At 52.3% G+C, this 57,671-nt stretch carries 44 protein-coding genes, 2 tRNA genes and 4 pseudogenes (1 of these 50 running past the window's edge); 28 read left to right on the top strand and 22 right to left on the bottom strand.

The window, feature by feature from the left end:
• The first annotated feature begins 279 nt into the window (after positions 1 to 279).
• From BQ5361_RS03405 to BQ5361_RS03390, 4 genes are all read left to right on the top strand, one after another.
• On the top strand, positions 280 to 714 hold the full coding sequence (locus BQ5361_RS03405) for a Fur family transcriptional regulator (RefSeq protein ID WP_035473327.1): 435 nt from the start codon (positions 280 to 282) through the stop codon (positions 712 to 714).
• A gap of 65 nt (positions 715 to 779) precedes the next feature.
• Positions 780 to 2,627, top strand: a complete 1,848-nt coding sequence (locus BQ5361_RS03400) for a heavy metal translocating P-type ATPase (protein WP_035473148.1) — start codon at positions 780 to 782, stop codon at positions 2,625 to 2,627.
• 201 nt (positions 2,628 to 2,828) lie between these two features.
• Positions 2,829 to 2,901, top strand: a tRNA-Phe gene (locus tag BQ5361_RS03395).
• A 479-nt stretch (positions 2,902 to 3,380) separates the two neighbouring features.
• Positions 3,381 to 4,661, top strand: a complete 1,281-nt coding sequence (locus BQ5361_RS03390; RefSeq protein ID WP_035473146.1) for a metal-dependent hydrolase family protein — start codon at positions 3,381 to 3,383, stop codon at positions 4,659 to 4,661.
• 110 nt (positions 4,662 to 4,771) lie between these two features.
• Here the strand turns inward: BQ5361_RS03390 and BQ5361_RS03385 are convergent, their stop codons facing one another.
• The 9 genes and pseudogenes from BQ5361_RS03385 to BQ5361_RS10800 form a co-directional block, all read right to left on the bottom strand.
• Complete coding sequence (locus BQ5361_RS03385; protein ID WP_022063025.1) at positions 4,772 to 5,371, bottom strand: DUF3575 domain-containing protein; 600 nt, start codon at positions 5,369 to 5,371, stop codon at positions 4,772 to 4,774.
• Positions 5,372 to 5,443: 72 nt separating this feature from the next.
• Positions 5,444 to 7,705: a hypothetical protein gene (locus tag BQ5361_RS03380; RefSeq protein ID WP_257526537.1), complete on the bottom strand. Its 2,262-nt coding sequence runs from the start codon at positions 7,703 to 7,705 to the stop codon at positions 5,444 to 5,446.
• A 12-nt stretch (positions 7,706 to 7,717) separates the two neighbouring features.
• Complete coding sequence (locus BQ5361_RS03375) at positions 7,718 to 8,653, bottom strand: FimB/Mfa2 family fimbrial subunit (RefSeq protein WP_035473323.1); 936 nt, start codon at positions 8,651 to 8,653, stop codon at positions 7,718 to 7,720.
• Positions 8,654 to 8,746: 93 nt separating this feature from the next.
• Positions 8,747 to 9,625, bottom strand: a pseudogene (locus BQ5361_RS03370) (fimbrial protein); the annotation flags it as partial.
• Positions 9,626 to 10,118: 493 nt separating this feature from the next.
• Positions 10,119 to 10,553 carry a hypothetical protein gene (locus BQ5361_RS03365; protein ID WP_143047486.1) on the bottom strand — a complete coding sequence of 145 codons (435 nt, stop codon included), beginning with the start codon at positions 10,551 to 10,553 and terminating at the stop codon, positions 10,119 to 10,121.
• Positions 10,554 to 10,569: 16 nt separating this feature from the next.
• Positions 10,570 to 11,049, bottom strand: coding sequence for a hypothetical protein (locus BQ5361_RS10520; RefSeq protein ID WP_143047485.1), 480 nt, complete (start codon positions 11,047 to 11,049; stop codon positions 10,570 to 10,572).
• 459 nt (positions 11,050 to 11,508) lie between these two features.
• The gene (locus BQ5361_RS03355) at positions 11,509 to 11,838 is read right to left on the bottom strand and encodes a helix-turn-helix domain-containing protein (protein WP_071424931.1); all 330 of its coding nucleotides are present in this window, start codon (positions 11,836 to 11,838) and stop codon (positions 11,509 to 11,511) included.
• Positions 11,839 to 11,844: 6 nt separating this feature from the next.
• On the bottom strand, positions 11,845 to 11,979 hold the full coding sequence (locus BQ5361_RS10805; protein ID WP_257587967.1) for a helix-turn-helix domain-containing protein: 135 nt from the start codon (positions 11,977 to 11,979) through the stop codon (positions 11,845 to 11,847).
• A 6-nt stretch (positions 11,980 to 11,985) separates the two neighbouring features.
• Positions 11,986 to 12,132, bottom strand: coding sequence for a hypothetical protein (locus BQ5361_RS10800; protein WP_022062690.1), 147 nt, complete (start codon positions 12,130 to 12,132; stop codon positions 11,986 to 11,988).
• Between the two features lie 1,188 nt (positions 12,133 to 13,320).
• Here BQ5361_RS10800 and BQ5361_RS03340 point away from each other — a divergent pair.
• The 8 genes and pseudogenes from BQ5361_RS03340 to BQ5361_RS03290 all read left to right on the top strand — a co-directional run bounded on the left by BQ5361_RS03340 (position 13,321) and on the right by BQ5361_RS03290 (position 24,607).
• Positions 13,321 to 14,451 (top strand): ATP-binding protein, encoded by a 1,131-nt coding sequence (locus BQ5361_RS03340; RefSeq protein WP_071424929.1) that lies wholly within the window; start codon positions 13,321 to 13,323, stop codon positions 14,449 to 14,451.
• Between the two features lie 16 nt (positions 14,452 to 14,467).
• Entirely contained in the window at positions 14,468 to 17,725 is a 3,258-nt protein-coding gene (locus BQ5361_RS03335; protein ID WP_071424928.1) for a P-loop NTPase fold protein, read from the top strand.
• Positions 17,726 to 18,465: 740 nt separating this feature from the next.
• A pseudogene (locus BQ5361_RS03325) lies at positions 18,466 to 18,978 on the top strand (plasmid mobilization protein).
• Positions 18,963 to 19,151 carry a hypothetical protein gene (locus BQ5361_RS03320; protein WP_071424926.1) on the top strand — a complete coding sequence of 63 codons (189 nt, stop codon included), beginning with the start codon at positions 18,963 to 18,965 and terminating at the stop codon, positions 19,149 to 19,151. Before BQ5361_RS03325 ends, BQ5361_RS03320 begins: the two are co-directional and overlap by 16 nt.
• Positions 19,152 to 19,787: 636 nt before the next feature.
• The gene (locus tag BQ5361_RS03310; protein ID WP_143047484.1) at positions 19,788 to 21,320 is read left to right on the top strand and encodes a hypothetical protein; all 1,533 of its coding nucleotides are present in this window, start codon (positions 19,788 to 19,790) and stop codon (positions 21,318 to 21,320) included.
• A gap of 18 nt (positions 21,321 to 21,338) precedes the next feature.
• On the top strand, positions 21,339 to 21,992 hold the full coding sequence (locus BQ5361_RS03305; RefSeq protein WP_071424924.1) for a hypothetical protein: 654 nt from the start codon (positions 21,339 to 21,341) through the stop codon (positions 21,990 to 21,992).
• A 343-nt stretch (positions 21,993 to 22,335) separates the two neighbouring features.
• Positions 22,336 to 24,030, top strand: a complete 1,695-nt coding sequence (locus BQ5361_RS10510) for a hypothetical protein (RefSeq protein ID WP_143047483.1) — start codon at positions 22,336 to 22,338, stop codon at positions 24,028 to 24,030.
• A gap of 124 nt (positions 24,031 to 24,154) precedes the next feature.
• On the top strand, positions 24,155 to 24,607 hold the full coding sequence (locus BQ5361_RS03290; protein WP_071424921.1) for a hypothetical protein: 453 nt from the start codon (positions 24,155 to 24,157) through the stop codon (positions 24,605 to 24,607).
• A 99-nt stretch (positions 24,608 to 24,706) separates the two neighbouring features.
• On the opposite strand, the gene BQ5361_RS03285 is transcribed toward BQ5361_RS03290, so the two are convergent.
• From BQ5361_RS03285 to BQ5361_RS03265, 5 genes are all read right to left on the bottom strand, one after another.
• Positions 24,707 to 25,930, bottom strand: a complete 1,224-nt coding sequence (locus tag BQ5361_RS03285; RefSeq protein WP_071424920.1) for a site-specific integrase — start codon at positions 25,928 to 25,930, stop codon at positions 24,707 to 24,709.
• Positions 25,931 to 26,178: 248 nt separating this feature from the next.
• Positions 26,179 to 26,251, bottom strand: a tRNA-Gly gene (locus BQ5361_RS03280).
• 61 nt (positions 26,252 to 26,312) lie between these two features.
• Complete coding sequence (miaA, locus tag BQ5361_RS03275; protein ID WP_052131056.1) at positions 26,313 to 27,224, bottom strand: tRNA (adenosine(37)-N6)-dimethylallyltransferase MiaA; 912 nt, start codon at positions 27,222 to 27,224, stop codon at positions 26,313 to 26,315.
• Positions 27,217 to 27,732, bottom strand: a complete 516-nt coding sequence (locus BQ5361_RS03270; protein WP_035473139.1) for a hypothetical protein — start codon at positions 27,730 to 27,732, stop codon at positions 27,217 to 27,219. The genes miaA and BQ5361_RS03270 overlap by 8 nt, the downstream gene beginning before the upstream one ends.
• Before the next feature lie 32 nt (positions 27,733 to 27,764).
• The gene (locus tag BQ5361_RS03265; RefSeq protein WP_035473136.1) at positions 27,765 to 28,799 is read right to left on the bottom strand and encodes an aldehyde dehydrogenase family protein; all 1,035 of its coding nucleotides are present in this window, start codon (positions 28,797 to 28,799) and stop codon (positions 27,765 to 27,767) included.
• A 76-nt stretch (positions 28,800 to 28,875) separates the two neighbouring features.
• On the opposite strand from BQ5361_RS03265, the gene kdsB reads away from it, so the two are divergent.
• Both kdsB and rho read left to right on the top strand, forming a co-directional pair.
• Positions 28,876 to 29,625, top strand: coding sequence for a 3-deoxy-manno-octulosonate cytidylyltransferase (gene kdsB / locus BQ5361_RS03260; protein WP_035473133.1), 750 nt, complete (start codon positions 28,876 to 28,878; stop codon positions 29,623 to 29,625).
• A 116-nt stretch (positions 29,626 to 29,741) separates the two neighbouring features.
• Complete coding sequence (gene rho / locus BQ5361_RS03255) at positions 29,742 to 31,415, top strand: transcription termination factor Rho (RefSeq protein ID WP_035473318.1); 1,674 nt, start codon at positions 29,742 to 29,744, stop codon at positions 31,413 to 31,415.
• Between the two features lie 112 nt (positions 31,416 to 31,527).
• On the opposite strand, the gene BQ5361_RS03250 is transcribed toward rho, so the two are convergent.
• Positions 31,528 to 32,277, bottom strand: coding sequence for a CDGSH iron-sulfur domain-containing protein (locus tag BQ5361_RS03250; RefSeq protein WP_022063921.1), 750 nt, complete (start codon positions 32,275 to 32,277; stop codon positions 31,528 to 31,530).
• 206 nt (positions 32,278 to 32,483) lie between these two features.
• Here BQ5361_RS03250 and BQ5361_RS03245 point away from each other — a divergent pair, with 206 nt between their 5' ends.
• Positions 32,484 to 33,140 (top strand): hypothetical protein, encoded by a 657-nt coding sequence (locus BQ5361_RS03245; protein WP_022063920.1) that lies wholly within the window; start codon positions 32,484 to 32,486, stop codon positions 33,138 to 33,140.
• Between the two features lie 89 nt (positions 33,141 to 33,229).
• Here the strand turns inward: BQ5361_RS03245 and BQ5361_RS03240 are convergent, their stop codons facing one another.
• Positions 33,230 to 34,633, bottom strand: coding sequence for a CCA tRNA nucleotidyltransferase (locus BQ5361_RS03240; protein WP_035473131.1), 1,404 nt, complete (start codon positions 34,631 to 34,633; stop codon positions 33,230 to 33,232).
• Positions 34,634 to 34,652: 19 nt separating this feature from the next.
• Complete coding sequence (locus BQ5361_RS03235; RefSeq protein WP_035473129.1) at positions 34,653 to 35,369, bottom strand: pyridoxine 5'-phosphate synthase; 717 nt, start codon at positions 35,367 to 35,369, stop codon at positions 34,653 to 34,655.
• A 99-nt stretch (positions 35,370 to 35,468) separates the two neighbouring features.
• Here BQ5361_RS03235 and BQ5361_RS03230 point away from each other — a divergent pair, with 99 nt between their 5' ends.
• From BQ5361_RS03230 to BQ5361_RS03210, 5 genes are all read left to right on the top strand, one after another.
• Positions 35,469 to 36,356, top strand: coding sequence for an NAD(+)/NADH kinase (locus tag BQ5361_RS03230; protein WP_035473128.1), 888 nt, complete (start codon positions 35,469 to 35,471; stop codon positions 36,354 to 36,356).
• 134 nt (positions 36,357 to 36,490) lie between these two features.
• Positions 36,491 to 37,216, top strand: a complete 726-nt coding sequence (gene uppS, locus BQ5361_RS03225) for a polyprenyl diphosphate synthase (RefSeq protein WP_022063916.1) — start codon at positions 36,491 to 36,493, stop codon at positions 37,214 to 37,216.
• Between the two features lie 138 nt (positions 37,217 to 37,354).
• The gene (bamA, locus tag BQ5361_RS03220; protein ID WP_035473126.1) at positions 37,355 to 39,790 is read left to right on the top strand and encodes an outer membrane protein assembly factor BamA; all 2,436 of its coding nucleotides are present in this window, start codon (positions 37,355 to 37,357) and stop codon (positions 39,788 to 39,790) included.
• A gap of 39 nt (positions 39,791 to 39,829) precedes the next feature.
• Positions 39,830 to 40,339 (top strand): OmpH/Skp family outer membrane protein, encoded by a 510-nt coding sequence (locus BQ5361_RS03215; protein ID WP_022063914.1) that lies wholly within the window; start codon positions 39,830 to 39,832, stop codon positions 40,337 to 40,339.
• A gap of 11 nt (positions 40,340 to 40,350) precedes the next feature.
• Positions 40,351 to 40,869: an OmpH/Skp family outer membrane protein gene (locus BQ5361_RS03210; protein ID WP_022063913.1), complete on the top strand. Its 519-nt coding sequence runs from the start codon at positions 40,351 to 40,353 to the stop codon at positions 40,867 to 40,869.
• A gap of 2,105 nt (positions 40,870 to 42,974) precedes the next feature.
• On the opposite strand, the pseudogene BQ5361_RS10935 reads toward BQ5361_RS03210, so the two are convergent.
• The 5 genes and pseudogenes from BQ5361_RS10935 to argF form a co-directional block, all read right to left on the bottom strand.
• Positions 42,975 to 43,577, bottom strand: a pseudogene (locus tag BQ5361_RS10935) (OstA-like protein); the annotation flags it as partial.
• A 187-nt stretch (positions 43,578 to 43,764) separates the two neighbouring features.
• Complete coding sequence (locus BQ5361_RS03200) at positions 43,765 to 45,150, bottom strand: peptidylprolyl isomerase (protein ID WP_035474333.1); 1,386 nt, start codon at positions 45,148 to 45,150, stop codon at positions 43,765 to 43,767.
• 2 nt (positions 45,151 to 45,152) lie between these two features.
• On the bottom strand, positions 45,153 to 46,019 hold the full coding sequence (locus BQ5361_RS03195; RefSeq protein ID WP_143047482.1) for a hypothetical protein: 867 nt from the start codon (positions 46,017 to 46,019) through the stop codon (positions 45,153 to 45,155).
• A gap of 66 nt (positions 46,020 to 46,085) precedes the next feature.
• On the bottom strand, positions 46,086 to 47,057 hold the full coding sequence (locus BQ5361_RS03190; protein WP_161940420.1) for a type II CAAX endopeptidase family protein: 972 nt from the start codon (positions 47,055 to 47,057) through the stop codon (positions 46,086 to 46,088).
• Positions 47,058 to 47,163: 106 nt separating this feature from the next.
• A complete protein-coding gene (argF, locus tag BQ5361_RS03185) occupies positions 47,164 to 48,168 on the bottom strand; it encodes an ornithine carbamoyltransferase (RefSeq protein WP_022063908.1) in 1,005 nt (334 codons plus the stop codon).
• Between the two features lie 117 nt (positions 48,169 to 48,285).
• Here argF and BQ5361_RS03180 point away from each other — a divergent pair, with 117 nt between their 5' ends.
• From BQ5361_RS03180 to BQ5361_RS03145, 8 genes and pseudogenes are all read left to right on the top strand, one after another.
• On the top strand, positions 48,286 to 49,050 hold the full coding sequence (locus BQ5361_RS03180) for a ParA family protein (protein WP_022063907.1): 765 nt from the start codon (positions 48,286 to 48,288) through the stop codon (positions 49,048 to 49,050).
• Positions 49,051 to 49,102: 52 nt separating this feature from the next.
• Positions 49,103 to 49,963, top strand: coding sequence for a ParB/RepB/Spo0J family partition protein (locus BQ5361_RS03175; protein WP_022063906.1), 861 nt, complete (start codon positions 49,103 to 49,105; stop codon positions 49,961 to 49,963).
• Positions 49,964 to 49,967: 4 nt separating this feature from the next.
• The gene (locus tag BQ5361_RS03170) at positions 49,968 to 51,539 is read left to right on the top strand and encodes a DUF5683 domain-containing protein (RefSeq protein WP_052131140.1); all 1,572 of its coding nucleotides are present in this window, start codon (positions 49,968 to 49,970) and stop codon (positions 51,537 to 51,539) included.
• 84 nt (positions 51,540 to 51,623) lie between these two features.
• Positions 51,624 to 52,976, top strand: a complete 1,353-nt coding sequence (locus BQ5361_RS03165; protein WP_022063904.1) for a lytic transglycosylase domain-containing protein — start codon at positions 51,624 to 51,626, stop codon at positions 52,974 to 52,976.
• A gap of 2 nt (positions 52,977 to 52,978) precedes the next feature.
• Complete coding sequence (gene mnmE / locus BQ5361_RS03160) at positions 52,979 to 54,370, top strand: tRNA uridine-5-carboxymethylaminomethyl(34) synthesis GTPase MnmE (RefSeq protein WP_035474329.1); 1,392 nt, start codon at positions 52,979 to 52,981, stop codon at positions 54,368 to 54,370.
• A gap of 270 nt (positions 54,371 to 54,640) precedes the next feature.
• Positions 54,641 to 55,516, top strand: a pseudogene (locus tag BQ5361_RS03155) (helix-turn-helix domain-containing protein).
• Between the two features lie 119 nt (positions 55,517 to 55,635).
• Entirely contained in the window at positions 55,636 to 56,754 is a 1,119-nt protein-coding gene (locus BQ5361_RS03150) for a tyrosine-type recombinase/integrase (RefSeq protein WP_074021964.1), read from the top strand.
• A gap of 168 nt (positions 56,755 to 56,922) precedes the next feature.
• Positions 56,923 to 57,671 carry the 5' portion of a hypothetical protein gene (locus BQ5361_RS03145; RefSeq protein ID WP_035474325.1) on the top strand. Its footprint extends 58 nt past the window's final position, so only the first 749 of its 807 coding nucleotides appear in the window; it begins with the start codon at positions 56,923 to 56,925; its stop codon lies beyond the right edge, outside the window.

Raw genomic sequence — 57,671 nt, 5'->3', positions numbered from 1 at the left:
TTATCCGGACTGAAAAGGCCGACACACGATTCATGCGCCTGAAATGTAATCCGTTAAGGGAGCAACGGGATAGCCCGCGGACTCCCCGCCATACGCCGTCAGGGCCGACGGATAATGGAATAGGACGAAAACAGGACAGGACAAACGGTTGCAGGAAACCGTATTTTACAATATCCTGCGCTCGCCGGCCCGGCGAAAACTGCAACCGAACCCGAAAAACCGGCCGGGACGAAGAATATGACGGATTTTTCGCCAAATTTGCCGGAAACAAACCATACCATGGACAACAGACAGACAGCTCCCGACGAGATACTGAACCGCCACGGTATCCGCCCCACATCTGTCAGGATACTCATATACAAAACGATGAACCGTTTCCACGACACGTTCAGCATGGCCGATTTGGAAGAGGTGCTGGACAGCGTGGACAAATCCACCCTTTTCAGAACACTGGCCCTGTTCGCCGAACACCATCTGGTGCATCTCCTCGAAGACGGCAGCGGCTCCACCAAATACTGCATCTGCCGCAACGACCATATCTGCGGCATCGAGGAACTGCACTGTCACTTTTACTGCGAAGCCTGCCACAAGACCTTCTGTCTGGACCACACGCATATCCCCGCCGTACGCTATCCCGCAGGGTTCGAAGTACGACAAATCGACTACCTGCTCAAAGGGCTCTGCGCATCATGCAGGGCGAAACGGCACGAGTGACATTTGCAACCCGGTTGCACTCCGGCCCTCCTATCTTTGCCGACAGAAACACAATCGGCAATCATATGAACAAAGGACAAAAAAACACCGTAGTGCGCATTGCAGCGAGCGCACTGCTTCTCGGCACCGCCTGGCTGCCGCTGCCGTCGCCGGCCCTGCACATCGCCCTGTGCGCGGCAGCCTATCTCGTCATCGGTGCCGACATCCTTTTCCGGGCAGTCCGCAACATCCTGCACGGCAAAATCTTCGACGAGAACTTTCTGATGTCGGTCGCGACCGTCGGCGCATTTGCCATCGGCGAATACCCGGAAGCGGTCGCGGTCATGCTGTTCTATCAGACCGGAGAGCTGTTTCAGGATATGGCCGTAGTCCGGAGCCGCAAATCCATCGCAGCGCTGATGGATATCCGTCCCGACTACGCCAATCTGGAAGATGCCCGTGGAGAACTGCACCGGGTAGCACCGGATGATGTCCCGGCCGGCAGCATCATCGTCACCAAGCCGGGCGAGAAGATTCCGCTGGACGGCGTCATCGTAGCCGGTTCATCCACACTCGACACCGCAGCCCTTACGGGCGAAAGCCTGCCGAAGGAGGTGACCGAACACGACATCGTCCTCAGCGGCAGCCTCAACATGACCGGCCTGCTCCGGATACGGACGACCGGCGTTTACGGCGAATCGACGGTAGCCCGCATCCTCGACCTGGTAGAGAACGCAGACACGGGCAAGGCCGCCACCGAGAAATTCATCACCCGGTTCGCCCGCTATTACACCCCCGCCGTCGTCATCGCCGCCCTTCTGCTGGCAGTCGTCCCACCCCTGCTCGCTGGAGGGGATTGGCTCGTATGGCTCAACCGGGCTCTCATCTTTCTGGTCATCTCCTGTCCCTGTGCCCTCGTGGTATCCATCCCGCTCACCTTTTTCGCCGGCATAGGAGGTGCATCCCGCAAAGGGATTCTCATAAAAGGGTCCAACCATCTGGAAACACTGGCCCGTGTCCGTACCGTCGTCTTCGACAAGACCGGTACGCTGACCGAAGGCAGCTTCACCGTCACGGCCGTCCACCCGGAAATCATTCCGGAGACGGCATTGCTGGAAACGGCCGCACTGGCCGAAAGCTACTCCGACCATCCCGTGGCAGCCTCGCTGCGACGCGCCTATGCCCGGCCGCTCGATAAATCGCGGGTATCGGATATGGAAAACTTTGCCGGAGAAGGCATCCGAGCAAAGGTAGACGGACACGAAGTATATGCCGGAAACGAGAAACTGATGCACCGTGCCGGCGTGGTTCCGAAACCGTGCGAATGCAAAGGGACCATCATCCATCTGGCAACGGACGGCAGCTACGCCGGACACATCGTCATCTCCGATACGGTCAAACCGCAGTCGGCCGCAGCCATCGCCCGGCTGAAAAGCGAGGGCATAGAGAAGGTGGTCATGCTGACAGGCGACCGCCCCGACGTCGCCGAAGAGGTGGCCCGCCACCTCGGCATGGACGAATTGTATGCCGGCCTGCTGCCTGCGGACAAAGTACGACGCGTGGATACCCTGACGGCGTCGGAAAGCAAATCGGCCCGGCTCGCCTTCGTGGGCGACGGCATCAACGACGCACCGGTACTGAAACGGGCCGACGTGGGAATTGCCATGGGGGCGGCCGGAAGCGACGCAGCGATAGAAGCGGCAGACGTCGTACTGATGGACGACAATCCGCTCCGGATAGCCGAAGCCGTCGCCCTGTCCCGCCGGACGATGCGCATCGTCATGCAGAACATCGTATTCGCCATCGGGATAAAAGCCGCCATGCTGCTGTTAGGCGCCTTCGGTATCGCCAACATGTGGGAAGCCGTCTTCGCCGATGTGGGCGTTACGGTACTGGCAGTCCTGAATTCCCTGCGGGCGATGCGCTCCGAATAATCCCACGGCGGATACCGATAAAACGGTATCCGCCGTATGCTGCCAACGTTCGGGGAGCGAACCTCCGTTCCTGTCCCCTACGGCAGGCGCAGAAGCCGTACCATATCCGGAACATCCGATATCGTAAAATTTCTGCCGCGGCAATTTGGAGAATTGATTTTTCTACTTATCTTTGCACCCGCTTAAGGTTAATAACCGCACGGTGCCATAGCTCAGATGGTAGAGCAAAGGACTGAAAATCCTTGTGTCCCCGGTTCGATTCCTGGTGGCACCACTTGAATAAGGGAGTTGCATTTGTTGCGACTCCCTTTTCTGTTACTGTCTGTACAAATTGATGCCGGCAAGATACGGCAACAGCCCTTCTTATGCACCGTCGGCCGCCCCTCTTTCTGCCGAAGTACGGCAAGCATCGTTTCAAGCACACTACCCGCACACCATCGCAGGAAGCGACCTACCAACAAAAAGGGATAGTCCCCCGCATAGCCGCTCAGGCCGCCGTCCGGGCACGTTCATGTTATAGAAAATTCTCACCCTGTGTATAACGGGGCATCCGCAAGGTATCCGGGCCCTATGCAGCCGGTCCGAACTCTGCGTATCGCAAAGCCTCCGAACCATATTCTGTCCCGAACGAAAGGCACGGAATATGCAATCAATATCATACGGGCATATCGGCCGACCCGAGCATCAGCTCTGTACCCGCATGGCCACGGCTCCAAATACCGGACAACCGAGAAACATTAAAAACACAATCATATGGACACGAAAATAGTAATAGAAAATGCGGAAATATTCAACGGGAAAGACCCCGAAACCGTCAAAGGCAACATCCTGATTGAAAACAATCTCATCGACAAGATTTCGGCACAGCCCCTGCCGCCGGAAACGACCGCCGGAGCCACTGTTATAGACGGTACCGGAAAATTCCTTATGCCGGGCCTTATCGACGCGCACTGGCATGCCTATCTATGCTGCAACACGATGGCCGACCTGCTGGCCGGAGAACCTTCCTACACCTACCTCGTAGCCGGACGGGAAGCGACCGCCACCCTGCTAAGAGGATTCACGACCATACGCGATGCGGGCGGCCCCGTCTTCGGATTGAAACGCGCCATAGACAACGGCGTTCTGGAAGGCCCGCGCATCTATCCGAGCGGTGCCATGATTTCCCAAACCTCGGGACACGGCGATTTCAGTCCGGTCTACGAACAGGCGCACGGCGACTGTTGCTGCGGTCTGGCACACGTCGAAGAACTCGGCGCATCCAGAGTAGTCGACGGCCCCGTCGCGGTAACGGCCGCTGTCCGGGAGAACCTGAAAAAAGGGGCCTCGCAGATAAAACTCATGGCCGGCGGAGGTGCCGCATCGCTGTACGACCCGCTGGACGTGACCGAATTTTTTGACGAAGAGCTGCAGGCGGCCGTTCGGGCCGCCGAAGATTGGGGCACCTATGTCATGGTACATGTATACAATCCGCGCGGAATAGCCCGTGCGCTGAAAGCAGGAGTGAAAAGTATCGAACACGGACACCTCATAGACGAAGCGACCATGGCGCTGCTGGCGGAGAGCGGTGCATGGCTGAGCATGCAGGCATTCGCTCTCGAAGACAACACGTACCCCTCCCCCGTTCAACAGGCCAAACATGTCCAAATCACCGAAGGTACAGACCGTACCTACAACCTGGCGAAACAATACCGTGTCAAGCTCGCCTGGGGTACCGACCTGCTTTTCAATCCTAAAAATACGAAAAACCAGAATCATGGCATCGTCAAACTCCAAAAGTGGTTCAGCAATTTCGAGATTCTAAAAATGGTGACGCACGACAACGCCCAACTGCTGGGAATGTCGGGAGCGCGGAATCCCTATCCGGGTACGCTCGGCGTCATCGAGGAGGGCGCCTTCGCCGATATGCTGGTGATAGACGGCAATCCGCTCGAAGACATCAGCCTGATAGAACATCCCGAGCCCGCGTTCAAGGTAATCGTCAAAGATGGCAGCATCGTGAAAAACACGCTCGGGACACAGGAGAGCGCATGATATGCAGCACGGGCACGCCGGCATACGCCGGCCGTAAATTGCGGGAGGTGAACAATTCACCTCCCGCAGCCGTTTATCCGCACGGCCTCTCCGCCGAAAACGACGGACATCTACATAATGGTATAACTGAAAGATACGCCGATTTTGGTAGGTCCCAGATAACTGTTCCGGCCGTGGCCGAGGAAACGACCGCACTGCTTCCAAACGTATTCGTCGTACTCCAGACTGACATACCCCACTCCTATCGTGGCCTCCACATGCCAACGCTTTCCGATACTCCACATATACCCGTACGAAAGTCCCACTCCGAACAGCGAACCTTCGTAACGCCGCGTCCCCATTCCCAGCCACTCGATACCTCCGGCATTAAAGTCGGAATAGATGAAGTTGGCACCGATAAAGTGCCCGGAAAACCGACGATAGGGCCAGAACCGAACCTCGGGCTGAACCATCCAGAACTTGAACTTCCGATTGTCCGCATAAGTCCAGGGATTATACCCGCCCGTCACCTCCAACGTAATACGCCGGTCCAACCCGACTTCGAGTCCCGCATTGAAGGATGCCGTCGCCCAGTAAAGCGCATTGGTCTTCACCGTGAGACGAGGCATCTCCCGTTCCGCTCCCCGTACCGTCTGGGCACCGAGCTCGCCATGCGGCACGGCCGCAAAGCCGAGGAGGCATAGAATCCCGTATATGACTACTCTTTTCATTTTATTGTCTGAATTTTATAACGTTCCCCCGGTCAGCCGTCCCGGAGAACCGACGCACAGCCGCAGGTCGCATCATCCGTTCTGACACACCTGTTCCACTATCCACGCCCAAAGATTGGCCGTCAGCCGGTCGAAATCCGTCGTCACCGTACCGGTTGCATTCGCCTGGGTGCTGAGACTGCCGTTCTGGTTCAGATTGGCATCGCCGAGGTAAACGATTCGGGATGTCTGATTGACACCGACAGAGAGCGTCTTCTCCTGTCCGGCAGCCGTGCTGACCAGCAGGGGCGTCACGGCCGAAGGATAATCGGAACAGTAGGCGGCATAGTTGTCCGCCCGTGAAACCACCGCGTTCTCGGCCACCTGACCGAACGGCGTCGTAAAGAAGCGTCTGTTGGCATCGGTCTGCGCCGCCCGCTTGAAATTACCGCCGATATTATTCTGATAGTAATATTTCCATGTCCCGTCCGAAGTCAGATACTGCCGCAGTTTCGCATTGGTCGCTTCGGTATCCGTGCCGACGATAAGCACACGGCCGGTATCGGCCCGCAACCATGCGAGTACCGCCTGCGCCAACTCGTCCGATATGGCCGTATTATAGGTCAGATAGATGACATCCTGTGCATTGATGATTCGTTTGACACTGTTGAATATCTCCAACACCCCCGTGCTGACCGCCTGCATCTCCACATTGGAGACCTCCGTAAAGGCGAAGCCTCCCACCACGACCGTACCGGTGGGCGAAAAATTCTTGGTATTGTCCAGTATGCGGCGCAATGCCATACCGCTGGCGGAAGAGGGCGTTCCCGTACCGAGCGAACCTATTTCATGCACCGACAGCACCCGGATGATTCGGTCTTTATACAGGCTCGGATTCTCCTGCGTCACGGTAATATCGAACGTCCACCGTCCTCCGCTGACGCGCAGCCGCGACACGACGTTCCGGTCCGTTCGGTTGTCTTGCGAAGCCGTGAACAAAAGATACGAAACCGCATCGTCCGCGCCGGCATCGCGGCCTATCGACACCGTAAAGTTACTGTTACCGGTCAGTGTAGTTCCGACTCCGGTCACTGCCGTACCCGTCGGAACGCCCGACGCATCAAGCCATTGGATGGTATAGGGTACGGTAGCCTGTACATCCACCCGTCCGCTCTTGCCGGCTACGTAACCGAGCGTCAGGGTCCGGGATGACACACCGAGATAATTGTCTCCGTCAAAATACATTTCGGTCGTGAAATCCTCCCACGCCTCTACCTGGGCCACGATACTCGTAGCACGATTCTCCGCTGCCGAAGCGGCATCACTCCAGCCCGTTCCGGTCACCTTCTTAATCCGAAAAACATATTTATGATTTCTCAATACCTGTCCGAAAGGATGACCTTCCACACCGGGATTGAAGTCGATTCTGTAATATGACAGCTCCGACGCCCCATCGTAATAGCCTCCCACCACGATGCAGGTGGCATCCGACAACTGGGCTGCCGCATCGGTTTCGCCGGCAGCCTCCGGCACGTAAATCCCGCCGACAGCCGACGGGTCGGCCTCAGCTGCCGCCACCCCGACCGGAACCGGCGACTTGCCCGCACCGGGTGGCACGGAAGGTTCCGTCACCTGCGGCGTATCGGCAGATGCGAGCCGATTAGGGGCAATTTGAATCCGGTCATTGGGCCGGTAGACGGCTACGCTCGCTATCCGGAAAGAACGGGAATCAGCATCCAGTTCCTTCTCCACATCCACACGGGCAACAGCCCGCAGCATACGGATATCGAAACGGTTTTCCACACCGGGCACCAAGCCGTTGGGAAGCGTTACCTCCCCGTACATCGGCAGGTTCCCCGTCAGCCCCGCAAAAGAACATCCCAACCCGGAACGCACCGTCGCCTCATCGCTGCCCGCAGCCGGAGCATAATTCGCAAAAGCATCGCCGTAATTGCCGGCAATCAACAATTTGACCGTCTTGTCCGTCCCCGTCAACTTGGCTTCGAACGAAGTCGTACTACCGGTAACCTGCAAACGTTCTCCTTCGGACATATACCGGTACAGATACCGGCCGTCCACTTCCTCAAAAACGAGAACCCGCACCGTCGAGATAAGGTTCTCCGCCTCCTCCGACCGGGTAGCCGCCCTTTCCCTGCCGACCGGCAGCTCTGCCTGCGGCAGACTGATTGTCAGACGTACCACCGCTTCGTCACCGGCTGTTCCGCCGAAACCATCCGCCGACGGCTCGGCACACGCCACGGCGAGCAGGCAGAGCGACAGCAGCAATGTCCGCCAACCGCCCGGACGGAATCTGCCTCTACCGCAACTTCCGGACATATCTCTATTCGTATTCATATCGTTTCCCAATTACCAAATTTCCCATTGATAGACTTCGTTCCAAGGTGTGATTTTCATACGGACGGAAATTCCCGCCTCCTGTCCGACATCTATCAACAGATTGACCGTCTGTCCGGCAGGCAGCGAAATGGGCATCCCGTCATCATCGGTCGTAACCGCCGCGACCAACCGATCTGCCGACCGGACGGTCATCCTTTCATAAAGACTTACTCCGACGCCCGTTTCGGCATCGTCCGGAGTATCGGTATGAATCATATTGAATGTCCCTACGGTCGCAAAATCGCCGTTCGGACCGAATGTTCCGGCCCTTCGGACAGTTGCCGTACCGGCCATCGGCTTCCCGTTGAAATCATACCCGTCGTTGGGCGCCTGAACGGTAAAATAATAACGCTCTTCCGGCACTCCGTCGTCCAGTCCCCTGACCGTAATGTGCATCTGGGCATTCTTGCGCACGACGGTCACCTCTTCCGGCATACCGGTTCCTGCCGACGCAAGCTGCAACTGTCCGAAAAACAGGTTGTCCGGCACGCCGTGATACGTATCGTCCTCCATAAACAGCGAAACTGCCCGATTTTCGAGCCGGCTGCCGTCGTCCGGAATATGGAACTGCTGCCCCGCCCCCACATTCGTCCATGCCGAAATACGACAGCCGGCCAGATTCCGCTCGGGAAGCATAACGGGAATGCGGTGCATGATTTCATCGCTCGTAACGGAAACATGTCCCGTATACTCCCCGGTCGGCGCAAACAGATAGAGTTCGGCACCGCCGGCCTCTCCGTTCTCCGTAATATCGCGACCGGTCACGGTATCCATGACCTTCAGGACGACCGAACGCACCGCCGTCTCCGGAGGACAGTTATCCCGATTCTCACGGATACACCCCGTCAACAGGAGGAGCAGTACACCGCCTCCAAACAACTGTATGATATGTATCGACCTGTTCACGACCGGATACTTCTGCAAAGCATGCCGCAGACCCTCCGGCAGGAGCTGCCTCAGCAGTTCCTGCCGGATTACGGGTGCGGCTTTTCCGCCCTGCTACCATTCTACATTCTGAATCAAATCCGTCGCCCACTCCTGAGGTTCGACGGTAACGGTCAGCGAAGCAGGGTCGGCCGGTACTTCGGGATTGTCGCTGCCGCTGCCCAGCCGCTTGAGTGTCACATTCACCACATACACGCTGTTGCGGCGGATAAAGGTTCCGTCGCTGGTGGCACCGTCGCTACCCACCGTATCGTTAATACGGAACGGAAAATAGACCGGCTGGCCGTCATAGGTTCCCGCCAAAGTTATCAGCGTGGTATTGCCGTCGCCGTTATCGCTCGGCAATACGTAAAAATAACGATTGGCATAATCGCCGGTAGAGATGGTTTCCGCTAGATAAGTTTTCACTGTACTCTTATCGCCCTGCATACCTCCATAAAAGGCATTCGGCGTATAATCCACCGAAGGCAGCCCCATCTTGACGGAACTGCGGGCTTTCATGACCATGACCTTGGTCAACGCGAATTTAGCTGCATCATGGCCTGCTTCGGGCGCTATCGTAAGCGTTCCCAATTTCACTTTGGCTACAACCCTGCTAATCGGAATGGTCGCTTCGGAGACGGTATTGGCCGACAGCACAACCGTATCTTCCCCGCTCATGAACAATCCGTCGGCGGTCGTAGCCTGTGTGTCGAGGTCAATCACATTACCGGCATCTTCAAACCAACCGTAATTGATGCTGTCCGGAAATGTAATCGCTGACGGTACATTCGCCACCACGACCACCTTTTTGGTCCCCGCAACCAGACCGGTGATGGTTTCCGAAATCTGATTCGGAGCAAACGTATGTTTCTTGTCCAACGTACCGTTGGAATTGAAGACGAATACCGTCACGTTATGCAGCTTGTTTTCTGCTTCCTTGACGGCCTCCGCATCGTCGGGCGAGCCGACCGCTTTGCTTACGGGAACCTACCCGCTCAGGGTTACGGTAAGAGAAGCATTCTCCCCTTGTGTGAGTTCCTCCCGACCCATACCGGTACAGGACACCGCCAAAGCGGCCCATCCCAGCAGGCACAAGCCTACCGCCCAGAGACCTGTCCTTCCAATAAAACTGTTCGTTTTCATAATCAGCTATCTTATTTATAAAATAATACAAAACCGAAACTTAATATCGTAAGACTGTTTCGGTCTACCTACAGGTCATGCAAAAACCAAACATTATTCGCCGTTTTTGAAAAATATTTTTACACCGAAAGGGAAAGCCCCCGCCGCCGACAGGCCAACCATCTCATCACCAACTTCCTCCGTCCCGTATCGATTTCTCCCCGCATCACCACCGCATACGGCAGCCACTACCATGCCTCTGTTAAACAATCAAGGGAAAGATGCAGAACCTTTCCCTTGATTGTTTGCTTTCCTCTCGGTTTTATAGGGGCATGCCGTTCTCGAACAGTTTATCCGTTACGACGAACCGATAATGCGCTTCTTCCCAAAACGCATCGTCGTACACGCTTCCCGCATCGCCGGGACGCTGGACGACATATACCTTGCCGTTGGATATGGTCGTATAATTCTCGGTCGCATCCGGCAGCAGGTAGAACGGATTCGCGCCGTCGAACGAGTAAACATTGTGATAGGAGTCATCCTTATAGCCTTTCCCTACGAAAAAACCGTCTTCAGCCCTACCGCCCGGCCCAGAAGAGTAAATCCGGAACAGAACATAGTCGCTGGAACTCTTGTTCTGAAACAGATACATCTGATGATAGTTCGGTAAATATTCGATTCGCTCTACCTGTTTGCGACATGAAAGGCAGCTTGCTGCCAATACGCATAACATACCTATCGCATATATTTTTTTCATAGGTCGAAGTTTTACGTTATCCGATTATAATTCCGTCTCCGAGTTCTTCTACCGGCCGCCCATCTTTGAAGAAATCGTCCGTAATGGTATAGACATGGTAAGTAATATGGTTTTCAGTATAGACCGAATCGTAAAAAGCATCGAAATAGGGACTCGGGTAAGAAGAAAAGTATTCTATATATACCTCATCGTTGTAGATAAACATCGCATCCATATCAGAGAAATAACCTGACCAAAGACAAAAAGGACTATCATAACCACCCACAAACATATAAACAGAGTGAGAAGTTCCCTTCGCTATCATAAAACCATCTTCTCGTACCATACCGTTAGAGTTGGATGTATAAATAACGAATACATCTTTCGAGGAGTCATTGATGAATTTATATTCGTGACGTCCGGACCGTTCATACCGGGTAATCACCTCTTTTTCGCAACTGGTAGTAGCCAATACGGGAAATAGGCACAGCAACAAAATTCGAGTGAAGGTTTTCATAGGCATAGAGTTTAAGTTTTTCAAATGCCCGTGTAAAGGACACGACCAATAAACAGGGGCACTTCCATTGAAACAAATTTAACAATAACCTTCCTAATACCAAAAGGCTGATTACAGTCCGGCCGGTTCCGCTGAGCCTCTCCGCATTTAGGGATTCGAGGCAGCCACAAGACAAGTATTCATGCATACCGCCCTCTGAAGGGGGAGGGCTTAGGGTCGCTCGTGCAAGCTGTATCTTATTAAAAAGAGAAGAGGACAACCATTCGATTGTCCTCTTTGATTCTGAGCGGAAAACGAGACTCGAACTTTCGATTCGTTATCGCTATGTATCAATATGTTGTGGCGATTCTTTCGGTTTTCGGGTCACTGATTCACAGTGATCGAGCGATCCGCCTTTGCTTCTCTATGCGCATACAAAGATAGTGAATATCTCCTAATACTCAAAACTTTCCTTTCAATTTATGTCATGGACGGCTTAAAGTTTCTGTAATTTTTCTCTAATATTTCGTTCAATTTGGTTTCGGGGTATAGCAATATTCCTCCAATAGAGGTATAAGGTATTTCCCCGTTATCGCGGTAATTCTGCAAGGCACGACGGGAGATATGCAAATATCTCATTACCTCTGCCGATGTGAAATATCGTTCCGTAAAAAGAGACGGCTTCACGGTCGTTCGAATGCGGTCGGCTGTATGTTCCGCCTGTTCGAGCATAGCAATACACGACATATAGTCCGGAGTATTCCGGTCGATCGTATCGCCAACTTGTATTTTGATGGTTTCATCGTTCATGTCCTGTTACTTGTTTTTGCCAGTCGATCCTTTTTCGAGGAGCGCTCTGATGTCTTCTGTTTTATAATAACATTTCTTCCCGATGTTCGTATAAGGAATCTTTCCTCTTTCCCGGTAATATTGCAAGGTCCGTTTGGATATGCCGAGTCACTGACATACGTCGCTGCTGTCTATCCATTCGGCCGAGGACGGCAAACACAGTTGCTTCTCCAACCGCATTATTTTATCTGCCATCCGTTCGGTGTGGGCTACCAACTCTGTCCACGCCTTCTCTTCAATCAATAAGTAATGCATACGACAAGATAATTTATTAAAATACTCGATTTTTCGGACAAGATACGTTATAGGCCGCTATTTCGTATCTTCATTCCTGTCCTTGGCCCCCGAAGGCACCCTCGGGCACTTTGAAAGATACAAAGATAGGACGGAATAACGCAGTGTATGGAAGATGGCGTATCGGTGGCTCGTGTTGGCGCAAGCCGGCCGGATAGACTTCTGGAGGAAATGTAAATCCTTAATAAGGCACGCTTCTATATGTGCCGAGGCGCTTCCCTAAATAAATCGGCTCACTCCGAAATAGCTTTGTAGTTTTCTTGACAGGTATTAAGCTTGATATCTGCTTATTTAGCTAATCGTTGAAGTGCAAAAAATTAAAAGACACGGCCAACGCATGGCTTAATCATTCCAGAAGCAACTGCCCGTCCCGGATAAATGATATAGCTGCCATAGCCAGAGTTTTGTATCATTATTTTTTGTTGCTTTACAGCAACAGCAAGGGGTACTTTCGGCCGCCCGAAATAAATCCGGCCGCCCGAAAGCGTTCCCGCAGCGATACTGCGGGAACGGTCGGATTCTCCCGAGTCGAATCCCCGATTCCGAAATTCCCGGTCTGTTGCTTCGGCCCGTTACCCGCTGACTTGTCGTTCGGCTTTGGGTTAGCGGTAGGGCTCCCCTTCCTGCCGTTCGCAAAGGTGCGTTTTATCAGGAGAGCGGGCAAGGCTATACGAGCGCATGGAGGGATGGATGCGGCCTTGCCCGCTCTCCCGATAAAACGGTTGCTGGTCGCTACCGGCAGCAAGGAGAGAATGTGCAGGTATTCTTTATCCGGTCGGCCCCGGCACCGACCGCCCTTTCCATGCGGTTGGGGCTCGGGGACAGATGGGAATTGTAACGCAGCAATACATTTAATTATATATTTATTCATCATTCATTCGGGGCTAATAGAAATATTTTGTATTCCAGATAGTCCGGAACATCGGTATTGTGATAATCACAAAGTTTTAAATTACAGGATATACACATGCTCCAATACAGAAAGGATGCCTTGTATTTTGGTGTCACGTTCCAGCACTTCGAGGTACTTTAAGGCGTTTTATAGATAGCCGAACTTTGGTAAATTCGCCATTTTGCAATACGTTTTTAATGTAAAAATTGCCATTGCCGGAAATAAAGACTATCTTTGTAAAAAAAGAAAGACATTGTATGGAAACTATAAAAAGAATACTGCAAGATAAAATAAGCAACCGTATCGCACCGGGTAAGGCCGTATTGATTTTCGGCGCTCGTCGTGTAGGAAAAACGGTGATGATGCGTCAAATCGTGGACGGTTATCCGGGACGGACAATGATGCTGAATGGCGAAGATTACGACACACTGGCCTTGTTGGAAAATCGTACTGTGGCCAACTATCGGCATGTACTGGAAGGTATCGACTTGCTCGCTATTGACGAGGCGCAGAACATTCCTCAAATCGGCAGTATTTTGAAACTGATCGTAGATGAATTACCGGGTGTAAGCGTATTGGCAAGCGGTTCATCGTCATTCGACCTGTTGAACAAGACGGGCGAGCCGTTGGTCGGCCGCAGTACGCAATTTGTACTTACGCCATTTTCGCAGCGCGAAATCGCGCAAACGGAAACGGCTCTCGAAACCCGTCAGAATCTCGAAGCTCGCTTGATTTACGGCTCCTATCCGGAGGTGGTGATGATGGATAACTATGAGCGTAAGACCGACTATCTGCGCGATATTGTCGGTGCGTATCTTTTGAAAGATATTCTGGCGATTGACGGGCTGAAAAACTCGAGCAAGATGCGCGATTTGTTGCGGCTTATCGCCTTTCAGCTGGGAAGCGAGGTCTCTTACGAGGAGTTGGGCAAACAGCTCGGTATGAGCAAAACAACAGTTGAAAAATACCTCGACTTGTTGGAGAAAGTCTTTGTCGTCTATCGTTTGGGAGCCTACTCGCGGAATCTCCGCAAGGAGGTTACAAAGGCCGGGAAATGGTATTTCTACGACAACGGTATCCGCAATGCGATTATCGGAGCATTTTCGCCTCTGGCTATTCGGCAGGATGTCGGGGCATTGTGGGAAAACTATATCATTGGGGAAAGACGCAAAGCGAATTTTAATGAAGGGCTGCATAAGGAGTTCTATTTTTGGCGTACTTACGATAAGCAAGAGATTGATCTTATCGAAGAGAATACGGATAATCTGACCGCCTTGGAGTTCAAATGGGGCAATAAGATGCCCAATGCCCCGAAAGTGTTTCAAGAAGCATATCCCCATGCTGAGTTTCATGTCGTGAATCGGGATAACTATTTGGAGTTCGTGTAATCAATAAATTACATATATGAAAACTAAATTACAACCCCAACAGATTCAATATCCGCGGTTTATTCAAAATAAACCGTGCGGCATTGATAAATTAGATGGAGGTTCGCAAGAACGGTTAGCAAAAACTATTGCTCGCCACTTTCGTCAAAATGATTCCTTGAATGACGATAACGCTTTACCTCGAATTATAGGAATTGAAGGTATTTGGGGTTCCGGCAAGTCTAATGTTGTCAAGATATTGGAAAAAGAATTATCAGACAATTATTATTTTTTTGAATATGACGCATGGGGACATCAAGAAGACTTGCAACGTCGATCTATATTGGAATTGCTGACAAGCAAACTTATTAATGATGGTATCTTATCCGGAGATACGACTATAAAAGTCAAGGGAGGAGGTGAGAAAACCGTATCATGGGCTGAAAAGTTGAAATATTTATTAGCCCGTAAGACTGAAACTGTAACCGAAAAATATCCTCTCATCAGCAATGGTATGGTCGCAGCATTTTTAGTTGCAGTTCTGACACCGATATTTACATTTATTGCATACGCAATAAAACCTACACCTTCAACATGGTGGTTCTCTTTATTATCTATTATGATAGCTGCACTGCCAGTTATTGTTGCGTCATGTATTTGGTGGCGAAAGCATCGTAAAGACCCACAAAAATATGGATGGAGTTATTTATTAGCTATTTATCAAGATAAAATCGAGAATGATGTATGCTATGAGACTTTGAGTGAGGATGAACCGACTGTTTGTGAATTCAAAGCATGGATGCAGGATATTTCTGATTTTATCAAAAAAGAAGGTCAACAAAAATTAGTTCTGGTTTTCGATAATATGGATCGTCTGCCGGCTGAAAAAGTAAAAGAATTATGGTCTTCTATTCATACGTTCTTTGCCGATAGCGGTTTTGAGAATATTTGGGCTGTTATTCCTTTCGATGAAACACATTTGGCTTGTGCATTCGGGGATGAATCCAATGAACAAACGAAACAACTGACCAGATACTTTATCAATAAAACCTTTCCTATTATCTATCGCGTTGCTCCTCCTGTAATTACAGATTATCGAAACATTGTGGATACATTTTTCGTTGACGCATTTGGAGAAAACAGTGATGCTGCTGAAACTATAAATCGGATATTCAGGTTAACTAATCCTAATGCCAATATCCGTGAAATAATTTCATTTATAAATGAGATGGTTGCACTCAAACAGGAGTGGGGAGACGCCATTTCTATGATAAATATTGCTTTATTTTGTTTGAAGAAAACAAAAATTCTTGAAAATCCGGTAGAGCAAATATTATCTGGCGATTACCTGAACGGTATCAAAGCAATAATATCTAATGATCTGCAAACTCAACGAGAAATCGCAGCTTTGGTGTATGGCGTAGATGTTGAACACGCTCGACAAATTCCATTGAAAAAATATATCGAAGGCTGCATCAATGAAGAAGAATACCATGATATAAATCAATATGCAGAGTCCAATAAGCAATTCGACATTGTGTTAGATGAAGTTACAAAGGGGATGGACAATGCGCTTATCAATAAGATTATACATTGTTTGCATAAATTAACTCGAAAGAGCGATGTTATCCTGCATATATGGCAAAGATTAGCACTATCAAAATTAAAAGAGCCTATTGAAAAACAAGTATTTTCTGTCGAATACCAAGAATTGCTATTGCATTTAGACACGGAAAGTCAAAACCATGTGATTGCTCAACTATATAAGAAAATATTTAGATTTCAGGAGTTTAATGGAGCGGATTATTTCCAAGCGTTAGATGAAATAGAGTGGTTTATTGCGCAAAATGAGTTGTCGTGTGATTTTGTATCATTGATTGATGCAAAAGAAGTTGAACCTAAAATATTTATCGACTATATTCAAGTTGCGAATAAAACAGATGTTTTCCCTCGAAATAATGCGCCTGCAAATGCTTATGAATATTATCAAATTAAAACAAATCCAGAAGCTCTTGATACCTATCTGTCCGAATTATTGCCTAACAATTTCAGACATGCCGATATTGTAAAAGCGTTAAAGGATAATTCTGCATATACATTTACAACGCTTTTACAAACAATCACGAATTGCATTATAACGAAGAATATAAACAAAGATAACGTAGGGGCTATATTTGCATCTTATCGCTTATTGGCATCTGACGAGGAGCGACCCTTGTCTGCAACATTAGATTCGAGTTTTGTAAATCAATTACATTCGGAGGTGGAGGCCGATGGCAGCAACATTCAAGAATCAGGGTATTACGATTTGGTCGCCATGCAATTGGCGCATGGTCGTGATGTTTCTTTAATAAAGGGTTGCGATGTAAAATATGTCGCTGAAATTATGGACTATTATATAGATCATGGCGATTTACTGATAAACAGTGTGGAATGGGACATACCATTATTAAATGAAACACTACAATATGCGGTAAACAATAAACTGGGAGATAAATTGTTGATTTCAGACATATTACCTCAATTTGAAAATATTAAGAACAGAATAGGTGTAACAGATGAAGCATTTATTGAACATCTGGCTGATTGGAATAATGATTTGGATCAGAACATTACTATAAACAATATAGAAGATATCATTCCCGATGCATCTTTCTATGATGTGACCACTCAGATAAGCAATGCACTTACTGAGCATATCAATAACATAGCAATTGAGGCTTTGTCTGAAATAAGCATTGATACGTTGTATGCACAAAGAACAGCCTATACATCATATTATTGGTTTGTAGCAACAAAACATTTATTGGAAAAAATCACATCTCTGCCAGATAACCTGACAGAATTTGGTAAAAAGATTCTAATAGATATTGCTTCTGGGGCTCAGAATCTTAGCTCTTTGCCTGATTGCTTTAAGAATATAATTGCAAGATTGGACAAACGAAAAATTAAATCGACAATAACAAATATAAGAAATGAATTTTGCAATGGAACAAAAACTATTAATGCAGCAAAATTCCAATTTTTCGAGCCTTGGTTTAGGTTACATGGTAATCTATCAAGTCGAGCAGGAGAAGTAGTAGATAAAATTATAAAGCCAGTAATAACTGAACCAGCTTGTAGAACCTTGGTTTTGGAGAATGATAAATTTTATATTACTTTGATAAATCAAGGAGGCGATGATTCTTTTGATCTGAAACAAATTTGTCAACAATGGATTCAGAGAGAAACAGAAGATACAAAACTCATAGAGTTTCTAAAAGGCATAGGGGTAGAATCGATGACTGAAAAATAATATTTACATAGCAAACCCGATTGCTTTTTCTTGCGGTAAGGGCAGTTGGGTTGACATTAAATGCCTTGTCTTCTTGAGACCCAGCACAACAAAATATTCAAAATAATGAAAAGCTCCGATCGTCTATGTAGCTTGCATGCGCCCAAAGAAACTATTATGGATTGCCGTACCAAAAGACGGTGTTGAATATTGGCGAGATAAATTATTTGAAAATAGAGTTGACTAAGATCTTTTATATATAAGTCAATAACACAGATTTTTATAAATTATGTTTCAAATCGTGCTCCTCGCCTTTAATAGTTTTATTCTCTATATAGATATAATTTTGTTGGAATATTTTATCTAAATAGTATAAATTCTTTTCCGGTCCCCAGAGCCTTTTGCGATTTGTAAATACTCTTTTTTCGACAAATAATAAGTATCATATCACCAACCCTTCTATCATTATAGATTTCATTCTGCCGGTGATTACAGTGAGTTCACTCATTCAGTGAATGCACGATTGCAAAGCCTGCGGTCATTCATTTGCAGACAAAGAGACTACTTGAAAATCTTCTCGGATTCCGTTTCGGGAATACGACACTCACAGGCATCCGCAGGCCGTTTCGGGTCATTGTGCCGTTATGGATTCTTTCGTAACATTGCACCGTCGGACGAACCGGTAGTTTCCCGGCATCGAAGGCCGCTCCGCACGCGGAGCGGTTTTCTCGGCAAGAGCCGAGAGCAAGGTATCTTTTCGTATGCGGAAAATGTTTCCCGCATACGAAAAGGCCCGGCGGCCTTCGGCTGTCGGGCTATGGTTCGCTCCCAAGTCGCAAACCCTTTCAACTATCATTATGGTACACAAGAAAAGCGGACGGCCTAAAGCTGCCGACCCCAAAACACACCGTTACAACTTTCTGCTGAACGATAAACAGGAAATCCGTTTCCGCAAGATGCTTGAAGAAGCCGATTGTACCGAGAACGTCTCCCGATTCATCCTTTCACGGCTCTTCGGCTGAGAGCTGAAAGTCTATAAAGTCGATACCTCGAAAGCCCAATTCATCGCCCGGCTGAACGATTTTTACTGACAATTTTCCAAGCTCGGGAACAACTATAACCAGGTCGTCCGGCAGGTAAATACCCGCTATTCCGACCGCGCTATCCTCACACAGATCGGGATTCTTATCGGCTATACGCGCCAACTGAAGGCACTCAGCTTACGTATCGAAGCGCTGGCAAAACAAATGCGTGAAGAATGGTCGCAAGAATAACTTACGGCAAAAATATCGTCGGCGTGCTGGAGTACAACAAGCTGAAAGTCGATAAAGAAACGGCCGGCGTACTGTGCTGTCACAAACTCCCGGTAGTGCCGCTGGACGGGAAGATTGACTTTCGTGCGCTCGCGGAACTGCGGTACCCAATCCTCATGAAGAATACGAAATGATATAAAGGCGCAGAAGATGACAACCGTTCGGCACTCTCGTGTAGGCCGCAAAAATACGGATGCCGGACGCTGGACAGCTACCGCCCCTCGGTCTTGGGAGAACGCTGCCTGACCGGGGAGGAGGTGTGCGGATACCTGCATATCCCCCCCCCGGAACATTGCAGACCCTGCGCGACACGAGGCAGATTCCCTATACCGTCATCAGCGGGCGGGTATTCCTCTATCCCGAAACGGGGATACGCGAAACACTCGGCAAAAATTACCGGCCTGCCGAAAGCCCGTTCTAAAACTACAGACGGGCCAGACACAATCGAACCGGGACGCCGCAGACATTTTGTCCGAGGCGTCCCGGTTTTGTGTGTATTCTGTCCGCCGTCGAATGATAATTATTTTACTTTTGCCTTGTTTTAATGATAAAATCTACATATATTTGAAATAGGATATACAACCGCATCGCGACGATACGGCGGATTATCGGAACGGATATTTTCAGTGTGTGGAATTTTAAGGTTATGACGGGCCCGGTATCATGGTGATCTGATGGATTTGCAGCGTGCAATACCACAAGATTATCAATATCGGAAGCCAACGGCGGAGAGCGCTCCGCCACATCATTAACCTTAAAATTACACTGAGATGAAAAAGTTATTCTTTATGGCAACGGCATGTGCAATGGTATTGGCGGGCTGTTCGGTAGATTCTATCGAAGAGCGGGAGTATGCCTCCCGAAACATCATGCCCAAAGACGGAACTCCCTATGAACTGGAGTTCATGCAGCAAGTCGTCTCCGAGGTGGCGGGCACCCGCGCACCGATGACCGAGCTGCAGCCCACCCACCTGTACGTCGAATTCGCCCCGGCGACCCTCGAAGAGTATGACCGGCTGCTGGCTGCGCCTCAGTTCGAGTGCCTGCCTTTCGATGTATTCGAGGTTCCGGAACTTCCGCAAGGAGCCGCTTATGCGGTACAGCCGCCGTGCGAGGGTGTCGGCAAACTCTATGCGCTGGTTCGCAGCGATATGACGCTGCCCGCCGTCGAATACGAGGTGCTCAAGAGCTATTACACGCCGTATGCGGACAATTCGGGAATCGAGGATGCGGCGCTGGCGCGACAGATAGTCGCACGGGCCGAGGAGCTGAACGAGCCTTACCGCACCCGTACCGAGGCGAATGAAGCCGTCCCCCACGGCAGCGTCCGTGTTTACGACAACATCGCCGGGCGAGAAGTCGGCGTGCAGGGCGTTCCGGTATTCGTCACCGAACAGAGCAACGGAATCTCTTTCCCGAAGACGGAAACCGTTTATACCGACATGTATGGGGGCTTCAGGACCAAAAGAACGATATGGGAAACTCTGGTCACTTTCCGCATCACGTTCGATACGGATACCTGGAGCATCAAGAACTCCAACGGCCAAACGATGGTCATCAACGGCCCGACGCAACATCCCGGTACCGTTTGGAGATGCGTGCCGATGTTCGCTCTGGGGGCCAACGATGCGTACTACGCCGTCAATATCCTGCGCGGCATCAATGCGGCGCAGATGGCCGGCTTGACGTTCGATACAAAATTGACCATAAAATATTTTGATAAAAGTAATTCCGACAACGGAAAAACGAGTGAGATAACCGGTACCGTACCTTATATCAACATCTACTGCGGCGGCAGACCCTGCCAGGAAATTATCGGCATCACCAATTACGGTATCGGACAGGCTGCCTATTACCGGGCGCATCGTACTGATTATAACAATTGCCTCACTGCTGTTAAGGATAGTTTTGCGATGTACACCCGCTGGTTCTTCACGGATTACGAATACGCCCGGCTCGATGTATTGGACAAGCTGCATACTTACGATTCGAACGGTCCCAAACCGGACGGCTGGAACATTCAGGGATGGAGCGTGAATAACGGGCATAAGACCGAAACACCGTTGTTCATCGACCTTCACGACGGATACAACCAACTGGCTCCGGGTATCATCTCGTTCAACAACTACATCCCCAACGACAACATCTACTTGTCGAGTTATGGCGATGTGCAGAATATCGCATTCGAATCGGCGACTATATCGAATGTCCGCACGAACCTGCTGCCGCTCGCAAACGATTTCGGGTTTACCAATGCGGACGTGACGACGCTTTTCCGCACTTACAACCAGTTAAGTAACTAACTTAAATACGCTGCGATTATGAAATGGCTTTATTACACAGTGCTGCTGCTCGCCTGCTGCCGTATGGCGGGATGCGGCAGCGACAAGGATTCGGTATCGGTCCTTCCTTCGGACCCTCCCGCACCGGAGGAGCCGGAGTATGTGGACCCGACAGCCGGATTCAGGGAAGTAGGACCCTGGGGAAGTATGGAGGATATGATTCCTGATGAACACCCGGACTCCGAATTTTCTCAATGTTACTACAACTATTTTTGCCTGTGCAATAAGAGCAGCCATACCCTGACCGTAGCGGTTTCTTCAAAATGGAAAAATATAGGTGAGTTTTTACGACCGGGAACAAAATATACCGATAATTTCGGACAGGAAGTTTTCGGCACTTATCGGGATGGCCCTATCGAGTCGTTCGACGATATTCGGTCAATACGTGTTATCTATGACAAGATTGTGTCTGATCCTATAGAGGCAGACTTCTTTCATACGGTATCCGAACGCTATCTGTTCCCTTCCGAGGATGATTTTGCGGGGACGATTGGCGACGAGAACGAATGGATCTTCGAAAAATTCACCGACCGTCGTCTGCGCTGGGTCTATATCTTCACCGACGAAGATTACGACCGGGCCAAAGCCATGTACGACGAACGTATGGCCAATTACGGAAGCGGTGAAAGGTAACTCCCGGATTCTCTGAACGAATAGAGCCGCAATAGCTATTGCGGCTCTATTTTTATGTCATGGCCGTAACGATTCCCAAAAAATACTGACAGCCGAAAACAAGCCCCGTATATTCATAAAACATATAGCAAACGAAAAATCATGACAGAACAGGTCGGCCCCGATTCCTACATCAAAAGAATCTTAAGAACAATTTACTTTACTGCGAATTATCTAAAAAATTACGATATATTTTGGTTTTTCAATTTTAATTGTTATTTTTATAACGCACGCACATAATTAACCGCAGAAAGGAGGTTTCATTTTTACTTAACTGTAATTATCCAACTTAAAAAATGCGATTATGAAAAAGATTCTATGCCTGTGCGCTTTATTAGCGGCAATGCTCGTCGGTTGTTCCAAAGATATGGATACGGTACCTGAAATCGCCGACGACAATACGCCGAAACCGGAATTGAAACTTATCGGAGGTTCCAATCGCGGCCGCAAAACCATTTTGGGGGAGAAACTGAATAATCCCTATTCCTTATCCAACATGAGCAGCTCTTTAACCAGTCTGTCGAGTACGCGCAGTGAGTTTGCCGGAGCTTCTATTAAGGCCAATGCTTTATATGTCAGATTTCTACCGCAGAATATGGAGGACGTGGCATATTTGGAAAATCAACGCTCCCTGACGCTGTTCGACCATCCGCTGGATTACGAACTGGAGGTTATCGGCGATTATTATCAGGACCCCGAGATTCCGGAAGGTCAAATTACCTGGCTTTATACGACTGTCGGAGTTGATTTCCAGTTTCCTGGCCACATTCGTTATGAAATCTTGGAACCTGTGTATATTCCCAATTTCATCAATGAAAAAGGCCAGCTTGTAAGCCAGCCTTATGATTCGGATTTGGAGTGTCTCGCTTTTCAACGTTGCGGCTACGGAGATATGGTTCCGGCTGCAAATCCGACACCTGCCGGACTTTTCGATACCCCAGTTAATCCGGTCGGTCGCATCAGTATATGGGACGAAAACAAACAGCAGATGGTCGGCTTACGCTATGTTCAAGTCACTACCCGATGGGGACTTAATTTTTCATCGACCTATACGGACCGAGATGGCCGTTACAGAATTCCCCGCCCGTATCAGTGCAATCCACAATATTATCTCTCTTTTGAGAATGGCCAATACAAGTTTAATGTCTATGGTAATTGGGGGCCGGTTCTGCCTGCGCAACATAATATGCGCTATCAAACCCGTTATGGCTATAGCGTTTGTTTGTTTTCGAACTCTCAGGCATGGGATTGGGGTGTGGTCAATAATGCTGCGAGTGCTTATTTTGAAGAATGTGTATCTCGAAGTTATGCAATGCCCCCGCAGCCGTTTTTACGCATCTATTGTTTGGAAAACGAATCTTACGGAAGTGCACCTATGTTGTCGGAAGTCGGGGGCGCTTATAATGTCGATATGTCTAAACTGCTTGATTGGTTGAAAGTCAAACTAAAAATCGACATCAATCTTGTTGCGAAGCTTTTACCGGACATTTTTATCGGAACCGCATCGAATAATTATGAAAGGATATTCACTACCACTGTTCACGAATTGTCCCATGCAAGTCATTTCCGGCAAGCCGGCCCCTCTTACTGGCAGCAATACATTCAGTATATTTTGAATTGCTGGAATGATGGTCTGGCTACTTATGGAGACAGACTTACTGCCAATAACGGCCGATGCGGTGTGGGTGAAATCTGGGGCCACTTTTCCGGACGATGGTTCTTTCAGTATTATCAATATGGAAGTCCGAATGAGAATTATCCAAACAGTGAAGAAATGAAATACTGGTTCAAACCGCAGATATTTTGGGAGCTTGCCTATTATGATATATTAACTCCAAGACAATTATTCAATTGTCTCACTGCCGATGTTACAACAATGGAATTATTGTTGAATAAAATGATGACCACTTATCCGGATAAGGCGAAAGCCATCGAAAAAATTTTTAGAAAGCATTATCCTTTGTCATTGATAGAACTTCCCCCGATAATCATTGACTAATGTGAAGATAAATTCATCATACCCCGACTAAATGTCGGGGTATTTTTTTACTATTTTTTATATTTGTATGCAACGAATCCGTTCGGAAATGCGTCTGTATTATAAACCCATAATCTTATAGCCTATGAAAAGGATTGTTAGTAAAATCGGAAGCATTGTAGTTCTGCTGATTATCAGCAGTATATTGATTTCTTGTGATCCTACAGAAGTTACCACACATTGGATACAAACATGGTATCTGTCAAACGGTACGCGAGAATCAATATACTGTCAATTCGATGATAGGGACAAACACGAAATACTTCCGGGAAAGCGTTATGAAGTTTATAAAACATATCTTCCTTATAATGCTGTAAAAGATTTTTCCATCTTTTTTCGGGAAAATGACTACCAGACGCTAACTATTTATTCCGAGAGCGGCGAGCCTGTTAAAATTTGGGAACGTGAAAATGCAGGAGTTTCCGGCAGGCAGTTCTGGAATGAAAAAGATTGGCAGGAGATAGATCTTAATGAGCCGGCCGATGCACAGGATGCGACATGGGTATTCAAGATAACGGCAAGCGACCTGTCCGAATAGATTGCATTACCTGACGGAGAGTTCTATTACGGATGATTATAAAGCGACAAAGGGGCTAAAAGCCCCTTTGCCCTTTCTGTATTTTCGGCGTTTTGCCGGTTATACGGCGGAATTTCCGACTTCCGCGCCGAAACGCATCATTTCCCGGCTTATTAGCTGTTCCGAAAATTTGGCATAGTGGCGGGTCATATTGACGTTCGTATGGCCCAGAATTTTGGCGATTACATCTATCGGCATGCCGTATTCAATAGCCAGCGAAGCGAATGTATGCCGTGCGCAATGAGTAGTTAGGTTTTTACCGATGTCGCATATAACGGCGATTTCCTTCAAATAGGCATTCATCTTCTGATTGCTCGGTACCGGCAACAGTTTGCCGCCCTCCAAATTCGAATCCGCATATTTGGCCAGTATCTTCAACGGATAAGGCAACAACGGAATGCGGCTCATAACCGAAGTCTTTTCACGAGGTTTGTGAATCCATTGCGTGCCGTTCTCGTCCGTAGAGATATGTTCCGCCCGCAGGTGTTCCGCATCGGTAAATGCAAGTCCCGTCTGGGCGCAGAAACACCAGACGTCGCGCACACGCTCCAGACGCTCGTTAGGCATCCGTTTGGTCATCAACAAATCCAGCTCCGCTTTAGTTAACGGTACCTTGACATTGGTCTTGTCTATCTTCATTTTGTAATACCGGAACGGATTTTTCTCGATCCATTCGTTGCGTATGGCGTACAGGATAAAGTTTTTCAGGCAGCACAGCAAATTCACGGCTCCGTTATTCTTGCAGTCATGTGCCGTTTGCATGAAGGTATTGAGACCGTCGATATACTCGTAAGAAATCATATCGAACGGCAAATCCTCTTTACCGTATTGCTGACCGATGTACTCTTTCATATAGCGCAACAGACGGTGGTATTTGTTGGCTGTAAGTTGCGTGATACGCACTCCGACCTCTTTTTGACGCTTGTCGCAATATTTGGCGAACTCCGCGAGGAACATGCGGGAATTGCCGACCTGACTGCACAGGCGCTCTTTAATGGCAAAACAGTTCGGTTGTTTGTTCTCTTTGACCAACAGATCGTAGGCTGCGAGGATATTGGCGCGGAACGAGCCGATGATTTCGTTGATCTGCAAAGATACGGAATCGCGGGCTAAAGACCTTTCGGCCTTTTGATTCCATTTTTCCGGCTCGATCTGGCACTGGGTATATATTTCTGTCGAAACGCCGCTGGTAGTGATGCGGGCGTAAATGGGGGCTTTCCCTTTTTTGTTCAGTTTGGTTTTCTTACAGAAGAAAACAACGCTGAAAGTCGTTCTGTCGGTCATGGCTGCAAAAATTTAATAAGTTAAACGATTACAGCATAGAGATATTGCAAAGCAAACAACTGCAATACTGCGAATTACGACCGAATCGTGACCTTTTTCAGACCCCAGCGGAACAGGTCACGAATAAGGTCTTGCAAACGTACTTTCAGGTGCTTTCCGATTCACCGACCGAAAAAGAAAAAGCCTTACATATCGTTGATACATAAGGCTTTTTGCTTCCTAAAACACTCCTTTTCAGAGGCTTCAAGAGCGGAAAACGAGACTCGAACTCGCGACCCCAACCTTGGCAAGGTTGTGCTCTACCAACTGAGCTATTTCCGCATTATTTCATGAACTTGGCCGGTCATTTCCGGTTTGCGAGTGCAAATATAGGCAACATTTCTTACTCTGCAAATTTTTTGCAGAAATTTTCCATCATTTTTATTTCATCCCGGCCGAACCACACCATCTCCGCATCCCTGCGAAACCAGGTCATCTGCCTCTTGGCATACCGGCGTGAATTGCGTTTAATCAGTCTGACCGCTTCGTCGTACGTGATTTTCCCGTCGAAATAGTCGAACATTTCCCGGTACCCCACCGTCATCAGCGCATTGAGCCCGCGCAAGGGCCAGAGCCGTCGGGCCTCCTCCTCAAGTCCCGACGCAAGCATTCCGTCCACCCGGCGGTCTATCCGCCCGTACAACTCCTCCCTTCCCACCTTTATCCCTATTTTCAGGATACGGAACGGTCGTTCCCTGAGCTCGCCCGAACGCTGTTCCGAATAGGGCCGGCCGGTCTGAATGCACACCTCCACGGCACGCAGGACACGCGACGGATTGCTGCGGTCTACCGATTCATAATAGACCGGGTCGAACCGGCGAAGCTCTTCGAGCAAAGACCCGAGTCCCTCCTCCCGCAGCCGAGCCTCAAGCTGCGCCCTCAGAGCCGGTTCAGCCGGCGGCAGCGCATCGAATCCGTGGCAAAGCGCATCGATGTAGAGGCCGGAACCACCTACGGCCAACACATAATCGTGCGTCACGAACAGCCTGTCGAGCAGTTCCAGCGCTTCCGCTTCAAACCGTCCCGCATTATAGTCGTCGGACACTTCGCGGTCGGCGATAAAATAGTGCAGAGCGGCAGCCTGCTGCTCTGCAGAGGGCTGCGCCGTTCCGACAGCCATCCCGCGGAATACCTGCCGGGAATCGGTAGAGATTATCGGCGCACCCAAACGACGGGCGAGTTCGACCCCCACCTCCGTCTTCCCGGAGCCTGTCGGCCCCGCCACGACCACGAGCGTTCCCCTCTTGTCAGAAATCATCGCCGAATCCATCGTCTTCCGTACCCTCGAAATCGGCGAATTCCTCCATCATATCGCTGAAAGGGTCGTTCTCTTCGTCCGCCTCGATACCCGCCCCCGTCTGAGCCGGAGGCGTACCGACCGACAGGGCCACCCGAGGATAAAGTACCGCCTCTTCCTCCGGCTTGAAATCGGCCACTTCCAGAAAGAGCTCGCGGGCGGAGAGCATGTCGAAAACGAATATCAGCCGCGACACCCCGGAAGCCAACACGTCGCACAGCCTCGTCCCCTCCATCGGCAGGGCGGCAATACCCGCATCGCAGTCCTGCATATCCTCGAGGGTATATTCCTGCAGCTTGTTCCATCCGGAATCCGCCGCAAAGAAAGAGCTGAAATTGAACGGGTCGTAACCGAGGTCGCCGCAAACCAGGTCGTGCAACTGCAACAAGTCCGTACTCTCCGGAACTTCGTATTCACGGACGAAACCATCCGTCTCGCCGCTGAGCATCCTCAACTTGAAAATCATACAAAAAGGTATTTATTTTTAATCAATTATCGTTACCGGCTACCCGGTTCAGGCAAGGCACGAAGAAAGGCCATGACATCCGTACCGTCCGGATAATCCCACGGCCAGGGCATCTGGGCCGCTCCGAAACCGACAGCCCTCGGATGGACAACATCCCGCCCCACCACGCACTGCACCGCACCGTCGTTCGCCTCCAACCACCCGTACACCTCCTCCGCCCTATCGTAACGAAACGCCACGATATTGCTGAGCGACACCGGAAAACGGTCGCCGACGGTCACGACGAAGGTTCCGCCGTCATAAAAATCCTCCCCTGCGGCCCGGAGCCTGGCCCGCAGACTGCGGTAATTGTTACGGTACTTGGGATTCACCGCCTCCTCGGGGGGAGCCACTGCCCGGACGAAACGGGCCAGGTCGTAATCCAGCGGAATGAATACCAGACTGACATTGCGGCAGCCGAGCCCGCTATAACGGAAGATATCACGACCGAGCGCATGCAACTCTCCGTCGGTCTCCTCCCCCGTCAGCAATGCCACCGAGCTGCGGCTTCCTCTTATGATGGACGGTATGCCGTCGAACAGGGCATGGAAATACCGGCCCGTATTGTCGCTGCCCGTAGCGATTGCCGCATCGTACCGCTCCTCCGGCACATAGCGTTCGACCCGTATCCCCGGCGCTAACCCGCACAACAGGCCGACGACATACTCCATCAGCACCGAATCCTTGGAAGACATCTTAATGTACGGAATACAGTCCGAAGCCACGACACACAACAGGTCGGACAATCCCACCAACGGGATATTCCCCGCCATGATGACCGCCACACGGCTGCGTACCGTACGCTCGTTCGCCCCATAATACGAAAGCCACCGGGCCGATACCGCGGCATCGAGCATGTTCCGCCGCACGGCATCGACGGAGAACACCACATCGGAAAGGGTAAACCACGGATTGGCGGCAACGGCGGCTTCCGCCACCGCCCGTGTCTCCGGCACGGTGCCGAACCCCTCCAACAGCCCGCCCAACCGGGCGAAGAGCTCCGTGTAATATGCCGCCGGTTTTCCCATGACCCCGCAAATTTACAAAAAACCCGCACCGCTGCCTGAAAAAACGTATATTTGTCCTTTGCAAAACAGGAAACCCATGAAATTCATAGCCATCATTCCGGCCCGTTACGCATCGACGCGTTTCCCGGGGAAACCGCTCGCCGACATCCAGGGCAAACCCATGATACAACACGTCTACGAACGCACGTCGCAGGTGTTCGAACACTGCTGCGTCGCCACGGACGATACACGCATCGCCGAGGCCGTGGACAGGTTCGGCGGCTGCGCCGTCATGACGTCACCCGACCACCGGAGCGGAACCGACCGCTGCGCCGAAGCCCTCGATAAATACAGCAAAACGACCGGGACGGCGTTCGACGCGGTCATCAACGTACAAGGCGACGAGCCTTTCATCTCGACAGAACACCTGACGAGCCTGCGCGATGCCCTGGACGTCCCGGGAGCCGAAATCGCCACCCTCGCCTACCCCATGAAACCGGGCGACGACATCTTCAATCCCAACACTCCGAAGATAACCCTCTCACGGGACGGCTATGCCCTCTACTTCAGCCGCAGCGTCATCCCTTATATCCGCGGTGCGGAACAGTCCGAATGGTCGTCGCGCCACACGTATCTCAAACATATCGGCATTTACGGTTACCGGAGCGACATCCTGCACGAGATAACCCGACTGCCTCAAGGTATGCTTGAAAAGGCCGAATCGCTCGAACAACTGCGCTGGCTCGAAAACGGTTACAGGATAAAGGTCGGCCTGGTATCCTCCGAGACGATAGGCATAGACACACCCGAAGACCTCGCACGACTGCTGAAAAAAATGCACGATTGAGACCGCTGCCGATTGCCGATTGAAAAAAGTTCCTATCTTTGCGGTAATCATTCAAAAACCTGTTCGCCGGCATGCCGCCGGCATTTAATCTGAAAATTTACATTTCAATCTTCCACATGCAAGATTTCGATGCATTACAGGGCAAAAGCATTATACAACTGCGCGAAATAGCCAAGTCGCTCGGCATCCGGAGCACGACGCAGATGAAAAAGGACGAGCTCATACAGGCCATCATCGGCCCGCGCAGCGACGAACCGGTCGGCCCGGCCGGCGAATCCCCGGAACCAAAGCCGAAAAGACAGCGTCTCCTAAACAACACTCCTGTCCGGCAATCCTCCGCAGCGACGGATGCCAGGGAGACGGCCGAGGCGACAGCAAACCGCAACGACGGCGAAGAGACGGTACAGGAGACCGAAAAACCACGGCGGGGCAGGCCCCGCAAAACGGTACAGCAACCGCAGGAAACAGCCGGCGAGACGCTTCCCGCAGAACCGGCCGACGCGACAGCTGTTCCGGAAATACCCGTCGCAGTACAACAGCCCCTCCAGCCGCAGCGCACGGAGTACCCGACAAGGCCTCAGGCCGTCAGAACTCCCCGACCCCATCAGCCATCCTCCCCGAACGACCAACAGCGGCAGGCCGACCGTTACACTCCCACTCCGGAAGATGCCAATATCGGTTTCGTGGAGGGCGAAGGCGTTCTGGAAATCATGCCCGACGGCTACGGTTTCCTCCGTTCGCCCGACTACAACTACCTTAACTCCCCGGACGACATCTACGTAGCCTCTTCGCAAATCAAGACATTCGGTCTCAAACCCGGCGATACGGTAAAGGGCATCATCCGACCGCCCAAAGAGGGAGAAAAGTATTTCCCGCTGGTAAAGGCCATCGAAATAAACGGGCTCAGCCCCGAATTCATCCGCGACAGGATGCAGTTCGAGTACATGACCCCCCTCTTCCCGAACGAAAAATTCACCCTCACGGGCAACGGCCACAACAATACTTCCACCCGTATCGTAGACCTTTTCGCCCCGATAGGCAAGGGACAGCGCGGTCTCATCGTGGCACAGCCGAAGACCGGCAAGACGGTACTCCTGCAGAGTATCGCCAACGCCATCGCCGACAACCATCCGGAAGTTTACATGATTGTCCTGCTGATAGACGAACGCCCGGAGGAGGTGACCGAAATGGCCCGCAACGTCAAGGCGGAGGTCGTGGCCTCCACGTTCGACGAACAGGCCTCCCGCCACGTCAAAGTGGCCGAAATGGTGCTCGACAAGGCCAAACGCATGGTGGAGTGCGGACACGACGTTGTCATCTTCCTCGACTCCATCACCCGTCTCGCAAGGGCGTACAACACTGTACAGCCCGCATCGGGAAAGGTGCTCTCCGGCGGTGTGGACGCCAACGCCCTGCACAAGCCCAAACGCTTCTTCGGCGCCGCAAGGAACACCGAAGAGCGCGGTTCGCTGACCATCATCGCCACCGCCCTGATAGACACGGGTTCCAAAATGGACGAAGTCATCTTCGAGGAGTTCAAGGGAACAGGCAACATGGAGCTGCAGCTCGACCGGAAACTGGCCAACAAACGTATCTATCCGGCCGTCGATGTGGTCGCATCGGGAACCCGCCGCGAAGACCTACTGCTGAGCAAGGATGTCCTGCAAAAGACATGGATACTGCGCCGTTACCTCGCCGACATGAATTCGGTGGAGGCCATGGAGGAGATGATAAAGCACATGGAACACACCCGGAACAACGAAGAACTGCTGGTCACGATGAACAAATAACACGGCCATGCAGGTTCGCATATCATACGACAGGGGCGGGATGATGTAATCCCGCCCCTGTCGTATCTTCTCCCAGACATCCGAAGCGTGCCTCCGAATACCATCGTTTCCGTCACCGTTTCCCGTTCGGTTCCGAAGCGAGTCCGTCCCGGAACTTCACGGCCGCATGCGAACCGTCGCAGAACGGTTTGTTCTTCGATGCCCCGCAGCGACAAAGCACCACCCGATTACGAATCTCATATGCCATCCCCTCCTGCGTCTGTACCGGAATACCGCCGCGTACCCACAGTCCGCCGCTCACGCCGAGGGCCGGGTCCTCTATCAGCCCCAACGACGGTGCGTAATCGGGTTCATACGGCTCCCCCGTCCGATTCTCCCATGCACTCAAACGACCGCCGGGACACATGTTCGCCTCCCGTACAGCAAGAGTCTTGGCATCCGCATCGTCCGAGATTCCGACCAGATTCCATACACGGCCGCCGGCATCGCAGAAGCGGGCGAACACACAGAAATTCTCATTGTCGGTCAGTTTGAGTTCCGGTCCTCCGAACGTTTCGGCCCCCTCGAGCAACCCCTCCGAGGAGGCGGTCAGACGCGGGTCCCACTCCGCACGCATATGAGAACCGTCGCAGTAAGGCTTCTTCTTCGATGCCCCACAGCGACACAAGGCCGTCGGCTGGTCGTCGGTAGAGTAATGCTCTCCTTCGGCGAACTCCCAACTCTCTCCCCGGTCGTTCGGCATGATGAACTGCTGCGCCAGCGGCGGCCTGCCGAATATGAGCACGGGGCCCTTGCTGCTGACCGTGATGCGAAAACCGGAATCCGCCCTGCGGCTTCCGCGCTGTACCTTTTCCTTCTCCATAATAACCTGTTTTAGCCATTGCTTCATTCACCAAGGTTGTTCAAACCGCATACCAAACATTTTCCGGACGCATGCGGCCTCGACTTCCATACCCGGTCCAGCAACAACATGAAAAAACAATACGTGTATATCCTATTCAGACCGAAAAATATTATCTTTGAAACAGGGAATATTTCCCGAGACACAAACCCAAAAACACAACCGCAATGAACAAACTTCTCCCGCTCTGTCTTCTGGCGGTGTTTACAACCGTTCCGCTCAAGGCCCAGCTACCGCCGACTACCGCTCAGGAAACTCCACGAAAAGAGTGGTTCGGCGACATCTTCATCGGATACAGTTTCCGCATGGGCCGGCCCGACCCCTCCATCGTCAATCGGTTCGGCTCACGCTCCGGCTTCAAGCTCGGTGCGGATATCAACCGCATAATCAAGAACCGTCCTGTCGCACTGGGCATTCAGGCCGAATGGACTACCTATTCGATGACCTCCCGAATCAACTCCACCGAAACCGCGAAGACCAGAATCCACACCATCTACATAGCGCCCGCACTGACCTTCCTGCAACCTCTACGGAACGGAGGCACACTGTACGAAGAAATCACCATCGGATACGTCAATTACAACGAACTGATGCGAGACATCGATGTGGCGGGCTTCAAAAACCTCCGGGGACACGCAGACACCTGGGGCGTCAAACTTTCGTTCGGCTACCATATCAAAGGCTGGGATTTCAGATACTCGCTCTTCTCAAGCTCGGTATCGAACCTTTCAATACGGTCCGGAGGCCGAAAACTAGGCTACACCCAACTGGACACACCGCTCAGCCTCGCTTCCATGAGCCTCTCTGTCGGTCTGAGATTCTGACACGACAGCACCGACAATAGCAACGGGGCGGAACAATCGCTGTTCCGCCCCGTTTGCCTTGGTCTCAGCCCATGCGGCCGCAAAGCGGATTACTCCCGCCTTTTCAACCCATGCCGGGCCGCCAGTTCCTCCATCATGGCGTAAGCTTGACCGTAATCGTTGGCTATACGGCCGTCGAGAATCGCCTCCTTTATCTCATCCTTGATTTCTCCCACTATACGACAGGGAGGAATCCCGTACGTCTCCATAATCAGTTCCCCCGATACGGGCGGCTGGAAATTCCGCACCCGGTCTTTCTCCTCTATCTCCCTGAGTTTCCGATGCACAACGGCAAAGTTCTTCAGGTAACGCTTCACCTTCCGTTCGTCTCCCGAAGTGATGTCGGCCTCACAGAGCGTCATCAGGTCGTCGATATCGTCTCCCGCCTCGAACAACAGCCGACGGACGGCCGAATCGGTCACCACGTCGTCCGAGAGTATTTGGGGACGCAGATGGAGCAGAACGAGTTTGCGCACATATTTCATCCGGTCGTTCAACGGCAGTTTCATCCGGCGGAATATATCCGGCACCATACGCGCCCCCACCACCTCATGTCCGTGAAACGTCCACCCCGCCGCAGGGTCGTAAGCTTTCGTTGCCGGCTTGCCGATATCGTGAAGAATAGCCGCCCAGCGGAGCCACAGGCTGTCGCTGTTGAGTGCCACGTTGTCCAATACCTTCAGTGTATGAGTGAAGTTATCTTTATGTCCGTGCAATCCCACCTTTTCCACGCCTTTAAGCCGACTCATCTCAGGAAATACAAGAGGCAACAGACCGGTCATATCCATCAGTTCGAAACCGATGGAGGGCACCGGAGAAAGGACTATCTTGTTTATCTCGGTAATAATGCGCTCGCGGGAAACTATCCGGATACGCTCCCTGTTGCGTTCGATGGCCTCGAAGGTCTCCGGCGCTATATCGAAACCCAGCTGAGCGGCGAACCGCACGGCCCGCATCATCCGCAACGGGTCGTCGGAGAAGGTGATGTCGGGATCGCAGGGAGTCCGGATGATGTGCTCACGCATATCTTCCATGCCGCCGAACGGGTCTTCCAACTCTCCGAACGTATCGCCGTTGAGCGACCAGGCCAGCGCATTGATGGTAAAGTCACGCCGCAGTTGGTCGTCGCGCAGGGTACCCGCCTCCACGACCGGTTTGCGGGAATCCCTCGAATAGGACTCCTTTCGGGCACCGACGAACTCCACCTCTATTCCTTCCGTACGGAGCATAGCTGTACCGAACGTCTTGAAAACCGTCACATTGGAGCCTGTCTCCCGAGCCAAGGCTTCAGCTACATCGATGCCGCTTCCCACGACGACCACGTCGATATCCGTGCACGGACGACAAAGATAATAATCGCGCACATATCCCCCTATCACATAGGCCCTCAGACCCATGCCGTCCACTATACGGGAAATCTTCCTGAAAACGGGAAGCGAGAGCGGTTCAGTCATTTACTCACTATTATATCCATCATCCCTTCACCCTGTCGAGATACATCGCCACCGTACGTTCCAGACCGTAGTAGAGCGCATCGGAAATGAGCGCATGGCCTATAGAGACTTCGTCGGTAAAGGGAATGCGCGAAATGAAATAACGCAGATTATCGAGATTCAGGTCATGCCCGGCATTGAGTCCGAGACCGAGCCGGCGGGCTTCCTCCGCTGCCGCCACATAATCGCGTACGGCCGCTTCAGGGTTCGAGGGATACGCTGACGCATACCCTTCCGTATAGAGTTCCACCCGGTCGGCACCGCATTCAGCGGCCCCGCGCACCATCTCCACATCGGGATTGACGAATATTGAGACTCGGATGCCCCTGCTGTGGAACAAATCCGCCCGCGAACGCAGGTAATCCCGGTATTTCACCGTATTCCAGCCGGCATTCGAGGTAATCGCGTCATGCGCGTCGGGCACCAGCGTCACCTGCGTAGGCACCACCTCCATCACCAGCTCCACGAACGGGTCGAACGGATTGCCCTCTATGTTGAACTCCGTCGTCACCACCCGCTTGAGTTCCCTCACGTCGCTATAACGGATATGACGTTCATCGGGGCGCGGATGTACCGTGATGCCCTGCGCTCCGAATCCCTCTATGCGTCGTGCCGCCTCTATCACGTCGGGGAGATTACCTCCGCGCGAATTGCGTATTACGGCAATCTTGTTTATATTTACACTCAGTTTTGTCATAAGACGAACAATGAATTGCGTTTTACAAACGGCGCCGAAACGGCTGCCGCACGGTTGTTTACTCCTTTAACAAGCCGTAAAGTTACTAAAAAATGCACGATGAATAAAATTATTCTGTTTTCGAGGCCGGGACTCGGTCTCAACAGCGACGAGATACAGGGCATCTTCTCCGCAATGGCCGAAAGCGGATTCGACTGGGCCGCGAACGACGAATTCGCCCGCGAGGCGCACGACAAGGCCGGTGTCGAGATTCCGGCCGAAAAGCGGTACGCCTCCATAGACGCCGGTCTGGCCCGGGGGGCGGTCATGCTCAGTTACGGCGGCGACGGCACCTTCCTCGAAGCCGTCAAGCTGGCCTACGGATGCGGGGTTCCCGTACTCGGCATCAACTACGGACACCTCGGATTTCTGGCCAATACGCCGCGGGAGGACATGCGAGAGGTTGTCGGCATCCTGCGCAGGGGCGAATACAGGATACAGCCGCGGACGATGCTGCATGTCGCGGGCTGCGGGGATTTCGGAGGACACCCCTACGCACTGAACGAATTTACCATCCACCGTACCGAAATCAACATGACCTACGTGGACGTCTTCGTGAACGGGGAGAAGCTCACTACCTACCGCGGCGACGGCGTACTCCTCTCCACCCCGACCGGTTCGACCGCCTACTCGCTCAGCGTGGGAGGCCCCATCGTGGCCCCCATGTGCGAATGTTTCATCATCGCGCCGATAGCCCCACACAACCTCACCATGCGCCCCATGGTTATTCCCGACTCCTCGGTGGTCTCCTTCCGGGTAAACAGCCGTGCCCTCCGCTCCTCCGTCAGTCTCGACAACCGTTCGTTCGACATACCGTGCGGCTCGGAGTTCACCGTAAGGAAAGCGGAGAAACCTATTTTTTTGATAAACCTGCAAAATATATCCTTTTACGACACGTTAAGGAATAAAATGATGTGGGGGCTTGACAGTTGGGAAGGCCGCAAATGACTCTCCCCGGCATGTGCCGTATCGCTCCGCTTGCAGGCCGGAGGATGGTTACGCCGCTAAAAGTGTTTGATGATTACCGCTTATCCGCACAATTAATATTATATTTGTGGGTTCATTAGCAAACGAGGAACTCGATGAGTAAGACCGACAAAATACCTTCCCATGTGGCCATCATCATGGACGGCAACGGCCGCTGGGCACGTGCCCGCGGACTCGAACGCCACGAAGGCCATCGGGCAGGTGTGAACAGTCTGCGCAACGTCATTGCCCGGGCCGCCCGCAACCCGGGCGTACGCTATCTGACCCTATACGTCTTCTCCACCGAAAACTGGGGGCGTCCGCAGGAGGAGGTGGACATGCTCATGGAGCTTCTTTGCCGCAGTATCGTCAACGAACTCGACGAACTGCTCCGGGAGCAGGTAAAAGTCGTAGTCATCGGCGAGCGGGCGGGCATGTCGAAGACGGTCGTGGAACACATCGAACTTATCGAACGAGAGACTGCGGCATGTACGGAACTGACCATACTGCTCTGTATCAATTACAGCTCCCGCGGGGAACTCACCCGTGCGGCACGCAGATTGGCCGAAAAGGCGGTCTCAGGCGAACTCTCCCCCGCGGAGATAACTCCCGAAACGATAGCCGGCGAACTCTATACCGGCGGAATCCCCGACCCCGACCTGATAATCCGCACCGGCGGAGAACAGCGTCTGAGCAATTTCCTGCTCTGGCAGGGAGCATACAGCGAACTCTACTTCACCCCGACATACTGGCCCGATTTCAGCGGCGACGATTTCGATGCGGCTGTCGCAGCGTATTCCGGCCGTCATCGGAGATTCGGGAAAGTCGATGAACAGGAATAAGAAAGAAACCAAATAGTTGTACAACCACGAGTAATGAGAAAAGCGATACCACTCCTCGTTTCCTTCCTTTTGCTTTCCGTCTGGAGCGGCTACTCCCAACAGGAGCCCGCCACGTTGCATGATGCCGACGGGGTACCGATGATGGACTACGGCGACTCCAAACCATACACCATTAACGATATAAAAATTTTCGGCGTCAAATACCTCGACCCCGACATACTGACCGCCTCTTCGGGACTGATGCGGGGCGAAACGGTCTACATACCGGGCAACGCCATCTCCCAGGCGGTATCGCGTCTTTGGAACCAGCGTTATTTTTCCGACGTGAAGGTGATAGCGGAACTGCTGCCCGACGACATGGTGAACATCGAGATATACCTCCAGGAGCGACCGAGGGTATACAGATGGGGATTCGAAGGGATTCGCAAGGGCGAAGCGAACACCCTGCTCGAAGACCTGAAACTGAAAAGAGGGTCGGAACTCTCCGACTACGTGATAGACAAGAACATCAAACTCATTCAGAAACACTTCTCTGGCAAGGGTTTCCGCAATACGGAGGTAACGGCCCGGATAGAGAACGACTCCGTGGTACAGAATGCGGTCAATGTCACCTTCGTCGTGAACAAGAACAAGCGGGTGAAGATAGGGGCCATCAATTTCGAGGGAAACGAAGTCTTCTCGGACAAAAGGCTGCGGCGCACACTGAAAAAGACGCATCAGGTCAACCCCAACATCTTCCAGAGTTTCAAGCTCAACGAGACCGATTACGAAGAGGACAAGGAGAATCTGCTCGACTTCTACAATTCGCAGGGATACCGTAATGCCGTCATCGTGCGGGACTCGATGTACGTTATCAACGACAAACGCATCGGCATCGACATACAGATAGAGGAAGGCGACAAATTCTACATCCGCAACGTATCGTGGGTAGGCAACAGCCAATACTCGACCGAACTGCTGCAAGCCATGCTGGGTATCGAAAAGGGCGATACCTACGACAAAAAGACGCTCCACAAACGGCTTGGCATCGGCCGTGAAACCGACATCGAGGACATGTCGCAGATTTCGTCGCTTTATCAGAACAACGGATACCTGATGTCGGTCATCGAGCCTTCCGAAATAGTGGTCGGGAAAGACTCGATTGATTTGGAAATCAAAGTATTTGAAGGGAGACCCTTCACCATCAACAATGTGGAGATAAGCGGTAACCAGCGCGTGGACGACGAAGTGATACGCCGCGAGATATATACCCGTCCGGGCGAGCTCTACAACCGGGCACTGCTCATGCAGACGCTGCGGCAGCTCTCCCAGATGCAGCACTTCGACCCGGCCTCCATCATGCCGCAGATACAGCCCGTTTCCAACGACCTGGTCGACATCGGCTGGCCGCTGGTAGAATCGGCCAGCGACAAATTCGAGATATCGGGCGGCTGGGGAGCCGGCATGTTCGTCGGCTCCGTCGGTGTACAGCTCAACAACCTTTCGGTCAAGAATTTCTTCAAGAAAGGCGCCTGGAGGCCCTACCCCCACGGACAGAATCAACAGCTCGTCGTACGTCTGCAGACCAACGGTTCCTATTATACCTCTTTCATGGGCAGTTTCACCGAACCGTGGCTGGGCGGAAAAAAGCCCAATTCGCTGACCATCGCCGCCTTCTATTCGAACCAAACGAATTCGTACAGTTTCGGCGGTGTATTTTACAAGAGTGACAGCCACTTCCGCACTACGGGCGTTTCTGCGGGACTGGGACGCCGCCTGTCGCTGCCCGACCCCTATTTCACCCTCTATACCGAGCTCGGTTATACGCGTTACAACCTGAGAAACTGGGAGATGTTCTCGAATTTCGACAACGGCAATTCGAACATCTTCACCCTGCGGGCGGTATTCGGGCGCAGCACCGTAAACAACCCCATCTATCCGAGTTCGGGTACGGACTTCTCGCTGACGGTCACGCTCACTCCTCCCTACTCGCTTTTCGACCGGAAAGACTATGCGAACATGCCGGCCAACGACCCCGCCAAATTCAAATGGATAGAGTACCACAAATGGCAGGCGAAGGCACAGTGGTTCCTGCCGCTGACGCCCGACCAGAAACTCGTGCTCATGGCGCGGGCGGAGATGGGATATCTCGGATACTACAACAAATACAAACAGTCCCCGTTCGAACGGTTCGACGTGGGCGGCGACGGCATGACCGGTTACAACATCTACGGTTACGACGTCATCGGCCTGCGCGGGTATTCGGACGGCAGCCTGACGCCCTACGACCCGCAGGACCCCTATGCGTATGCCAACGTTTATAACAAATACACGCTGGAACTCAGGTACCCGTTCCTGCAACAGCCTGCGACCCATATCTATGGTCTGGTATTTGCAGAAGCAGGTAACGGATACAGGAACTGGCAGGAATTCGACCCGTTCAAACTGCACCGTTCGCTCGGTGTCGGCATTAGGGTATATATCCCGTTCATCGGGATGATAGGCCTCGACTGGGGTTACGGATTCGACGGTACGGCCCGCTCCTCGAAACCGCACGGAGGAAAACTGCACTTCTCGATGGGTATGGATTTCTAAAAGCGCAGTCGGTCGAATAGATACTAAAACCATAACGTTATGAAAAAGTTATTGATAATCGCAGCCCTGGCGGTATTTGCAGCCGCAGGCACGGCATCTGCACAGAATTACATGGTAGTGAATACCGAGACCATCTTCAAATCGATGACCGCATACAATCAGGCGGTAGAAGAGATGGATGCTGCCGCACAGCAGTACCAGCAGAACATCGACAACGCCTACGCCGAACTCGAAGATATGTACGAAACCTACATGTCGCAGAAGGCGTCGCTCTCCCAAAGTGCCCGCCAGCAGCGCGAAGAGACCATTCTGAACAATGAAAAAAAGATAGCGGAATATCAGGCGAGCATCTTCGGTGAGGACGGCAAGATGACGCGTATGCAGGCGGAAAAACTGGAACCCTACCAGAAAAAGGTGATGGAAACCATCTCCAAGTACGCCTCCGACCACGGATATTCGCTCGTACTGGATATCTCCACGAATCCGCTGGTGGTCTATTACAATCCTGCCGTAGACAAGACACAGGACATCATATCATTATTAAAATAACAACCTGAACAATGAAAAAAATCATTCTGACTCTTGCGGGATTCCTGTTCCTGTTCTCCGCATCGGCAAACGCGCAGCAGCCGAAATTCGGTTATATCAACCTTCAGGAGGTAGTAAGCCTCATGCCGGAAAGGACCGAAGCCCAAACACAGTTGCAGAAGATAAACGACGACTATGCCTCCATGCTTGAACTGATGCAGGTGGAATTCAACAACAAGGTACAGGAGTACCAGAAGAACATGTCCACCTACTCCGATGCCGTAAAACAGGTAAAGGAACGCGAACTTCAGGACCTTGATACCCGCATGCAGGAGTTGTACACTACGGCCAACAAAGAGCTCGAGACCAAGAGCAACGAACTGATGGCCCCCATCATCGAAAAGGCCGAGAACGCCATCAAGAAGGTAGGCAGGGACAACGGCTTCCTCATCATCTTCGACGAATCGATGCGTCCTATGGCATATTACGATGAAAGCGCACTCGTCAATGCCCTTCCTCTCGTAAAGAAGGAGCTGGGTATCGCGGAATAACATAACAGGATAGTCCCAACTGCAAGGCGTCACCGAAGTGACGCCTTTTTCGTATCCGTCCGTTCCGCCCGGCACCTGCCCTTTTCCTCCCATGCTACCGGCCGACAGGAAAACGCAACACCGCTCTTTCCGAGCATCATGAATTGTTCGCATACTTCCATCTCACCGACCGGCACGGTATGGCATCACGAATGGAATGCAGAACCGCCATATCGGCCGGAAAACCGATACCGGCACAAACGGGGAGAAAACACCCCCTGTCCTCTTCCCGACCTCTCTCCCGCCATCCGCCTGCTCCGGCGGTTCAGGTCCGGACGTCACAAGAGAGCTGTCCCGGTCTACATACAAAAATTTCCGCACGCTTTAAAGCGTGCGGAAATTCGGCCCGAAACTATCCATTTCCGTTAGTCCCCCTACTGTCCCTGCATCCGGAGACGCTTGACGTATTCACGGGCATCGTAGGTGATATCGTCATCGCGGTCGCGCCACAAACCGTCCTCGATGATACGCAGCCTGTATTCATCGATACTCTCCGTAAGCGGGAAGCGGGGCTGCGGTATTGCCTCGTACTCCACTCGCCGGGAAGCCTTTATCCGACGGTCGAACACCTCCCGCTTCGTAGGTCGGCGGTCGCCCTCCCACACGAAGTTAGGAAGTCGCTGCGGCTGCGCTTCCGGTATCAGGTTCATGGGATAGATGGCATAGACCGGGTCTCCGCGAAATATTATCTCCTCTATCTCCTGACCGGAGATGATGAACGTAATGTCGGCACACTCCATCACCAGAAAGCCCTGATAGGCCCCCGTCTCCTCGTCCTGCATGTAATAATAGGTCTGGGCATTCCCTACCACATTGGTACGGTAAATCTCGTTGTCGCGGAACAAGGCCTCGATAGTCTTGCCCGTAATCTGGTTGTAATGGTCGGCGTCGAGTTCAGCGCTCATGACGGGATTGCCGTGCTCTTCGCCACCGGTAAAGACGGCATGGTCTATCACCTCATCCTTGATGTAAACGACCGTCCGGTCGGACTTAATCTGGTTATCGCCGTTCCACATGACGGGGTCTTTATGCAGATGAATCGTCGTATCGCGCGAAAACGAGACCAGCGAATCGCAGACGGCCTGCAAATCCGAACGGAAAATCTTCACATGATGGTATCCGACTATTACGCGCTCTTTCTCCTCTTCGGCAGTTACCTCCCCCTCGGTATCTCCTTCCGGAACTGCTTCGCCGTCAAGCGTATCGTCTGTTTCCTCTCCGTCCTCCACGGTTGCGACGTCTTCATCCGCCGTTTCTGCGTCCAACTCCTCCGTACCGGTTTCGGCGGCAGTTTCCCCGTCGGTTGTCTCCGCCGGTCGTTCGTCCGCCGCTGCAGCCTCACGCCGGGCCGCCCGGCGCTCCTCCCTGGCTTTCCGACGGGCCTCACGACGTTCCCGTCGAAGCTGTTGCCTGGTCGGCACCTGCTCTTCCGAAACAGTCTCCTCTGCCGACGCTGCAACGACCGTTTCCGTTACCATCGCACCTCCGTCCGTTTCCGAAATCCCCGCTTCGACCGTTCCCGTCAGAGCATCCTGTTCCGCAGACCGTGCCGTACCGTCCGTACCTGCCTCCGTCGCCGAAACCTCTTCCGATACACCGGTTTCCTGAACCTCCCCATCCCGGGCAATCTCCTCGTCCGGCAGCACGTCTCCACCGGCAAGGCCATCCCTGCCTTCGGTCGCTTCTTCTTCCGACGACGCCATATCCTCCGCCTCGTCCGAAACGGAAAGAGGCTGCTCCGTCGAGGCTCCCGTAATCAACTCTTCACCGGTATCGACCGGTTTTTCCTCCACCTTGTTGCCGATATAATCCGCACTGTATATGCTGGTACTGTCGATTACATACATGAAAATGGAGTCGGAACGCATGTAGAGGGAATCCCCCTGCTCATAAAAACTGATGACCGAAGGGTCTTCCGTGAGCATGGCATCGCCGCGCATTCCCCAATACCGGCCGTAATCTCCAAAAGCCAGCACTTTCTGCCCCTCGTCCAATATCTGGATGTTGCGCCGCAGCACCACATCGTCGCTGTCGGCCCGGTAATCCATATCGTCGGCCCATATCTCCTGGTCTTCGGAGAGCACATAGGCATCGGACATGAAGTGATAATGGTCGGTACGGGTATCGTACCACCCGCTGTTGGCACTCAGTATCTCCTCCTTCTCGTTCCAGATATAGGTCTTGCGGTAAAAAGTCGCTATCTCGGTATCCATATTGAACCCGAGCGAATCGGAGACTATCAGATAGGTGGAGTCCCTCAGCTCGACATTGCCCACGCAAACGGCATCGCGCGTAGAACCGTAATAGTAACCACGGTCCGATTCGAGCAGCATCCGTCCCTGGCTCATCGTTCCGCCGCCGTAATACTCACCCACATTGTCGAGGGTATTGTACTTGAAGTGATAGGTATAAAGCACCGCCTGCCCGTCTATCATCTTGATGAGCGGCGAGAAGACCTGCGCCGTATTGGTCAGACGGTCGTACAGTACCCGGTCGCCATAGACATACGTACTGTCCTTGTTTATCAACACGTTTTCGAAACACTCTATCCGGTTCTCATCGTAACGCACGGCACTGTCGCAAAGCATGACGGCCCCGTTGTGGTAGGCCACCACATTGCCTACGAAGGCGTGCACAGTGGAGTCGCCGCCTATCTGTATGGGGAACATCCGCTTGGACTTGATGTTCACGATGGTGCGTTCTCCCCGAGGTTTCGCGACGGTATCGCCCTGCACCGTATCCTGCCGCGGGCGGGCGGGAGCCGGCCGCAGCGGCGAAGGCTCCTGGGCGAATGCACTGAAAAACAGCAATGCCACGCCCACCGAAATGATGGTATTCCGCAATCTCATCCGAACGCTACTTTACCCAATGTTTATTCACGAAGTCGCCGTCGCGGAATTCGGGTTCGATACGGATGTACAACCCGTCTATCTTCCCGTCGAGCCACTTCTCAAACTCCTCCTCCTGTTTGGTTTGCAGTGCCAGGGCCTCTATCTGAAGGTAATCCTCATTCAGGCTGGCGGGATGGGCCGGAATGACCTGAATAAGTTTGACGATTTTGTTAAGCTCGTTGTTGCGCAGGTCGCGGGATTGAAATGCCGGTGAAATCTCCCCCTCTTTCAAGGCGCTTATCGCAGGATAGTCCGTCCGCAAGTCTTCTCGGAGGAATTTCGTGGTAGAGTATCTCGTATCGCTGACATGCATCAGTTCCAGCAACTCGTGATTGGTCACGATACCGCCGTTCTGGCGCGAATACTTATCGTCGGAATACTTCATCGCGGCATCTTCGAATGTAATGGCTCCGCCGCGTATTTCATTGGCCAGGCTGTCGAGGAAGCGCCCCCCCTCCGCCAGTTCGTCGGGCGTATAGACCGGCCGCAGCAGAATGTGCCGGCACCGGTACCGGTCGCCGTTCTTCTCGACGAGCTGGATGATATGGAATCCGTACTCGGTCTCCACCACCTCCGATATCTGACCGGGCTGCAGCTTTTCGAGCGCATCCGCAAAGGGTTGTACGAACTGATTCAGCGACATCTCCATTTCACCGCCCTGCATGGCCGTACCGGGGTCCACGGAGTACATCCTCGCCAACAGGTCGAAACGTGTTCCGTTGATGACACGCTCCCTCATGTCGAGCAGCTCTTCGCGCACGCGCTGCTTCGCCTCCTTGCTGGAGGTGGGATAACGCACTATCTGGGCATATACGTACTGTTCCGGTACAATGGGCAGGCTGTCCCGGTCGAGCTCCCTGTAAAACATCTCCACCTCGCCCGGTGTTATCTTCACCTTGGAGATGACGTCGCTGCGCATCGCCTGCGCATAGTACATCTCCTCATATTTGCCCTTGAAATCCTGCCGTATTTCATAATAAGGCATACCCATTTCGGCTTCGAGTGCCGCCGTCGAACCGGCCTCCTCGGTCATCATCGCCAGACGTGCCTCCACCTCGGAACTGACCGCATCGAGGTTTATCTGCACCGAATCTATCAGAGCCTGGTTATACAGCAGTTTCTGCACCAACAGTCCTTCGAGCGCCTCGTTCATCGGGTCGCGGTCCGACGTGTACCCCTGTTTGCGCCGCTCTTCGACAAGTACGTTGCGGGCCTCCACCAATTCAGAATATTTGATGGCCGAATTGCCTACGACAGCCACCACCTTATCGACGGTATATCTTTCCTGGGCTGAAACGGTGCCTGCACACACCATGAAACAGATGCAGGCCGCGGTCATTTTCTTTAGCATGCCTATTCTCGGTTAGTTTTCAAATAAATCTTCAACGTATGGTTTTCAAGGGCCGCATGATAGAGGCTGTCCTCCATCCGCCTGACGGCATCGCTCCCCCTCTTGTTGTAAATGATGTTCCTCACCACGTTCTCCACCCATTCGAGCGGCGCCTGCTGTCCCTTGGCGGCATGGTCGGTTATCTGTACATAATACTTGTAGTCACCGTCGGTAAGTTCCTCTATCCGGCTACCCATCAGGAGATAGTCGTAACTCTTTCCCCTTACGGTCGGCAGGCGGTTCAGAAATTCGTCGAACCCTACCCACTCATCGAAAACGGTCAGCGTCAGACCGTTTTTCACCGCAAGGTCGAGAAAATCCTGCTGCCGCTCGGCATTCGGCGACCCCATCAGCTCCTTCAGCTTGGTCCTCAGCCGGAACGATGCAGGCAAACGCACGATGCGTCCCTTCACGATATCGCGGTCGAGTCGGAATTCCGGCTGGTGCATGGCATAATAATCGGCCACGAGCGAATCGCTGACGACCGTATCCACCCTATCCATATAATAACGGTCGAGCCGGTACGTCAGCAGGGAGTTACGGTAATCCTCCACCATTGCATCGATATTGACGCCCGTTTCGGCCAGCACACGCTCCGCCTCCTGCAGCTTGACCTGCCGGCGGACCCAGGTCTCTACATAATTCTCCACCATCGCCAGACTGTCCTCTCCGGACATACCCGCCGGAACGGCCGCCGTCACATCCTCTTCGGTCAGCACGGTCTTCCCGACCTGTGCCACGACATCGGACGACAGCAATCCGCGGCCCCGGCATCCTGCCAGAAGCATGCCAGCCGCCATCACCAACGGTAATATCCCTTTTCCAACCATCTTCCGCGACTTAAAAACACCAACGGCCGCAACCGTTTTCTATTCAACGTAACCGCAGGCCGAATATTATTCCGGCTCCGTCCTATTACCGGCAGTTTCCGGCTCCGTTCCGGCCTCTTCCCGCACCTGCAACCGGCGCACAATGGCGACGGCCCCCACGACAAGCAGCACGACACACGCCCCATAAACTGCATAGTAGAGCGCACCGCCTCCGAGCATGTCCCGCACGGCCATATCGGCACGCTCGGGACCCAACACTTCGAGCATGAGGTACGATATGCCGTTGTTCAGGGCATGCAGGATAATGACCGTAAGCAGCGACTTCGTTCGGAAATAGATATATCCCAATATGATACCGACAAGAAAGGCATTGATGGCCTGCTGGGGAATCATGTGGAACACGCCGAAGAGCAGTGCCGAAAGCAGGATGGCTTTCGCAGCGCCGTCGCGTTCATTGATGGAACCCTGTATGAGGCCCCGGAAAAGCGTCTCCTCCATGACCGGTGCCAGGACGACCGTCATCAGAATGGACCAGCCGCCCGTACCTATATATTGGTTGAGCTGTTCGAGATATTTGTCCGGAAAAAGTTCGAGCAGCGGTTCAATAACCACACCGGTAACGAAAATGAGAACGATTCCCCACAGAATGAGGGGAGCGCTTATCCTTCCCGCATGCATGTTCAGCACATTGGTCGGTGCCTGACGCGTCCGCCGCTGTACAAGAATGAAAGTTATCGCAAGCCCCATCTGCAGGAAGTAGGTCAAAGCATTCACCAGCCCCGTATTCCACTCGGTCAGCCACGTCAGCGCCCCGCCTACGAGACCCGCCGCGAGCGACGACACCAGAATGATGCCTATCATGGCCAGAATGTCGATGCCGTTGGGATAGATACGACGCTTCATCTCCTTCGCCTGCGCCCGGTACGCGGCCCGGCAACGGCGTTCGTCGCTGCACCCGGCCCCGTCTGTTCCGGCACCATCGGAGGACATACCGGCACCGTGCTCCCTTCTCTCCTTTCCTTCGTCCGTCTCGTTCATCTGCTGCATATTTTCCGCCCTGCGGGCATTCTCCATAACGACGATTACGAAAGCCCCATTCTGCAGAGGCTTTCGTAATCAGTCTGTCAAAACCGGCCGGAGGACGCTATTTGTATTCCCCGGCAAGGGTAGCCACCATCACGGCCTTGATGGTGTGCATGCGGTTCTCGGCCTCGTCGAACACGATGGAAGCCGGACTCTCGAAGACTTCGTCCGTCACTTCCATGGCCGTCAGACCGTACTTTTCGTTGATTTCGCGCCCTATCCTCGTATTGAGGTCGTGGAACGACGGCAGGCAGTGCAGGAATTTCACGTTCGGGTTGCCCGTAGCCTTCATCACCTCCGAGGTCACCTGATAGGGCTTGAGCAGCTTGATGCGCTCGGCCCATACATCGTCCGGCTCGCCCATGGACACCCATACGTCCGTATAGAGGAAGTCGCAATCCTTCACGGCCTCTTTCACATCTTCGGTAATGGTAATCTTGGCACCAGTCTGGGCGGCTACCTCACGGCACTTGGCGACGAGTTCATCCGACGGAGCGCAGCTCTTGGGGCATGCGGCACGGAAATCGATACCCATCTTGGCGCAGCCGACCATCAGCGAGTTGCCCATGTTGTTGCGCGCATCGCCCAGGTAGCAGAACTTCATCTCCTTGAAAGGCTTGTCGGAGTGCTCCTTCATGGTGAGCAAGTCGGCAAGTATCTGCGTGGGGTGGAACTCGGTCGTCAGCCCGTTCCAAACCACGACGCCGGCGTATTTAGCGAGGTCTTCCACGATATCCTGACCGTATCCGCGGTATTCGATACCGTCGTACATGCGGCCGAGCACACGGGCCGTATCTGCGATGCTCTCCTTCTTGCCCATCTGGGAACCCGTCGGGCCGAGGTAGGTCACCTGCGCCCCCTGGTCGTATGCTCCCACCTCGAAGGCGCAGCGCGTACGCGTGGAATCCTTTTCAAAAAGGAGGACGATGTTCTTGCCTTTGAGCATCTGTTTCTCCCGGCCCGCCTTCTTGTCCGCTTTCAGGCGTGCGGCAAGCTCTACGAGCCCGTTTATCTCTTCGGGAGTGAAATCAAGCAATTTCAGAAAATTTCTTCCTTTGATATCCATTGCAGTATCTTTTTTTGAGTGTTTTTAAAACGCCCTCAAAGATACGCATTTTATGATAAGAAGCAGAATTTCTCCGGGAAATTGCTTATTTTTGTCTGGCCTAATATCAATATCGAAATGGGAAAAATCGTCGCTCTGGCCAACCAGAAAGGAGGGGTGGGCAAAACCACCACCGCTATCAATCTGGCGGCCAACCTCGCCGTAATGGGCAAGAAAGTGCTGCTGGTGGATGCCGACCCGCAGGCCAACGCGACCTCGGGCCTCGGATTCGACATCAACAACCGCGGCATCTACGAATGTATCACGGGAGAGTGCGGCGCGGCCGACGTCATTATCGGAAGTCCGGACGTGAAGCATCTCTCCGTCCTTCCCTCCAGCATCGACCTCGTGGGAGCGGACGCCGAACTGCCCGGCCTCGAAGACGGTCACCTGCGAATGAAAAAGAGCCTCGACGCGGTCAAGGCGGAGTATGACTTCATCTTCATCGACTGTTCCCCGTCGTTGGGCTACACCACGGTGAACGCCCTCGTGGCGGCCGACAGCGTGCTGATTCCGGTGCAGTGCGAATACTTTGCGCTCGAAGGGCTGGGCAAACTACTGAGCACCATCAAGATGACCAAATCGCGGCTCAATCCGGGGCTGGAGATAGAGGGATTCGTCATGACGATGTACTCGCGCTCACGGCTCGCCAATCAGGTGACGCTGGAAGTCAGGGAGCATTTCAAACACCTCGCCTACGATACAATAATACAGCGCAACATCCGTCTTAGTGAAGCGCCCAGCCACGGCAAGCCGGTCATCCTGCACGATGCGGCCTCGACGGGAAGCGCAGCCTACATGAATCTGGCCAAGGAGTTCATGCAGCGCAACAGGAAACAATAATTTCAGAATAAACGGGACGGGGCGGAATGTTCCGCCCGGAAAAGGATTTAATATGAAGAACAAAGGATTGGGACGCGGTCTGGACGCCATTTTCGAAAGCGAAGGGGCCAAGTTCGGCGACAGCGCCGGAAAGATGGAGGAGATATCCGTATCGCTGATAATGCCCAACCCGAAACAGCCGCGTACCGCCTTCGACGAAGACGCTCTGGAGGAGCTGGCCGACTCGATAAAGACGCTCGGTCTGATACAGCCCATCACGGTCAGGAAAGAAAGCGACACCCGCTATATAATAATCAGCGGTGAACGCCGCTGGCGAGCCTCCAAGCTGGCCGGCCTCGAAACGGTACCGGTATTTATCCGCGAAGCGGACGACCGCACGCTCCATGAAATGGCCCTCGTGGAGAACATACAGCGGCAAGACCTGAACGCCATGGAGATAGCCATCAGCCTCAACCGTCTCATGGAGGAGTGCGGCGTGACGCAGGACACCGTGGCCGCCCGTGTCGGGAAAAAACGCTCGACGGTGGCCAACTACCTCCGTCTGCTGTCGCTGCCGCCCGAGGTACAGGCCGCACTGAAAAACGACCTGATAAGCATGGGCCACGCCAAGGCTATCGCCGCCATGCCCGAACAGGCACGTATTCCGGCCCTGAAAAAGGTAGTGCGCAAAGGGCTCTCGGTACGCCAGACCGAAGAGCTCGCCAAAAAGCTCGCCGAAGGCAAACCGGAACGCGAGGTGTTGGCGGACGATGAACTGCCGGACAACTATACCCGGCTGGTGGAGTGCTGCGCCCGCATCTTCGGCGACGACATCAAGATAAAGAAAAACCGCAGCGGAGGCGGCAAGATAACAATAGGGTTCTCCTCGGACGAGGACATCGCCTATTTCCTCGATAAGCTGGAAGGGAGATAAAGGAATGACCGCATTTCCGCACAAGTACAGAACAATCCTGCTGTCGGCGCTTCTCTGTTTGCTGCCGGCAGCGGTATTCGGCGCCGGACAGCAGCCCGGTGAAGACGGTCCGCCGTTGCAGGACGAGTCGGCCCTGCCCGACTCGGAAGTGCCGGCACTCAAGCACGACATCACCGAACCGTTCATCAAGCCGGGCGAGGAGGCGGTCCTGGACAACCGGCTGCCTGCCCAGGACCAGATGGACGTCATCGACGGCGAAGACCTGAGGCCCGGACAGGAACCCACGTTCAACGAACAGATGCCGGGATATGAGTCCGAAGCGGCCCGTATGCTCGACGACCCCACGCCCCCCTCCTACAACAGCAAAGCCCCGGAGGACAGCCAACAGAGTGAGGAGCCCCTTTCGCGGCGGGAACGGCGCAAACTGAGGAAAGAGGCTAAAAACACGCCGCTCGCCCTGCCGGAACTGAGTAAGAACGCATACCGGATTTCGGGCGGCAAAAAAAGCGCGACCTACGCGGATACCGAAATCGTCATATCCGCCGATTCGCTGCTGACGGTGGTCCGGGAATCCGCCGACTCGCTGGCTACAGGCATACTGCCGCCGGGCAGTGCCGATTCGCTTACGGTGTCGGTCACCGACACCCTGACAATGACCGACAGCCTGGCTTCGCTCACGGCACGTCAGCGCCGTGAGATGGAACGCCTGCAAAGAAGGGCCGATACCACGCTCTACCGCCACAGTCCTCTTTTCCGGGATACCCTCAAGATAGCCCCCCTGACGGCCATTTCGCTGGTAGCGCCGGGGTTCGGACAGCTTTACAACGGCGATTACTGGAAAATACCGGTACTGTACGCCACGACGGGGACGGCGCTCTTCTTCGGCATCAAGCAACACCAGCAATACAAACGATACAAGAACGAGTACGACTACCTGATGAGCCGCAGCGACTTCAGCGACAACCGCCTGCTCCTCGACCCCGTACAGACGAAAATGATACAGCACAACACCTGGCGACAGGTACTCATCGGTACGGCGGTAGCCTCCTATATCTACTTCCTCGGCGACGCCATCGTCAACTATCCCGCGGCACAGCAGAACCCCGTCAAAACCGCCACTACCCTCTCCATGATATGTCCGGGAGCGGGACAGGTCTACAACGGCAGTTTCTGGAAGGTTCCGCTCGTGGTGGGCGGTTTCGCCTCCTTCATTTATGTAATAGACTGGAACAACCGAGGATACCAACGGTACGATACAGCCATCCGGCTCGAAACCGACGACGACCCCGACTCCCACAGCAGCGAATTCTGGAATCCGAGTTCTAATTCGTTGAGCATGACGGTGGAACAGATGCGCAGCTACAAGAAACTCTATCGGAGAAACAGAGACCTGGCCATCATCCTAACCGCCGCATTCTACCTGTTGAACGTCATGGATGCCCATGTGGATGCCCACATGAAGGACTTCGACGTGAGCGGCGACCTCGCCTGGCGCCTGCAGCCCACCGTAGAACCGCTCTATGCCATGGGCGGTTACAATTATGCCGTAGGACTGGGGCTGAGCCTGACATTTTAACCCTACGGCGACAGAAAGGAGACGGCTCCGGCTATGTGGGCGCTGCCCTCCCGATTTTAAGACAACCAACAGAAACAGAAGACAATGAACACCCTTACGGTCATCGCATTGCTTGCAGCCTCCATTCATCCTTTCGGGAAACAGCCTTCCGAACCGCTGCGTGCCGACAGCATCTCCATCTACTATTCCGATGAAACGCAACCGGAAAAGTGCGACGAGGGAATGACAATCGAGGAGTTCCTCAGCGAAAGCACGGCACCCCGTTTTCCCGATGCCTATTCACAACCCTACGACTCGCTGGTGGTCGCCTTGAAAGAGCGGAGGGCGCGTGCGGCGTTCGACGACTTCTTCGACGAATTCATCAACATCGAATCCGTACCGTGCGATGACAGCCGGCAGCTTCCCGACTCGGTTTACGAAGCCCGGCTGCGGATGATTCTCTCACCGATACACATGCCCTATAACGAAGTCGTGAAGCGGTACATCATCACATACACCACCCGCAAAACTTTGATGGAAAATGTCCTCGGACGTTCCCAATACTACTTCCCCATGATAGAGGAGGAGCTCGACCGAGCCGGACTGCCGATAGAACTGCGCATGCTGCCCGTCGTCGAATCGGCCCTCTCCCCTACCGCCATTTCGCGGGCCGGAGCTACCGGCCTATGGCAGTTCATGTACACCACGGGAAAAGTGTACGGACTGGAGGTCAATTCATTCATAGACCAACGGCGCGACCCGGTACTCTCGACCAAAGCGGCCTGCCGCTATCTGAAAGACTTGTACGGAATCTACGAAGACTGGACGCTCGCACTTGCAGCCTACAACTGCGGACCAGGCAATGTGAACAAGGCGATTAAACGTGCCGGAGACCAAGCCGAAGATTTTTGGGACATCTACCCCTATCTGCCTGCCGAAACACGCGGATACGTTCCCTCGTTCATCGCAGCGACCTATGCCTACACCTTCTCCTACCAGCACGACATCGCTCCCGCCCCGACCGCCATGCCGCTGGCGACCGATACCGTCATGATAAGCCGCCCGATGCACTTCGACCAGATAACCTCTACCATCGACCTTCCGAAAGAGGTGCTGCGCTCGCTCAATCCGCAGTATAAGATGGATATCATTCCGGCCGTCGGAAAAAGTTATTCCCTGACACTTCCGCTGGGCGAAGTGGCGCGGTTCCTCGAAAACGAGGAGAGCATCAACGCAAAAGATACCGTCTACATGGCCCAGTATCTCAAACCGTCGCGCACAGACCCGTCTCAAAAGGTATTCTCGCTCGAATCCTTTACCTACCGGGTAAAATCGGGCGATACGCTGAGCAGTATTGCCAAAAGGCACAACGTCAGCGTCGCACAACTGATGAAATGGAACAATCTGAAAAACGCCCACAAACTTCGAATCGGCCAAAAACTGGAGATATACCGATAACCATGTTCCGACACGGCGATACGATAGCGGCTCCGGCTACCGCCCCCGGAGGGGCACTGGCTCTCATACGCATAAGCGGTCCGGACGCACTCGAACTATGCGACAGATGTTTTACGTCGCCCTCCGGAAAACTGCTCCGGCACCAACGAGGAGGAACGGTACATTACGGCAATCTTGCGGACAATGAAGGGAATTTCATCGACGAAGTCCTCGTCACGGTCTTTCGCGCCCCCGCCTCCTACACGGGGGAAAACATGGCGGAGATATCCTGCCACGGCTCCCGCTGGATAATCGCCGAAATCCTGCGCACGTTGAACAGATACGGCGCCCGCACGGCGGAGGCAGGAGAGTTCACCGTACGGGCTTTCCTCGCAGGCAAACTCGACCTCGCCCAGGCCGAAGCCGTCGCCGACATGATAGCCGCCGGAAACCGGGCCTCCCACGCGCTCGCCTCCACCCAACTGCGCGGCCACTACTCCGCCGCCCTCTCCGCCCTGCGCGGCGAACTACTGCAACTGGCCTCACTGCTCGAACTGGAACTCGATTTCTCGGAAGAAGATGTCACATTCGCCGACCGTACCGCCCTGCGGGAACTGCTCGACCGGGCCACGAATGACATAACGGAACTGGCCGACTCCTTCCTGCTCGGCAATGCCATTCGGGAAGGTATCCCCGTCGCGATAACAGGCAGTCCCAACGTAGGCAAATCGACGTTGCTCAACCGTTTGCTCGGCGAAGAACGCGCCCTGGTATCGGACATAGCCGGTACCACCCGGGACATCATAACCGAAAACATCTCGCTGGATGGAATCGGTTTCCGCTTCATCGATACGGCCGGTATCCGTGAAAGCAACGATGTGCTGGAACGAATGGGTATCGAACGTACCTACAAAGTCCTGTCCGAAGCTCGTATCATCCTGTACATAACGGAACCGAAGGAATTCGGCTCGACAAGCATGAGAGCCGCAATCGACGCCATCGGACTTCACGACGGCCAACGGCTTGCAATCGTCGTAAACAAATGCGACTCCGAAAAGCCGTCCGCCTTTGCCGACCCGCAGATTCAATCCCTTTATCCGTGGCCCGTATTCGGCATATCCGCCAAATACGGCTACCATATCGACACTGTCAAAAGGTTTCTCACCGGCTGCATCGACACGGAAGGTCTGTACAACGGCGCCTCCATCGTATCCAACACCCGCCATTACGAGGCACTCCGCACGGCGGCAGAAGCACTTGACGACACCCGCCGCGGACTCGACTCCGACCTCCCGACCGACCTGATAGCCGCCGACCTCCGCCGCAGCCTCGACGCTCTCGGCACCATCACCGGCGAAATCACCACCTCCGACCTCCTCGGCGAAATTTTCTCAAAATTTTGCGTCGGAAAGTGAGTGCGCATAACTGACTGCAACGAATTAGAACCAACTATAACGAAGCCGCTGTAAATCAGTGGCTTTTTTATTTGTTCAAAATCTGGCTGATAGCAGTCGGAGGCAGTTGTCCATCCTATTTTTCTACCGTATTTCTACCACGAAACAAATCGAGGTTTGACCCCGATGTCACACTGACGCAGTAGTTGACGTGTGTTGACAATGGTTTACGTGTATTGACAGATTTGTGGAGAAATAAAGAGATAGAACCTCAAAATAAATTAGAAAAATATGGAAGTAAGAAAGATTTGCCAATGGTGTGGAAAACCATTCATCGCCAAGAAAACAACGACTTGCTATTGCAGTCATCAGTGCTCCAATCTCGGTTACAAAGAACGCATCCGGGAACGCAAGCGTGAATTGAAGAAAATGCAGGAACTGCTACAACCCAAACAGGCATCCGAAGGGCAAGACTTCTTTTCGTTTGCACAAGCGGCCAAACTTATGGGTGTTACTCGTCAGTACATTTATAAGTTGGTCAAAGAAAATAAACTTCGGGCTTCCCGCATCAGCGGCAAGAAATCACTCATCCGCCGTGCTGATATAGAACTAATGCTGAAAACCAAACCATACAAAAGCATCAAGCCCAAAGATGATATTGGCATTACCGAATATTATACTGCCGAGCAGATAGCAGAAAAGTACAAGGTAAACACCAAATGGGTATGGACATACACCAGAGAGCATGATGTCCCAAAGGTCAAGATTCGTCAGTTCAACTATTACAGCAAGAAACACATTGATGCGGTATTTGCCAAGTATAGGACAGATGATGCCCTGACGGAATGGTACACTCCCGAGGAAATTGAGAAGAAATACGGCATGACACGTGTCGCCATCCGCTCACAAGTCTATCGCAACAACATACCTTCGAAGAAAGAGCATGGACAGATATTCTACTCTAAACTTCATTTTGACCTGTCCAAACAGACCGCCGAAGAGGATTCATCGGAATACTACACCGTGCAGGAAGCCATGAAGAAATATAACCTTACACGGGATTCAGTTTACGGCATCCTGTAATTCCACGAAATCAAACGGGAGAAGAAAGGACGGTTCGTGCGCTTCCTAAAAGTGGAATTCGACCACATCATGGGTGCCCGTTAGCGGCTAAATGCAACCGACTGTAATTATCTGGAAATTATTTCCTGCTGATTACGGTCTGCACAACATCATTAAAGATTTTCGCAGCAAAAGTCAGTTATAACCATTTAATATTCATCATTATATCAGAATGCAAAACAGTTACACTAAGGACACGTCCTTTAAAGAAAGGTATGCTGTCTTTCTACCTTGATTATTATCCGGGCTACCGTGACCAAGAAACGATGAAGACCATCCGTCATGAGGGGTTGAACATTTATATCTATGCCAATCCGAAGAACCAACGGGAACGAGACTTCAACGCCGCCATGTCGGAAAAGGCGGAAGCCATCCGGTGCCGCCGCTTCGAGGCCATTGTCAATGAACGATATGATTTCTTTGACAAGCGCAGGTTCAAAGCCGATTTTCTGGAATATTACCGCAAGCAACTTCCCAAACACGACCAGAAATGGGCATTTGTATATCAGCACTTCTACAACTTCGTTCATGGCAAATGCACTTTCGAGGAAATTGATGTCGACCTCTGCAACAAGTTCCGTGAATACCTGCTTAACGCAAGGCAGCTAAAGCGAAACAGACCGGTCTCAAGAAACTCCGCTGCGGGTTATTGGTCCACATTCAGAGGATACCTGAATATCCTTTACCGCAAGCGCATGATAAAGACAAATGTCAATGACTTTCTGGACAAGATAGAAACGGAAGATGTGGTAAAGGACTATCTGTCTGTCGAAGAATTATACAGGCTGGCCGAGACACCATGCAAGATACCTGTTCTTAAAACTGCTTCCCTCTTTTCGTGCCTGACCAGTCTGCGGCTCAGCGATGTACTTTCCCTTTGCTGGGAGGAAATCGTTGACTTTGCAGCTGGAGGGAAATGCGTCCACACCATCACGCAAAAGACCAAGACAGAGGACATCATCATCCCAATCAGCGATGAAGCATTGAGACTGATAGGCTACAGCCCTGAAAAGACAGGTCTTGTGTTCAAAGGCCTGAAACGGAGCTGGACGCAGCATCCCATGAAAGAATGGATCCGTTCTGCTGGAATCACGAAAGACATCACTTTCCATTCATATCGCAGAACATTCGCCACCCTGCAAGCTGCTGCAGGGACAGATATCCGTACCATTCAGAGTATGATGGCGCATAAGTGCATTACTACCACGCAACGCTATATGAAAGTCGTGGACAGCAACAAACGTGAAGCCACTACCAGAATCACATTGACAAGGAAGGGCTGATACGGCGGATTCGTGCCAGTTTTATCGGTTAGAATATGATTTTTCGCTGAAAATCATATTCTAACCATATTTTTTCTTAATTCCATACTGATTTTTTGTCATTATTTGCGACTGTCTGCAACCGTGCATCTATTTTTGCCACACTGAAATATCAAATAACAACAGTCTATGGCAGATAATCACAAACCCACCATCAAGAAAGCAAGCCTTGTCCTCGCATTAGCGTGCATCATTTTCGCGACAGTTGCCACAATATTGTATAAGAATCATCAGATTGGTCCGATTGGCTACTCCGCTCCTGTTGTAATCGGGATCGTTGTTGCAATCCTCTCCTGCGCCGTTCTCCAACGCCTGTTCTACCCATTACTTGCAAAAAGCGGTATTGATTTTTCTTTTGGCTGTAGAGTTTCTCCCAAGACAGATACCGTTGCCTCCGGCATAAATGCCGATACTCCGAATGCACTTCCGCAAACAGACAATACAACCAGTGCAGTGGTGCAGAAACTCTCATATCTTGAAAAATATGAAACACGCATGGAAGAACTGGAGTGTGCGAAAAAGGAAAGACGGACTGCAATAGTCAGCGCCATACACGACTACACCACATACATAATGGCTGAGTTCCTTACCAAAGAGGCCCTTGAAACGCTTCATGAGAACATCGAAGCTCTGGCTTACGGACAACCGGAACTATACAAACCAATCCGTTCCAGAGAAGACAATCACATCAAGTCTCCGGCACTAAGGCATTTTGCATGGAATATCGGAGAGCGGCTTGATATTCCGCTAATCGACAGGGCAAAGTTCATAAAGGAGATATTCCCGCATGAACTGGAAGGTGCGACAATCGAATATCTTTCCAAGAATCTCAGGGACTCTGTTACGAGCAAAATCAAGATCGATGTTCCTGAAAACGG

Source organism: Tidjanibacter massiliensis (assembly GCF_900104605.1).
Classification (GTDB): Bacteria; Bacteroidota; Bacteroidia; order Bacteroidales; family Rikenellaceae; genus Tidjanibacter; species Tidjanibacter inops.
The sequence above is the reverse complement of the archived record's forward strand: the minus strand, read 5'-3'. Positions and strand labels throughout refer to the sequence as shown.

What these genes read in the sequence shown, in the direction of transcription:
- BQ5361_RS03405 (WP_035473327.1), top strand. Translation starts at nt 280, where the DNA reads ATGGACAACAGACAGACAGCTCCCGACGAGATACTGAACCGCCACGGT.
- BQ5361_RS03400 (WP_035473148.1), top strand. Translation starts at nt 780, where the DNA reads ATGAACAAAGGACAAAAAAACACCGTAGTGCGCATTGCAGCGAGCGCA.
- BQ5361_RS03390 (WP_035473146.1), top strand. Translation starts at nt 3,381, where the DNA reads ATGGACACGAAAATAGTAATAGAAAATGCGGAAATATTCAACGGGAAA.
- BQ5361_RS03385 (WP_022063025.1), bottom strand. Translation starts at nt 5,371, where the DNA reads ATGAAAAGAGTAGTCATATACGGGATTCTATGCCTCCTCGGCTTTGCG.
- BQ5361_RS03380 (WP_257526537.1), bottom strand. Translation starts at nt 7,705, where the DNA reads ATGAATACGAATAGAGATATGTCCGGAAGTTGCGGTAGAGGCAGATTC.
- BQ5361_RS03365 (WP_143047486.1), bottom strand. Translation starts at nt 10,553, where the DNA reads ATGAAAAAAATATATGCGATAGGTATGTTATGCGTATTGGCAGCAAGC.
- BQ5361_RS10520 (WP_143047485.1), bottom strand. Translation starts at nt 11,049, where the DNA reads ATGAAAACCTTCACTCGAATTTTGTTGCTGTGCCTATTTCCCGTATTG.
- BQ5361_RS03355 (WP_071424931.1), bottom strand. Translation starts at nt 11,838, where the DNA reads ATGAACGATGAAACCATCAAAATACAAGTTGGCGATACGATCGACCGG.
- BQ5361_RS10800 (WP_022062690.1), bottom strand. Translation starts at nt 12,132, where the DNA reads ATGCATTACTTATTGATTGAAGAGAAGGCGTGGACAGAGTTGGTAGCC.
- BQ5361_RS03340 (WP_071424929.1), top strand. Translation starts at nt 13,321, where the DNA reads ATGGAAACTATAAAAAGAATACTGCAAGATAAAATAAGCAACCGTATC.
- BQ5361_RS03335 (WP_071424928.1), top strand. Translation starts at nt 14,468, where the DNA reads ATGAAAACTAAATTACAACCCCAACAGATTCAATATCCGCGGTTTATT.
- BQ5361_RS03320 (WP_071424926.1), top strand. Translation starts at nt 18,963, where the DNA reads ATGGTCGCAAGAATAACTTACGGCAAAAATATCGTCGGCGTGCTGGAG.
- BQ5361_RS03310 (WP_143047484.1), top strand. Translation starts at nt 19,788, where the DNA reads ATGAAAAAGTTATTCTTTATGGCAACGGCATGTGCAATGGTATTGGCG.
- BQ5361_RS03305 (WP_071424924.1), top strand. Translation starts at nt 21,339, where the DNA reads ATGAAATGGCTTTATTACACAGTGCTGCTGCTCGCCTGCTGCCGTATG.
- BQ5361_RS10510 (WP_143047483.1), top strand. Translation starts at nt 22,336, where the DNA reads ATGAAAAAGATTCTATGCCTGTGCGCTTTATTAGCGGCAATGCTCGTC.
- BQ5361_RS03290 (WP_071424921.1), top strand. Translation starts at nt 24,155, where the DNA reads ATGAAAAGGATTGTTAGTAAAATCGGAAGCATTGTAGTTCTGCTGATT.
- BQ5361_RS03285 (WP_071424920.1), bottom strand. Translation starts at nt 25,930, where the DNA reads ATGACCGACAGAACGACTTTCAGCGTTGTTTTCTTCTGTAAGAAAACC.
- BQ5361_RS03270 (WP_035473139.1), bottom strand. Translation starts at nt 27,732, where the DNA reads ATGATTTTCAAGTTGAGGATGCTCAGCGGCGAGACGGATGGTTTCGTC.
- BQ5361_RS03265 (WP_035473136.1), bottom strand. Translation starts at nt 28,799, where the DNA reads ATGGGAAAACCGGCGGCATATTACACGGAGCTCTTCGCCCGGTTGGGC.
- kdsB (WP_035473133.1), top strand. Translation starts at nt 28,876, where the DNA reads ATGAAATTCATAGCCATCATTCCGGCCCGTTACGCATCGACGCGTTTC.
- rho (WP_035473318.1), top strand. Translation starts at nt 29,742, where the DNA reads ATGCAAGATTTCGATGCATTACAGGGCAAAAGCATTATACAACTGCGC.
- BQ5361_RS03250 (WP_022063921.1), bottom strand. Translation starts at nt 32,277, where the DNA reads ATGGAGAAGGAAAAGGTACAGCGCGGAAGCCGCAGGGCGGATTCCGGT.
- BQ5361_RS03245 (WP_022063920.1), top strand. Translation starts at nt 32,484, where the DNA reads ATGAACAAACTTCTCCCGCTCTGTCTTCTGGCGGTGTTTACAACCGTT.
- BQ5361_RS03240 (WP_035473131.1), bottom strand. Translation starts at nt 34,633, where the DNA reads ATGACTGAACCGCTCTCGCTTCCCGTTTTCAGGAAGATTTCCCGTATA.
- BQ5361_RS03235 (WP_035473129.1), bottom strand. Translation starts at nt 35,369, where the DNA reads ATGACAAAACTGAGTGTAAATATAAACAAGATTGCCGTAATACGCAAT.
- BQ5361_RS03230 (WP_035473128.1), top strand. Translation starts at nt 35,469, where the DNA reads ATGAATAAAATTATTCTGTTTTCGAGGCCGGGACTCGGTCTCAACAGC.
- uppS (WP_022063916.1), top strand. Translation starts at nt 36,491, where the DNA reads ATGAGTAAGACCGACAAAATACCTTCCCATGTGGCCATCATCATGGAC.
- bamA (WP_035473126.1), top strand. Translation starts at nt 37,355, where the DNA reads ATGATGGACTACGGCGACTCCAAACCATACACCATTAACGATATAAAA.
- BQ5361_RS03215 (WP_022063914.1), top strand. Translation starts at nt 39,830, where the DNA reads ATGAAAAAGTTATTGATAATCGCAGCCCTGGCGGTATTTGCAGCCGCA.
- BQ5361_RS03210 (WP_022063913.1), top strand. Translation starts at nt 40,351, where the DNA reads ATGAAAAAAATCATTCTGACTCTTGCGGGATTCCTGTTCCTGTTCTCC.
- BQ5361_RS03200 (WP_035474333.1), bottom strand. Translation starts at nt 45,150, where the DNA reads ATGCTAAAGAAAATGACCGCGGCCTGCATCTGTTTCATGGTGTGTGCA.
- BQ5361_RS03195 (WP_143047482.1), bottom strand. Translation starts at nt 46,019, where the DNA reads ATGGTTGGAAAAGGGATATTACCGTTGGTGATGGCGGCTGGCATGCTT.
- BQ5361_RS03190 (WP_161940420.1), bottom strand. Translation starts at nt 47,057, where the DNA reads ATGAACGAGACGGACGAAGGAAAGGAGAGAAGGGAGCACGGTGCCGGT.
- argF (WP_022063908.1), bottom strand. Translation starts at nt 48,168, where the DNA reads ATGGATATCAAAGGAAGAAATTTTCTGAAATTGCTTGATTTCACTCCC.
- BQ5361_RS03180 (WP_022063907.1), top strand. Translation starts at nt 48,286, where the DNA reads ATGGGAAAAATCGTCGCTCTGGCCAACCAGAAAGGAGGGGTGGGCAAA.
- BQ5361_RS03175 (WP_022063906.1), top strand. Translation starts at nt 49,103, where the DNA reads ATGAAGAACAAAGGATTGGGACGCGGTCTGGACGCCATTTTCGAAAGC.
- BQ5361_RS03170 (WP_052131140.1), top strand. Translation starts at nt 49,968, where the DNA reads ATGACCGCATTTCCGCACAAGTACAGAACAATCCTGCTGTCGGCGCTT.
- BQ5361_RS03165 (WP_022063904.1), top strand. Translation starts at nt 51,624, where the DNA reads ATGAACACCCTTACGGTCATCGCATTGCTTGCAGCCTCCATTCATCCT.
- mnmE (WP_035474329.1), top strand. Translation starts at nt 52,979, where the DNA reads ATGTTCCGACACGGCGATACGATAGCGGCTCCGGCTACCGCCCCCGGA.